The sequence below is a fragment of the Serratia sp. BNK-17 genome (assembly GCF_048684935.1).
Lineage (GTDB): Bacteria > Pseudomonadota > Gammaproteobacteria > Enterobacterales > Enterobacteriaceae > Serratia > Serratia nematodiphila.
Genome location: NZ_JBLQTR010000001.1, coordinates 280648 through 336116 on the forward strand (window position 1 = coordinate 280648; position 55469 = coordinate 336116).

General features: G+C 61.0%; 55 protein-coding genes, 2 pseudogenes and 1 riboswitch (2 of these 58 only partly in view). Of the genes and pseudogenes, 27 read left to right on the forward strand and 30 right to left on the reverse strand.

The features are described 5' to 3' along the window. The 3 genes from pbpG to ACMGF7_RS01385 form a co-directional block, all read right to left on the reverse strand. A protein-coding gene (gene pbpG / locus ACMGF7_RS01375) for a D-alanyl-D-alanine endopeptidase (protein ID WP_048322449.1) crosses the window boundary here: on the reverse strand, positions 1-54 show its 5' end (the start). 876 nt of this gene lie to the left of the window's left edge; only the first 54 of its 930 coding nucleotides appear in the window; the start codon lies at positions 52-54; its stop codon lies beyond the left edge, outside the window. 151 nt (positions 55-205) lie between these two features. Beyond that, positions 206-1309: an adenosylhomocysteinase gene (locus tag ACMGF7_RS01380; RefSeq protein WP_049239950.1), complete on the reverse strand. Its 1104-nt coding sequence runs from the start codon at positions 1307-1309 to the stop codon at positions 206-208. Between the two features lie 45 nt (positions 1310-1354). Further along, positions 1355-2299 carry a GlxA family transcriptional regulator gene (locus tag ACMGF7_RS01385; RefSeq protein ID WP_049239951.1) on the reverse strand — a complete coding sequence of 315 codons (945 nt, stop codon included), beginning with the start codon at positions 2297-2299 and terminating at the stop codon, positions 1355-1357. Between the two features lie 91 nt (positions 2300-2390). Between ACMGF7_RS01385 and ACMGF7_RS01390 the strand changes: the two genes are divergently transcribed. Together ACMGF7_RS01390 and ACMGF7_RS01395 are read left to right on the forward strand one after the other, a co-directional pair. Continuing rightward, the gene (locus ACMGF7_RS01390) at positions 2391-3068 is read left to right on the forward strand and encodes a DJ-1/PfpI family protein (protein ID WP_049239952.1); all 678 of its coding nucleotides are present in this window, start codon (positions 2391-2393) and stop codon (positions 3066-3068) included. Between the two features lie 50 nt (positions 3069-3118). Next, positions 3119-3682 carry a DedA family protein gene (locus tag ACMGF7_RS01395; RefSeq protein WP_021503987.1) on the forward strand — a complete coding sequence of 188 codons (564 nt, stop codon included), beginning with the start codon at positions 3119-3121 and terminating at the stop codon, positions 3680-3682. Between the two features lie 16 nt (positions 3683-3698). Here the strand turns inward: ACMGF7_RS01395 and ACMGF7_RS01400 are convergent, their stop codons facing one another. Next, positions 3699-4592 (reverse strand): LysR family transcriptional regulator, encoded by an 894-nt coding sequence (locus ACMGF7_RS01400; protein ID WP_004939692.1) that lies wholly within the window; start codon positions 4590-4592, stop codon positions 3699-3701. A 112-nt stretch (positions 4593-4704) separates the two neighbouring features. On the opposite strand from ACMGF7_RS01400, the gene ACMGF7_RS01405 reads away from it, so the two are divergent. After that, positions 4705-5142: a PACE efflux transporter gene (locus tag ACMGF7_RS01405; RefSeq protein WP_004939694.1), complete on the forward strand. Its 438-nt coding sequence runs from the start codon at positions 4705-4707 to the stop codon at positions 5140-5142. A gap of 432 nt (positions 5143-5574) precedes the next feature. Then, positions 5575-7041, forward strand: a complete 1467-nt coding sequence (gene ansP / locus ACMGF7_RS01410) for an L-asparagine permease (RefSeq protein WP_049239954.1) — start codon at positions 5575-5577, stop codon at positions 7039-7041. Positions 7042-7079: 38 nt separating this feature from the next. Here the strand turns inward: ansP and ACMGF7_RS01415 are convergent, their stop codons facing one another. Further along, positions 7080-7859, reverse strand: a complete 780-nt coding sequence (locus ACMGF7_RS01415) for a 2OG-Fe(II) oxygenase (RefSeq protein WP_015377040.1) — start codon at positions 7857-7859, stop codon at positions 7080-7082. 117 nt (positions 7860-7976) lie between these two features. Here ACMGF7_RS01415 and ACMGF7_RS01420 point away from each other — a divergent pair, with 117 nt between their 5' ends. Then, entirely contained in the window at positions 7977-8873 is an 897-nt protein-coding gene (locus ACMGF7_RS01420) for a LysR substrate-binding domain-containing protein (RefSeq protein ID WP_164095276.1), read from the forward strand. Here ACMGF7_RS01420 and ACMGF7_RS01425 read toward each other — a convergent pair. Next, on the reverse strand, positions 8858-9610 hold the full coding sequence (locus ACMGF7_RS01425) for an SDR family NAD(P)-dependent oxidoreductase (protein WP_004939703.1): 753 nt from the start codon (positions 9608-9610) through the stop codon (positions 8858-8860). The two genes, ACMGF7_RS01420 and ACMGF7_RS01425, sit on opposite strands and share 16 nt — an antisense overlap. 304 nt (positions 9611-9914) lie before the next feature. On the opposite strand from ACMGF7_RS01425, the gene pyk reads away from it, so the two are divergent. Genes pyk through ACMGF7_RS01440 form a run of 3 tightly spaced genes read left to right on the forward strand, consistent with a single transcriptional unit; the run spans position 9915 to position 13022 of the window. Beyond that, positions 9915-11348 (forward strand): pyruvate kinase, encoded by a 1434-nt coding sequence (pyk, locus tag ACMGF7_RS01430; protein ID WP_015377038.1) that lies wholly within the window; start codon positions 9915-9917, stop codon positions 11346-11348. Next, entirely contained in the window at positions 11348-12082 is a 735-nt protein-coding gene (locus tag ACMGF7_RS01435) for a TSUP family transporter (RefSeq protein WP_015377037.1), read from the forward strand. The genes pyk and ACMGF7_RS01435 overlap by 1 nt, the downstream gene beginning before the upstream one ends. 7 nt (positions 12083-12089) lie before the next feature. Beyond that, complete coding sequence (locus ACMGF7_RS01440; RefSeq protein ID WP_015377036.1) at positions 12090-13022, forward strand: AEC family transporter; 933 nt, start codon at positions 12090-12092, stop codon at positions 13020-13022. Here the strand turns inward: ACMGF7_RS01440 and ACMGF7_RS01445 are convergent. Further along, on the reverse strand, positions 12982-13602 hold the full coding sequence (locus ACMGF7_RS01445; protein WP_021503991.1) for an HD domain-containing protein: 621 nt from the start codon (positions 13600-13602) through the stop codon (positions 12982-12984). The genes ACMGF7_RS01440 and ACMGF7_RS01445 overlap by 41 nt on opposite strands. A 158-nt stretch (positions 13603-13760) precedes the next feature. On the opposite strand from ACMGF7_RS01445, the gene ACMGF7_RS01450 reads away from it, so the two are divergent. The 8 genes from ACMGF7_RS01450 (at position 13761) to ACMGF7_RS01485 (ending at position 23221) form a co-directional block, all read left to right on the forward strand. Next, positions 13761-14525, forward strand: coding sequence for an arylamine N-acetyltransferase family protein (locus tag ACMGF7_RS01450; protein WP_015377034.1), 765 nt, complete (start codon positions 13761-13763; stop codon positions 14523-14525). Positions 14526-14916: 391 nt separating this feature from the next. Further along, the gene (locus tag ACMGF7_RS01455) at positions 14917-15546 is read left to right on the forward strand and encodes a response regulator transcription factor (protein WP_015377033.1); all 630 of its coding nucleotides are present in this window, start codon (positions 14917-14919) and stop codon (positions 15544-15546) included. Continuing rightward, a complete protein-coding gene (locus tag ACMGF7_RS01460) occupies positions 15546-17087 on the forward strand; it encodes an MASE1 domain-containing sensor histidine kinase (RefSeq protein WP_015377032.1) in 1542 nt (513 codons plus the stop codon). Before ACMGF7_RS01455 ends, ACMGF7_RS01460 begins: the two co-directional genes overlap by 1 nt. 66 nt (positions 17088-17153) lie before the next feature. Continuing rightward, positions 17154-18476 carry an MFS transporter family glucose-6-phosphate receptor UhpC gene (uhpC, locus tag ACMGF7_RS01465; RefSeq protein ID WP_255448225.1) on the forward strand — a complete coding sequence of 441 codons (1323 nt, stop codon included), beginning with the start codon at positions 17154-17156 and terminating at the stop codon, positions 18474-18476. Next, positions 18473-19504: an ABC transporter substrate-binding protein gene (locus ACMGF7_RS01470; RefSeq protein ID WP_015377030.1), complete on the forward strand. Its 1032-nt coding sequence runs from the start codon at positions 18473-18475 to the stop codon at positions 19502-19504. The genes uhpC and ACMGF7_RS01470 overlap by 4 nt, the downstream gene beginning before the upstream one ends. A 67-nt stretch (positions 19505-19571) precedes the next feature. After that, entirely contained in the window at positions 19572-21650 is a 2079-nt protein-coding gene (locus ACMGF7_RS01475; RefSeq protein WP_261124447.1) for an ABC transporter permease, read from the forward strand. A gap of 11 nt (positions 21651-21661) precedes the next feature. Then, positions 21662-22708 carry a ferric ABC transporter ATP-binding protein gene (gene fbpC, locus ACMGF7_RS01480; RefSeq protein WP_049239959.1) on the forward strand — a complete coding sequence of 349 codons (1047 nt, stop codon included), beginning with the start codon at positions 21662-21664 and terminating at the stop codon, positions 22706-22708. Positions 22709-22954: 246 nt separating this feature from the next. Continuing rightward, the gene (locus ACMGF7_RS01485) at positions 22955-23221 is read left to right on the forward strand and encodes a hypothetical protein (protein WP_033642249.1); all 267 of its coding nucleotides are present in this window, start codon (positions 22955-22957) and stop codon (positions 23219-23221) included. A 41-nt stretch (positions 23222-23262) separates the two neighbouring features. Here the strand turns inward: ACMGF7_RS01485 and dusC are convergent, their stop codons facing one another. The 3 genes from dusC to rhlE form a co-directional block, all read right to left on the reverse strand. After that, positions 23263-24195 (reverse strand): tRNA dihydrouridine(16) synthase DusC, encoded by a 933-nt coding sequence (gene dusC / locus ACMGF7_RS01490; RefSeq protein ID WP_197763668.1) that lies wholly within the window; start codon positions 24193-24195, stop codon positions 23263-23265. An 84-nt stretch (positions 24196-24279) separates the two neighbouring features. After that, a complete protein-coding gene (locus ACMGF7_RS01495) occupies positions 24280-25239 on the reverse strand; it encodes a D-2-hydroxyacid dehydrogenase family protein (protein ID WP_273875074.1) in 960 nt (319 codons plus the stop codon). Positions 25240-25353: 114 nt separating this feature from the next. Further along, positions 25354-26727, reverse strand: coding sequence for an ATP-dependent RNA helicase RhlE (rhlE, locus tag ACMGF7_RS01500; protein ID WP_075684764.1), 1374 nt, complete (start codon positions 26725-26727; stop codon positions 25354-25356). 297 nt (positions 26728-27024) lie between these two features. On the opposite strand from rhlE, the gene cecR reads away from it, so the two are divergent. From cecR to ACMGF7_RS01525, 5 genes are read left to right on the forward strand one after another with little or no spacing between them, the layout of a single operon-like run. Beyond that, on the forward strand, positions 27025-27723 hold the full coding sequence (gene cecR, locus ACMGF7_RS01505; RefSeq protein ID WP_273875072.1) for a transcriptional regulator CecR: 699 nt from the start codon (positions 27025-27027) through the stop codon (positions 27721-27723). 18 nt (positions 27724-27741) lie between these two features. Then, positions 27742-28728 (forward strand): secretion protein HlyD, encoded by a 987-nt coding sequence (gene hlyD / locus ACMGF7_RS01510; RefSeq protein ID WP_273875071.1) that lies wholly within the window; start codon positions 27742-27744, stop codon positions 28726-28728. Between the two features lie 8 nt (positions 28729-28736). Beyond that, entirely contained in the window at positions 28737-30473 is a 1737-nt protein-coding gene (locus tag ACMGF7_RS01515) for an ATP-binding cassette domain-containing protein (RefSeq protein WP_021503997.1), read from the forward strand. Further along, positions 30470-31624 carry an ABC transporter permease gene (locus ACMGF7_RS01520; RefSeq protein WP_273875070.1) on the forward strand — a complete coding sequence of 385 codons (1155 nt, stop codon included), beginning with the start codon at positions 30470-30472 and terminating at the stop codon, positions 31622-31624. The genes ACMGF7_RS01515 and ACMGF7_RS01520 overlap by 4 nt, the downstream gene beginning before the upstream one ends. 12 nt (positions 31625-31636) lie before the next feature. Then, complete coding sequence (locus ACMGF7_RS01525; RefSeq protein ID WP_044031722.1) at positions 31637-32743, forward strand: ABC transporter permease; 1107 nt, start codon at positions 31637-31639, stop codon at positions 32741-32743. A gap of 6 nt (positions 32744-32749) precedes the next feature. Here the strand turns inward: ACMGF7_RS01525 and ACMGF7_RS01530 are convergent. Next, positions 32750-32950: pseudogene (locus tag ACMGF7_RS01530) on the reverse strand (transposase); the annotation flags it as partial. A gap of 310 nt (positions 32951-33260) precedes the next feature. Here ACMGF7_RS01530 and ACMGF7_RS01535 point away from each other — a divergent pair. Next, positions 33261-33857 carry a hypothetical protein gene (locus ACMGF7_RS01535; protein ID WP_049239965.1) on the forward strand — a complete coding sequence of 199 codons (597 nt, stop codon included), beginning with the start codon at positions 33261-33263 and terminating at the stop codon, positions 33855-33857. A gap of 64 nt (positions 33858-33921) precedes the next feature. Beyond that, positions 33922-34431 (forward strand): hypothetical protein, encoded by a 510-nt coding sequence (locus ACMGF7_RS01540; protein ID WP_075201871.1) that lies wholly within the window; start codon positions 33922-33924, stop codon positions 34429-34431. 295 nt (positions 34432-34726) lie between these two features. Here the strand turns inward: ACMGF7_RS01540 and ACMGF7_RS01545 are convergent, their stop codons facing one another. The 10 genes and pseudogenes from ACMGF7_RS01545 to moaA all read right to left on the reverse strand — a co-directional run bounded on the left by ACMGF7_RS01545 (position 34727) and on the right by moaA (position 43454). Then, positions 34727-34903, reverse strand: a complete 177-nt coding sequence (locus ACMGF7_RS01545; protein WP_233494381.1) for an RHS repeat domain-containing protein — start codon at positions 34901-34903, stop codon at positions 34727-34729. Between the two features lie 205 nt (positions 34904-35108). Continuing rightward, a complete protein-coding gene (locus ACMGF7_RS01550; RefSeq protein WP_049239966.1) occupies positions 35109-35336 on the reverse strand; it encodes a hypothetical protein in 228 nt (75 codons plus the stop codon). A 6-nt stretch (positions 35337-35342) separates the two neighbouring features. After that, on the reverse strand, positions 35343-39566 hold the full coding sequence (locus ACMGF7_RS01555; RefSeq protein WP_420286339.1) for an RHS repeat-associated core domain-containing protein: 4224 nt from the start codon (positions 39564-39566) through the stop codon (positions 35343-35345). 67 nt (positions 39567-39633) lie between these two features. Then, positions 39634-39772 (reverse strand): annotated as a pseudogene (locus tag ACMGF7_RS01560) (DUF1795 domain-containing protein); the annotation flags it as partial. Between the two features lie 119 nt (positions 39773-39891). Further along, on the reverse strand, positions 39892-40602 hold the full coding sequence (locus ACMGF7_RS01565) for a Bax inhibitor-1 family protein (RefSeq protein ID WP_004939761.1): 711 nt from the start codon (positions 40600-40602) through the stop codon (positions 39892-39894). A 130-nt stretch (positions 40603-40732) separates the two neighbouring features. Beyond that, positions 40733-41200, reverse strand: a complete 468-nt coding sequence (moaE, locus tag ACMGF7_RS01570) for a molybdopterin synthase catalytic subunit MoaE (protein ID WP_033633871.1) — start codon at positions 41198-41200, stop codon at positions 40733-40735. A 2-nt stretch (positions 41201-41202) separates the two neighbouring features. After that, entirely contained in the window at positions 41203-41448 is a 246-nt protein-coding gene (moaD, locus tag ACMGF7_RS01575; RefSeq protein ID WP_004939768.1) for a molybdopterin synthase sulfur carrier subunit, read from the reverse strand. Continuing rightward, positions 41445-41924: a cyclic pyranopterin monophosphate synthase MoaC gene (gene moaC / locus ACMGF7_RS01580; RefSeq protein ID WP_004939770.1), complete on the reverse strand. Its 480-nt coding sequence runs from the start codon at positions 41922-41924 to the stop codon at positions 41445-41447. The genes moaD and moaC overlap by 4 nt, the downstream gene beginning before the upstream one ends. A 3-nt stretch (positions 41925-41927) precedes the next feature. Next, on the reverse strand, positions 41928-42443 hold the full coding sequence (gene moaB / locus ACMGF7_RS01585) for a molybdenum cofactor biosynthesis protein B (RefSeq protein WP_021503999.1): 516 nt from the start codon (positions 42441-42443) through the stop codon (positions 41928-41930). 24 nt (positions 42444-42467) lie between these two features. Further along, positions 42468-43454, reverse strand: coding sequence for a GTP 3',8-cyclase MoaA (moaA, locus tag ACMGF7_RS01590; RefSeq protein ID WP_164095993.1), 987 nt, complete (start codon positions 43452-43454; stop codon positions 42468-42470). Then, a riboswitch (molybdenum cofactor riboswitch) is annotated at positions 43441-43585 on the reverse strand. Its footprint overlaps the gene before it by 14 nt. Positions 43586-43845: 260 nt before the next feature. On the opposite strand from moaA, the gene ACMGF7_RS01595 reads away from it, so the two are divergent. Further along, positions 43846-44763, forward strand: coding sequence for a gluconeogenesis factor YvcK family protein (locus ACMGF7_RS01595; protein WP_004939781.1), 918 nt, complete (start codon positions 43846-43848; stop codon positions 44761-44763). A gap of 6 nt (positions 44764-44769) precedes the next feature. Here ACMGF7_RS01595 and ACMGF7_RS01600 read toward each other — a convergent pair whose 3' ends face one another. From ACMGF7_RS01600 to ACMGF7_RS01610, 3 genes are all read right to left on the reverse strand, one after another. Further along, positions 44770-45036, reverse strand: a complete 267-nt coding sequence (locus ACMGF7_RS01600; RefSeq protein ID WP_004939783.1) for a VF530 family DNA-binding protein — start codon at positions 45034-45036, stop codon at positions 44770-44772. Between the two features lie 100 nt (positions 45037-45136). Continuing rightward, a complete protein-coding gene (uvrB, locus tag ACMGF7_RS01605) occupies positions 45137-47149 on the reverse strand; it encodes an excinuclease ABC subunit UvrB (protein WP_049242128.1) in 2013 nt (670 codons plus the stop codon). A gap of 531 nt (positions 47150-47680) precedes the next feature. Then, the gene (locus ACMGF7_RS01610; RefSeq protein WP_254925154.1) at positions 47681-47803 is read right to left on the reverse strand and encodes a hypothetical protein; all 123 of its coding nucleotides are present in this window, start codon (positions 47801-47803) and stop codon (positions 47681-47683) included. 454 nt (positions 47804-48257) lie between these two features. On the opposite strand from ACMGF7_RS01610, the gene ACMGF7_RS01615 reads away from it, so the two are divergent. Further along, on the forward strand, positions 48258-48980 hold the full coding sequence (locus tag ACMGF7_RS01615; RefSeq protein ID WP_197842878.1) for an ATP-binding cassette domain-containing protein: 723 nt from the start codon (positions 48258-48260) through the stop codon (positions 48978-48980). Between the two features lie 26 nt (positions 48981-49006). On the opposite strand, the gene bioD is transcribed toward ACMGF7_RS01615, so the two are convergent. The 4 genes from bioD to bioB are packed head-to-tail and all read right to left on the reverse strand — an operon-like array spanning position 49007 to position 52613. Continuing rightward, a complete protein-coding gene (bioD, locus tag ACMGF7_RS01620; protein WP_049242124.1) occupies positions 49007-49681 on the reverse strand; it encodes a dethiobiotin synthase in 675 nt (224 codons plus the stop codon). Next, positions 49674-50441 carry a malonyl-ACP O-methyltransferase BioC gene (gene bioC / locus ACMGF7_RS01625; protein ID WP_197764064.1) on the reverse strand — a complete coding sequence of 256 codons (768 nt, stop codon included), beginning with the start codon at positions 50439-50441 and terminating at the stop codon, positions 49674-49676. Before bioC ends, bioD begins: the two co-directional genes overlap by 8 nt. Beyond that, positions 50425-51576 (reverse strand): 8-amino-7-oxononanoate synthase, encoded by a 1152-nt coding sequence (gene bioF / locus ACMGF7_RS01630; protein WP_420286340.1) that lies wholly within the window; start codon positions 51574-51576, stop codon positions 50425-50427. Before bioF ends, bioC begins: the two co-directional genes overlap by 17 nt. Then, positions 51576-52613, reverse strand: a complete 1038-nt coding sequence (bioB, locus tag ACMGF7_RS01635) for a biotin synthase BioB (protein WP_025160023.1) — start codon at positions 52611-52613, stop codon at positions 51576-51578. Before bioB ends, bioF begins: the two co-directional genes overlap by 1 nt. A gap of 88 nt (positions 52614-52701) precedes the next feature. Between bioB and bioA the strand changes: the two genes are divergently transcribed. Continuing rightward, positions 52702-53976, forward strand: coding sequence for an adenosylmethionine--8-amino-7-oxononanoate transaminase (gene bioA, locus ACMGF7_RS01640; RefSeq protein WP_049242121.1), 1275 nt, complete (start codon positions 52702-52704; stop codon positions 53974-53976). 4 nt (positions 53977-53980) lie between these two features. Here the strand turns inward: bioA and ACMGF7_RS01645 are convergent, their stop codons facing one another. After that, positions 53981-54382 carry a YkvA family protein gene (locus tag ACMGF7_RS01645; protein ID WP_004939804.1) on the reverse strand — a complete coding sequence of 134 codons (402 nt, stop codon included), beginning with the start codon at positions 54380-54382 and terminating at the stop codon, positions 53981-53983. 2 nt (positions 54383-54384) lie between these two features. Next, positions 54385-54660 carry a metal/formaldehyde-sensitive transcriptional repressor gene (locus tag ACMGF7_RS01650; protein WP_004939805.1) on the reverse strand — a complete coding sequence of 92 codons (276 nt, stop codon included), beginning with the start codon at positions 54658-54660 and terminating at the stop codon, positions 54385-54387. 78 nt (positions 54661-54738) lie between these two features. On the opposite strand from ACMGF7_RS01650, the gene dmeF reads away from it, so the two are divergent. Continuing rightward, on the forward strand, positions 54739-55469 hold the 5' portion of the coding sequence (dmeF, locus tag ACMGF7_RS01655) for a CDF family Co(II)/Ni(II) efflux transporter DmeF (RefSeq protein ID WP_075201906.1). 238 nt of this gene lie beyond the right edge of the window; the window shows 731 of its 969 coding nt (coding positions 1-731); it begins with the start codon at positions 54739-54741; the stop codon falls past the right edge of the window.

A 55469-nucleotide genomic window follows, 5' to 3' on the forward strand; every position in this document is an offset into this window, starting at 1 on the left:
GCCCGCCTGCAAAGCGAGCAGGGTCAGAACCAAAACACGTATTTTCACAGGCATTACTCTGAAATGGGGGCTTGAACTCAGCGAATTATATGTGAGGGTTCAGCGCTTGGCACTGGGATTATAGGGCGGATTTGTGACAAATTCTGTCGGCCGAAAAACGACGCAGCCCGCGGGCGCTCTGGGATGAACGCCCGCGTAGAAAAAGTTACAGCGCCGGCTGCCACGCCGATTGCGGCAGCAGGTACAGCCCCGGCGTTTGCCGCGCCCCTGCGCCGACAATATGGCCGATGCCGGCCGCCATCACCGCCAGCGTGACGTCGAAGGCGTTGAGGCTGTCGCCGTAGCCGGCGGTCAGGTTGAACATCGAGCCGTTGGCCAGCAAATAAACCGTCTTCTCATTGAGTTGGTAAGCGTTCACATAAGGCATCGGCTCGTGGTGCTGCAGGCCCTTGAGGAAGCCGACGTCGATCTCTTCCGCCACGTGGCCGACGTTGAGGATAAATACGCCGTCCTGCGCCTGTTGCAGATGCTGCGCCGAAAGCACGTTTTTCGCGCCGGTCGCGGTGGCGATCACGTCCGCCTGCGCGACCCCGCTCGCCAGATCCACCACCTGCCAGCCGTCATAACGCGCCTGCAGCGCACGCGCCGGATCGATTTCCGCCACCATCACCTGGCCGCCGTAGGCCCTGGCCGCGGCCGCCGTCCCCTGCCCGACCAGGCCGTAGCCAATCACCAGCACGCGCTTTTCATGCAGCGTCAAATGGGTGGTCTGGAAGAAGGTGTGCCAGGCGGTCAGCCCAACCATATGCCGATTGTGCAGCCCTTCTTTCACCGGCAGATCGTCCCAGTTGAAGATCGGGTAGCGCGGCGCCACGCCGTTTAACCGATTGATGCCCGATCCGGTGGCCTCCAGCCCGGCGACGATCTGCGGACCGTTCGGCGATTGGTGCAAACGGGTGGTCAAATCCGCTCCCATTTCGCACAGGTGGGTCGGCTGCCAGGCCAACGCGCGATCGAAAGATTCCGACCATTCGCCGGCGCTCATGTCACGCCAGGCATAGGCCTGCGCGCCCCGCCGTTCCAGCCAGGCCACCACGTCGTCCTGCACCGTAGTGGGATTGCAGGTGGTCAGGAAGATCGCTGCGCCCTTGTCCAGCAGGCCGGCCACCAGCGGCGCCATTTTCAGATCCAGGTGCATATTGCACGCCAGCCGCACCCCGTGCAGGTCCGGCAACGCCGCCACCGCCGCCCGGGTGCGCGGCATATGACGCGTCGCCCAGCTCAATTCACTGTCAAAATCCTGATACATCCGTTGCTCCTCTGGTGCGCCCCGCCGCCAGGCGTGGCAAAAAAGTTATCCCGCGCGGCCGAGCCGGCGGATCGCCTGCGGCGACAGGCCAAATACGCGGATAAACGCCCGCCTCATGCGTTCCGGATCGCTGAACCCCACCGAACGGGCGATCGCTTCCAGCGGCTCGGCGCTCTCTTCGATGCGCACCCTGGCCGCCTCGACCCGCAATTGCTCGACCACCTTGGCCGGCGTCTGCCCGGTTTCAGCGCGGAACAGCCGGCCGAACTGACGCTCGCTCAGGCACGCGGCGTCGGCCAGATCCGCCACCGACAGCGGCTGGTGCAAATGCTCGCGCGCGTACGACAGCGCGGCGCGCATGCGATCCGACGACGGATTCAGCGCCAGCAACAGCGAATACTGCGACTGCCCGCCGGGGCGTCGGTGATAGACCACCAGCTGCCGCGCCACGGCCGCCGCCAGGGTGGCGCCCAGGTCGTCTTCGATCAGCGCCAACGCCAGATCGATGCCGGCGCTGATCCCGGCCGAGGTCCAGATATCCCCGTCGCGAATGAAGATGCGGTTGCTGTCGACGCGAATGCGCGGGTAGTTCTGCTGCAGCCGCGCCGCATGATACCAGTGAGTGGTGGCGCGCTTGCCGTCCAGCAGCCCGCAGGCCGCCAGAATAAACGCGCCGGTACATACGCTGGCAATGCGCCGCGCTCGTCGGCTTTGCTTGGCCAGGAACGCCGCCAGCGCCGGTGATTGCGCCGCCATCACATTGCCGCTGCCGCCGGCCACCACCAACGTATCGAAACGCTCGCCGCCGCACGGCTGCGTGGCGATTTCCACCCCGGCCGAGCTGGCGACCATGCCGCCCTGCGGCGAGATCGCCACACAGCGGTAGGCCGGCGGGTCGGTGAACTGGCTGACGTTATCGAACGCCGCCAGCGGCCCGGCAAAGTCCAGCAGGTTAAAACCGGGAAAAACCACAAAACCGATCGTTTTCATGATGGCGCTTTTTGAGGGTTATCTGTCATATCAGCCAAAAACAGGGCGGCTATTATGGCCCAGGTCCAACGATAAAAATGAGGCGAATATCATGTCTGAATCACTGGTGATTGTATTTCCCATCTATCAAGGCGTCACCCAGCTCGACTTCACGGGCCCACTGCAGTTCCTGCGCCGCATGCCAGGCGCGGAAATCATCGTCGCCTCGGTAGACGGCGCGGATGTCGAGTCGGAAGGCTTGCACTTCACCCAGCTGCGCCCGCTGCCGGAGATCGCACGCTGCGATGTGCTGTGCGTGCCGGGCGGCAGCGGCTGCACCCAAGCGCTGCAGGATAAAGCATTCATGCAGCAAATCCGGCGGCTGGGCGCCGATGCCCGCTATCTGACTTCGGTATGCACCGGTTCGCTGATCCTGGCCGCCGCCGGCCTGCTGCCGGGCAAACGCGCCGCCTGCCACTGGTCGATGCGCGACAGCCTGAAGCTGTTCGGCGCCATACCCAGCGCTGCACGCGTAGAGCGTGACGGCAACGTGATCAGCGGCGGCGGCGTTACCGCCGGCATCGATTTCGCGCTGGCGCTGATCGCCGAACTGCACGGCGAAGACACTGCCCAAACGATCCAACTCTATCTGGAATACGCCCCGGCCCCGCCGTTCACGGGCGGCACGCCGGAACTGGCCCCGCCGCACATTTACGCCAGGGTACAGGCACAAATGGCGGAAAGTCTGGCGCAGCGCAGAGCGTTGGTGGCCCAGATCGCCCAAGGCTAGCGATCGGGCGTATACTTGCCCTTATGCGTCAGCCACATAAGGAGTAAGGAATGACCGATTTGGCTCACTACATTACGGACTATGGCTACTGGGCGTTGTTTATCGGCTGCCTGGCTGAGGGGGAAACCATCACGCTGCTGGGCGGCATCGCCGCCCATGAAGGGCTGCTGCACTGGCCGTGGGTGATCGCAGTAGTGGCGCTGGGCGGCACGCTGGGGGATCAGTTGCTGTACTTCGCCGGCCGCCGGTTCGAAGGCCGCGTCATCTCGCGGCTCAAGGGGCAGGAAAAGCGCATCGCGCGCGCCAGAAGGCTGATCGCCCGCCACCCGATGCTGTTCGTTATCGGGGTGCGTTTCATGTACGGTTTCCGCATCATCGGCCCGGTGCTGATCGGCGCCAGCCGCCTGCCGCCGTCGCGCTTCGTGCCGCTGAACATCCTCGGCGCCATTCTCTGGGCGACGATCTTCGTCATGCTCGGTTATTTTGGCGGCCAGGCGATCGAACGCTTCGTTACCGGCTTCGACAAAAAGCTCTCCAGCCTGCTGTTTGTCGCGCTGGCGATCGCCGCTATCCTGCTGGTGCGTTTCTGGTGGCGTAAACGCCACCCGGAGTAAGCAAACGCAGCGGGCGTCAGCTTTCCTGCGGCGCCGCGCGCATCAGCTCGACCAGCTCGCGCGCCGCCTTGTCCAACGGGCGATTCTTCAGCCAGATCAAATGCATCGGCAAGCGCAGCTCGTTCTTGGTGTTTTTGAATTTCAGCCGCACCAGACGCCCCTGCGCCAGCAGCGGCTCGGCCAGCGACAGCGGGAAGTTGCCCCAGCCCAGGCCCGCCTCCACCATGTTCAGCGCCATCGGCAGGCTGTCGGTGCGCCAGTACGCCTCCGCCACCTGCGGACGCAGATCGCCGATCGGCAGATCGCGGCTGGCCACCATGATCTGCCGCACGTTGACCAGATCCTCGAGAAACAGCTCACCCGCCGCGCCGTCCAGCGCCGGGTGCTGCGGCGACAGCATCGCCACCAGCGACTCCGCGCCGACGAAGTGGAACTGCTCCGCGCTATTGACGTTCAGCCCGCCGAACGCCAGACAAACACCGATGCGCCCCTCGTGCAGCATGTGCAGCACGTCGTCCTGCGGCGCGCTGAGCACTTCGATGTTCAGTAGCGGATAACGCTGCGACAGCGTTTTCACCGCCGCCAGCAGGCCGGCGCCGTTGATATCCGACGCCACGCCGATCGAAAGCCGACTCTCCAGCCCCTGAGACAGTTCGATGGCGTGCACCTGCAGCTGCTTGAGCTGCCCGGCGATCAGGCGGGCGTGCGGCGCCAGGGCCAACGCCAGCGCGGTCGGCGTCGGTTCACGGTGAGAACGGTCGAACAAGGCGAAACCGAGCTCCGCCTCCATGTTGGCGATGGCCATGCTGACGGCGGAGGGCACGCGCCGCAGCGCGCGGGCGGCGGCGGAAAACGAGCCGCGATCGAGCACCGCCAAAAACAGTTCGATATTGTCGCTGGAGAAATTCATTGTTTTATCTGTCAGTAAAACTGACAACTCCTGACTTTTTCTATCAATGTGGTTGACGTTATCTTAGCCGCCGTCGCCACAGAGGCAACTAAAAACAGATCGGGAGAAAACGATGCAAGGCGTCAAACGCAAACTGGTGTATGTCACCGCTTATGAAATCATCGGCATGGCGATCTCGGCGCTGGGGTTGGCGCTGCTGTCGGGCCATGCGCCGAGCAGCACCGGGCCGCTGGCGGTGGTGATCACCACCATCGCGGTCAGCTGGAACTTTATTTACAACTATTTATTCGAGTGGTGGGAAAGCCGCCAGGTGTCGCGCACCCGCACGCTCAAACGCCGCATTTTGCACGCCGTCGGCTTTCAGCTAACGCTGGTGGTGTATCTGATCCCGCTGATCGCCTGGTGGATGGGCATCACGCTGTGGCAGGCGCTGCTGCTGGATATGGCGCTGATCGTTATCATTCCTTGCTACACCTTCCTGTTTAACTGGGCGTTCGACAAGCTGTTCGGCCTGCCCGCATCGGCACTGCCGGCCGGTGAATCGGCCTAAGACTCGTTACGCGCCAACCGACCCGCTGCTTTATCCCATTTTCTGCGCGGGTCGCCATTTCCTTCCTCTTATTTCTCGCCGCGAAATATAAGAACAACACCCTGTAATTTGCACGGTAATTATTATTTTGTGATTTTAATCACTTTTTATTCCTCGATATTTCCGTCTTGATAAAACATCACATCTTTTTGAATAATATATTCTTTTATATTTGGATTAAAAAATAAACACACTTGTTCACGTTTTATGCGCAGTATTTTTTGCCACCATTACGGAGAAAAGGTAGCATGCTTCGCCGTTATTTTAATGATGGCTGTATACACAATAAACAGCGGAATGATGCCACGACCTCATTCTCATAACGATTGGTCATAGCAATCGTTTGCTCTCATTAAGAGCAGGGTTAACATAGACAGGTAAACAGGACGGATAATGCACTCACAAAAAAAGTCGGCGGATGACAAACACGCCGCCAGAAGACGCTGGCTAGACTCTCATGAATCCGGTTATCACAAAAGCATGGGCAACCGGCAAATCCAAATGATCGCCATCGGCGGCTCCATCGGCACCGGTTTGTTCCTCGGGACCGGGGGCCGTCTCGAACTGGCCGGGCCGGCGCTGGCGCTGGTCTATCTGGTGTGCGGGATCTTCTCTTTCTTCATCCTGCGCGCGCTGGGCGAACTGGTGCTGCATCGCCCTTCCAGCGGCAGCTTCGTTTCTTACGCCCGCGAATTCCTCGGTGAAAAAGCCTCTTATGTCGCCGGCTGGATGTATTTCCTCAACTGGGCAATGACCGGCATCGTCGACATCACCGCCGTGGCGCTGTACATGCACTACTGGGGCACCTTCGCCGACGTGCCGCAATGGCTGTTCGCCCTCGGCGCGCTCGGTATCGTCGCCACCATGAACATGATCGGCGTGAAGTGGTTCGCCGAGATGGAGTTCTGGTTCGCGCTGATCAAGGTCGCCGCCATCGCGCTGTTCCTGATTGTCGGCGTCGTCTTCCTCGGCACCGGCACCCCGGTCGCCGGCCACACCACCGGCATGCACCTGATCACCGAAAACGGCGGCATGTTCCCGCACGGCCTGCTGCCGGCGCTGGTGCTGGTGCAAGGGGTGATCTTCGCCTTCGCCGGCATCGAGCTTATCGGCACCGCCGCCGGCGAGTGTAAAGATCCGGCCAAAATGATGCCCAAAGCGATCAACAGCGTGATCTGGCGTATCGGTCTGTTCTACGTCGGCTCCGTGGTGCTGCTGGTGCTGCTGCTGCCGTGGAACGCCTATCAGGCCGGCCAAAGCCCGTTCGTCACCTTCTTCAGCAAGCTGGGCGTGCCTTACATCGGCACCATCATGAACATCGTGGTGTTGACCGCCGCGCTGTCCAGCCTCAATTCCGGCCTCTACTCCACCGGCCGCATCCTGCGTTCGCTGGCGATGGGCGGCTCCGCGCCGAAGCTGATGGCTAAAATGAGCAGCCAGCAGGTGCCTTACGCCGGCATCCTGGTCACCTGCGGCATCTATGTGATCGGCGTGGTGCTCAACTACCTGGTGCCGGCGCAGGTGTTCGAGATCGTGCTGAACATCGCTTCGCTGGGCATCATCGCCTCCTGGGCGTTTATCATCGTTTGCCAGATGCGCCTGCGCAAAGCCGTGCGCGAAGGCCGCGCGCAGCCGGTGTCGTTCAGAATGCCGGGCGCGCCGTTCACTTCGTGGCTGACGCTGGCGTTTCTGCTGATCGTGGTGGTGATGATGGCCTTCGACTACCCGAACGGCACCTGGACCATCGCCACCATTCCGGTGTTGGCGGTGCTGCTGACGCTGGGCTGGTTCGGCCTGCGCAAACGCGCGCAGGAAGTGAAGCTGGAACAGCAGGCTCACGAAGAACAGAGCCAACGCTGAATCGACAAACCGCCCTCCGGGGCGGTTTTTTTTATCCGCTATAACCGCCCGTAGAACGTCATTCTGGCGCTTTCCGACAGCATCACGTCCGGCTGCGCATTGTAGGCCAACACCACCAGCATGCGCGTGGTGTCGCCTTCGGTCGGCGTCACCCGGTGCATGGCGTTGCGCCCGCGAAACAGCACCAAATCCCCCTCCTCCATCGCCAGCCGTTTGACCGCCCGCTCGCCGTCCAGCACCTGCGTGACCCCGGCATAGTTCATCTCGCCGCGATCGGCGTCGCGCAGGTTCTCCACGTATTCGAAGCGCCCGCCCGCCTGCGGTTTCTGGATCAGCAGCGTGATGGCGAACGAGGAGTTGTCAAAATGCCAGCCCAGCTCCTGACCGGTATGGGCGTAATGCAGATTGATCGACGACAGCCGATCGGCGTAGGGGTAGAGCTGCGCCTCGCCCAGCACCGCACACAGGAACGCGCGAAACGCCGGGGCGTCGTACAGCGCGCGCAGCGGCGACTGCGGCGGAATATCCTCGTCGGTAATGCACCCCTTGGACGACACCACCAGCCGGTTGCGCGCGTGATCGGCCGGCAGCGCGTCGTCCTGCGGCCGTAGATACACGTTGTGTTTGCTGGTGGCGTAAAACGCCGCATGGTGCTGTTCAGCGCCCTCCAGCCGCACCGTCGCCAGCGCGGCTTCACGCAGAAATCCCGGCAGCACCAGCGCGCCGGCGCGCGCCAGCGTTTGTCGGCAGCGGGCGCGGAACGCGGCGTCATCGATGGGATGGGCGGACAGATCGATAATATCGGCAAGTGGCGGCATGACGTTCCCCTCGTGTGCGAAAGCCGGATGCCTCTCACTGTAGCGAATGCCGCATTGCCGCCATAACAAAAATACGTTATGGATAAGCTAACGAATTATTAGCGATAAGCCCTGCTCATGCACTCACCGTCCCGTGCGCGCTTGCCCAAGCTGAGCGCCATTCTGGCGTTCGAAACCGCCGCTCGCACCGGCAGCCTGGCCCGCGCAGCGGATGCGCTGGCGCTGACCGCCGCCGCCGTCAGCCAACAGATCCGCCAGCTCGAACAACATCTGGGCATCACATTGTTCATTCGCGCCAAAAGCGGCGTCACGCTGACCGAACAGGGCTCGGACTACCTGGCCTACGTGCAGGAGGCGTTTGAAACGCTGCGCGTGGCGCAGCAACACGTCGAACGCCAGCGCGGCAAGCAGACGCTGACGGTGTTCACCTTGCCGGCGTTGGCCTCCAAATGGCTGAACCCGGCGCTGGGCGACTGGCTGGCGCAGTGCCCCGACGGCGATCTGCGGCTGCACGCGACCCATGCGGCGGTCGATTTCGCCCATTCGGCGGCGGATTTCGCCCTGTGCTTCGGCGATCAGGATTACCCGCTGCTGGAAAAGGTGCAGCTGTTTCAGGATCGGGTGCAGCCGGTATGCAGCCCGGCGCTGCGCGATCGCGGCGACTGGACGCAGCTGCCGCTGATCCACGTCGACTGGGGCAAGGAGAGCCAGTTTCTGCCGGGCTGGCACGAGTGGTTCACCGCCGCCGATCGGTCGCCGCCGCCGCGGCGCGGGCTGACCTATAACCTGACCTCGCTGGCCATCGACGCCGCCGTACAAGGGCGCGGGGTGCTGCTCGGCCAGCGGCGGCTGATCGCCCGTGAACTGGCGGAGGGCCGGCTGGTCACCCTGGCCGAACCGGCGCTGCCGCTCAGCAAACCCTACTACGTGGTTTACCCGCCGCGCACGCTGGAAAAACCCGGCGCAGCGGCGTTTCTCCGCTGGCTGCAGGCGCTGGCTCAGCACGCGGTATAACCGCCGTCGATGCTGTAAAACGCACCGGTGGTGAAACTGCTGTCGTCCGAAAGCAGGAAAGCCACCGTTTTCGCCACTTCTTCCCGCGTCGCCATTCTCCCCATCGGGTGCGAAGCGGCCATCTGCGCCCGCGCCGACGCCGGCAGTTCCCCCATCGCCGGCGTATCCACATAGCCCGGCCCGACGGCATTAACGCGCACGCCGCGCGTAGCGAATTCCAGCGCCGCCGAGCGCGTCAGGCCCAGCACGCCATGCTTGGCGGCGGTATAGGGCGCAATCCCGGCAATGCCCACCACGCCGTTGGCGGAAGAGAGGTTCACCACTGCCCCGCCGCCGCCGGCGACGATCGCCGGCAGGCCGTACTTCATGCCGAAAAACGTGCCGCTCAGGCAAGTGGCGATCACCTCATGCCAATCTTCGACCGCGTACCGATCGATATCCACCTCGTGCGGGCCGGTGATCCCGGCGTTGTTGACCAGCAGATGCAGCGCGCCGCAGCGCCGCACGATCTCTTCAATACCCTGTTGCACCGACTGCGCGTCGCGCACGTCCATTCGCAACGTCATCAACCGCCGGCCGTCGGGATCGAGCCGCGCGGCGGCGGCGGTGAGAGGCGCTGTGTGGCGGCCGGTCATCACCACCGTGGCTCCGCGCCGAAACAGCTCGGCGGCGATCGCTTCGCCAATGCCGGTGGACGCGCCGGTCACCAGCGCCACCCGATGTTTGAAATCTTGCATAGCCGTTCTCCTGCAACGTTGAACTCAGGGGGACAGGCTAGCGCCGGCAAGTGACAGTTTGCGGCAGCAGTGATGCCCAACACGGCGAGGAATAAAAGGAATAATGCTTATCAATATTTTATCTATACGATGGAAGTAAATCGTATAACCATTTTATTTTCATCATTAAATGTATAAGGCGCACCCGCTCTGACGCCAAAACTCATTATAACTTTTTATATATTAGTTAGATTAAACCCCTATTTTCCCCACTGTCACAAAACTGTCATAGATAAATGCATCTTAACTTTTCGGAGCATTTATCATGGCAAAGACTCGCATTATCGCTACCATTGGCCCCGCCTCTCGCCATATCAACACGTTGGCAGCGCTGGAAAAAGCCGGCATGTCCGTCGCCCGATTGAACGGTTCGCACAACACGCTCGACTGGCATGCGGAAACCATCGCCCTGCTGCGTAAAACGTTGCCGGATACGCCGGTGCTGTTGGACATTCCCGGTAGAAAAATCCGCACATTGCAACTGAAACACGAACCCTCATTCACTAAAGGGCAAACGCTGATCCTCACGACCGATACCTCACATAACGGGGAGGAAAAAGTCCCGGTGGGGTACGGCCGGTTGCATGAACGGCTGACGGTGGGTGATAAGGTTTTCGCCGATGATGGCACCCTCTCGTTCCAGGTCGTTAACATCGTCGATCGGGACATCTACCTGCAGGCCGACATGGACGGCCAACTGAAAAGCCGCAAAGGCATCAATGTGCCTGGCATCGATCTCGGGCAGGCGCTGATAACGGAGAAAGATCGCGACATGATCGCCTTCGCCAAAGCGCATCAAGTGGACTACATCGGCATAAGCTTCGTCGAAAGCGCGGCACACATCAACGCGATCAGAACGCTGATCGGAGGCGATACGCCCCGCATCGTGGCGAAAGTGGAAAACAGCGGCGGCATAGAGCATCTGGAGGAAGTCATCGCCGCCGCCGACGTTATCATGATCGATCGCGGCGATCTGGCGGTGGAAACCTCGATCGACCGCGTTTCTCTCTACCAAAAACAGATCCTCCGAGCCGCCTCCCATGCGGGCAAACCCACCATCGTAGCGACGGAATTGCTGCACAGCATGATAGAGAACCCGCTGCCAACCAAAGCGGAGGTCAGCGATATCACCAACGCGGTGCTGGATGGCGCCGCGGCGGTGATGCTCTCCGGTGAAACCGCCGTAGGCCGCTATCCTCTGGAGGCCGTTGCCCGTATCGCCAGCGTAGCCCATCAGGCGGAACAGCATTTAGCGCATGCGCCCCACTCATCCCCCCCTGCGCAGGTTGACGATATTCGACAGGCTGTCGGCGCCCTTATCCGCGCCTTGCCGATCTCCCGGGTGGTGGTGTTTTCTCGCACAGGTTACAGCGTGCGCATCGCCGCCATGGCCAACATCGGCATCCCGATCGTCGCATTCGGCAACGATGCGGCGACGGTGCGCAGCTGGAATATGCTGCCAGGCATCACCGGCCTGACATTGCCTCGGATCGATCTGACACAGCCGGAAACCGAACGTTTGGCTCTGAATGTCCTGTCAGACAATGGATTGATAAATCGGCACGATGTTTTGCTGCTGGTCAGCGCCCAGCAAGACAATCAGCATATCAGCGGGAATATCTTGCGCACGCTCAGCGCCGATGCCTACCTGCAATCTGACGCGGCGCGGGAACCCTACCGGAAAGAAGAGGTGGCCTGATGGATAATCATGCGTTGTTCTATCTGGTGATTGCGCTATTTGCCGTGATCCAATCGGTTTTCGGCATGGGCATCTTGGTATTCGGTACACCGACGCTATTAATGCTGGGCGTTGATTTCTCCTCCGTACTTGGGCTGCTGCTGCCGTCGTCGGTGCTGATCTCTCTGACGCAGACGCTTGGCGCCCGACGAATTGCTTTTCCCGCTCGCGAAAAGGTCAATATGCTGATTTGCGCCATTTTCGTCATTCTGGCGCTGAGCCTGGTCTTGCATTCGACGGTGAAGATGAATGTCGATCTGCTGGTGGGCGCCATCCTGCTGTTTTCCGCCTTGATGCGCTTTCGTCTGTCACTGCAGGAAACCGTGAAGCGTTATCTCGGCAAACATCAGCGCGCTTATATCGCAGTCATGGGCCTGATACATGGCGTCACCAACATGGGTGGCGCCTTGCTGGCACTCTACGCTACCGCCAGCCATCGCGAGAAACTGGAGATAAGAACCACCGTCTCCCGTTATTACCTGATGTTCGGTTTAATCCAATTGGCCACGCTGGCCTGCATTAAATGGCAAGCCCTGAACCTCGACGGTTTCGCCGCGGCACCGCTGGCTCTGCTGGTGTATCTGGTCGTCGGCAATCTGCTGTTCAAGAGAACCAGCGCTCCCGTTTATGAAAAAATGGTAACCGGCTTTATTGCCTTCTATGGCGTGGCCGTTCTCACTAAAGGCTATTTATAGGCTCCCCATGACGACGACTCTCTTTTCTCTGATCCCGGTGATATTTTTAATCGCCATGGGATTCACTCTGCGGCACAAAAACCTGATCGATCGGGCTTTCTGGCTGCCCTGCGAGAAGCTGAACTACTTTTATCTCTTCCCGGCGCTGATGTTTATTCAGGTCGGCAAAGCCGACCTGAGCCAGTTTCCGGTACGGCCGATCGCCCTGTCGGTCCTGGGCGCCGTGTTGATCGGCGCCTTGTCGTTGTACCTCTGGCGAATCTGGCTAAAACAGCCCGGGCCGGTTTTCTCTTCCGTCATACAGGGCGCTCTGCGCCCCAATACCTACATCGGGGTTGCCGCAGCGGCGGCGACTTTCGGCCACACCGGCCTGACGGTGACCTCAATCAGCATCGCCGTCGCCATCCCGCTGTTGAACGTGGCCTCGATTGTCATACTGATGCATTACGGCCAGGGCTCCCGCCCCGGCGGCAGACAGATCGCCAAAGCGCTGGGGAAAAACCCAGTGATCCTTTCGGTCTTGGCCGGTCTGGCCTTCAATGCCAGCGGCTGGTCGCTCGGCACGGCGCTGGAGAACATTCTCACCATTCTCGGCGGCGCCTCTCTGCCGTTGGGGTTGCTGGCGGTCGGCGCGGGGCTGGATATCAAAGCGGCGCGTACGGCACAGGGCCCCGTACTGCAATCGACCTTCGTCAAGTTACTGCTGGTACCGCTGTTGACGCTGGGAATCGGCATCACCCTGGGCATCTCCGGCCCGGTGCTGGCGACTATCGTCCTGTTTAACGCCTTACCCTGTACACCTTCCGCCTACATCATGGCGAAACTGCTGGGCGGCGATCATCGCTTGTCGGCCGGTATCATCACGATCCAAACGTTGCTGGCGGCGGTCACCATTCCTGTTATTTTGCTGCTGACCCAGTTTTCAGCTCATCCAGCTTAAGATGGGCCTCATACTTCCGCCACAACGCGTCGAACCAGCCGTCGTCTCCATGACGATCGTTGATGCGCTCGATCGCTTCCGCACACTGTCGGCGGGCCAAGGCCAACAGGCCGGCCTCGCCCGCCGATAAAACAGCCAATAAGCGCGCCATTTCCACCAGATAGTGACGGGCAAAGGAGACATCGTAATCGGTAATGTTTTTGCTGTTGTCAATCAAGTCGCACAGTTTGATGGTTTGCGCTTCCGCACAGGCCTGCGCGCTGTGCTGCAGATTGGCATTTTTACGGTGCAGACGCTCACCGCCGTAGCTGCGAGGCTGCACGTCGGTCAACATTTCCACATAACGCTCGACCGTCGGACCGAATTCTCGCCGGATATCCGCCAGGGTCACCGCCGTATCTTCTACCGTATCATGCAGCCAGGCAGCGGCGACCATTTCTGGCGTCGGCTCAGCCCGCTGCAGCAAATCCACCACCGCCGCGGGGTGCACGATATACGGCTCTCCGGTGAACTTGCGCCGCTGATTGCAGGCATGGTGAGCGTCATTGGCAAATCGCTGCGCTTTCAAGGTTAAATCCATACTTTCTCCTTATCCATATCGATTCAGTGTAACGGCAGCCATGCTGACATCTGAGTCGATTTGGTTATGAGTTATGCCAACAACGCAGCACGTAATGCGCTCACAAACGCCGCAAAGCCCGCTATTTTATGCCTACTTTTTCTCATGCGAGACACCCTGTGGATACCCAACGCTACCTGCAGCATATCGGCTTTGCCGGCACCGCCCGCCCTGACCTCCCCACGTTGCAACAGCTGCACCATCGCCACATGCTGAGCGTACCGTTCGAGAACCTGAGCATTATTTATCATCAGGGCATTCAACTGGCGCCGGAGGCGCTGTTCAGCAAGGTGGTCGAGCGTAACCGCGGCGGTTTCTGTTATGAGCTGAACACGCTGTTCGCCCTGCTGTTGCGGGAGATCGGTTTCAAGGTGAGCTTCATCTCCGGCGAGATCCGCACGCGCGACGGCCATTTCGGCCCGCCCTACGACCATCTGGCGCTGCGGGTGGATCTGGCGGGGCAGGCCTGGCTGGTGGATGTCGGTTTCGGCGATTCCTTCCTGACGCCGCTGAAGATCGTCGTCGCCGAGCCGCAACCGCAGGCCAGCGGCACCTTCCACCTGGAGCGGGAAGGCGAGTATTACCTGCTGGAGCGGCGCAACGGCGACCAACGCTCGCATGCCAAAACGCTGTATCGCTTTACCGTTCAGCCGCGCGAGTTGCACGAGTTCGACGAGATGTGCCGATTCCACAGCACCTCGCCGCAGTCGCACTTCACCCAGCGCCTGGTGTGTTCACGGCCGACGGACCACGGCCGGGTGACCCTCAGCGACATGAAGCTGATCGTGACCGAAGATCACCAGCGCCACGAAACGACGTTGCATTCGGAAGAGGAACGGCGCGCCGTACTGTGGCAGCATTTCGCCATCGATGTGGATCGTTAACGCCGCCAGCGGCGTAATGCTGATCAGTTAGCGTTTTTCTGAACGTATTTGTGCAGTTTTCGGTCGATAAAGGTGAGATGCGCCATGAGGCTCATACGCCTCGACCGAGCCAGGGGCCGAAGGCGCGGGTGGAGGGGCCGCGCCTTCGGCCCCTCCAATTGCCGTTCATTGTGGTAACAGAAAAATTCAGGGTATTTACGGCAATTCATCCTGCACATCACGTAAAGATACTGGATAAAAAATACCAGTCAGGCTTAAGTAACCAGCATTACACCGGCGGCGCCCTTTTATTACGATTCTGTTACACCGATTGCATAACCGCGCTTGGCTGATTGCCAGCACCGCGGCGGCAGGCATCATAGGGCCATGATTCGGCAACAGAGTGCGAAAAATGATCCGTGTGATACTGGTGGATGACCATGTGGTGGTGCGCTCCGGCTTTGCGCAATTGCTCAGCCTCGAGGACGATCTCGACGTGGTGGGGCAATACAGCAGCGCGGCGGCGGCCTGGCCGGCATTGCTGCGCGACGACGTCAGCGTCGCGGTGATGGACATCGCCATGCCGGATGAAAACGGCCTGAGCCTGTTGAAACGCCTGCGGGCGCAGAAGCCGCAGTTTCGCGCGATCATACTCAGCATTTATGACTCCCCGACCTTCGTTCAGAGCGCGCTGGATGCCGGCGCCAGCGGCTATCTGACCAAACGCTGCGGGCCGGAAGAACTGGTGCAGGCGGTGCGCTCCGTCGATATGGGCGGCCATTACCTGTGCGCCGACGCGCTGCGGGCGCTGCGCGGCGGCGAGCAGCCGGCCACGGCGCTGGAAGCGTTGACCCCGCGCGAGCGCGAGATCTTCGATCTGCTGGTCAAAGGCGACAGCGTAAAGGAGATCGCTTTCAAGCTCGATCTCAGCCACAAAACGGTGCACGTGCATCGCGCCAACGTCCTGGGCAAGCTGCAATGCAGCAGCACCATTGAACTGGTGCATTTCGCCCTCGACCATCAGCTGCTGGCGGGGCATTGATGTCGCCCCGCTTCCGGCCCTGGGTTATCTCGCTGTTTATCCTGTTGGCCTGGGGCAGCGGCTGGCTGATGCTGTGGACGCTCGGTTTCTACCTGACCCACAACGGCAATCAGGCGGCGCTGTTTCTGCCTCACGGCGTCTATCTCGCGCTGCTGATCCTGCTGGCGCGCCGCTATTGGCCCGCCCTGATAATACCGCCGGTGCTGCTGCTGTTCTGGCTGCACGGCGAACGCCTGCTGAGCGGCTACAGCCTGCTGGCCGCGCCGTTCATCACCCTGCTCCCGGCCGCGCTCGCACAGCGATTCTGGCGCCGTTTTCCGCTCTACTGGCAACGGCTGACGCTGCTGCTGGCCGCAGTGACCGCCGCCTCGCTGCTCAATACCGCCCTGCTTGCGCCTTTCGCACACAGCCCGGCGATGCTGCTCGGCCTGGCGTCATTTACCGGTGGTGTCTTGCTGACCCCGTTCGTCTACCTGATTTTTGAATTTCTGCGCCAGCAGCACCGCTACCATCTGCTGGGGCTGGACACCAGCAACCCGCCGCTGCGCGCGTCCTTAATCATCTGGTGCAGCCTGTTTTTCGTTATCGGCATCGGCACCCAGATGGTGCTGTCGCCGGAAATCGAACGCCTGCTGCTGATCGTGGTGTTTTTGCCGAACGTGGTGATGGCGTGGAAGTTCGGCTGGCAGGGCGGTGTGCTGTCCGGCCTGCTCGGCAGCATGATGATCACCCTCGCGCGGCAGGTCGGCGTGGGGTTCGGCAATCTGGTCGAGCTGGAAATCTTTCTGGCGACGCAGGCGCTGCTTGGCATCGGTCTGGGCATCGCCATCAGCCGTCAGCAGCACCTGGCGCAAAACCTGCACCACTATCGCCGACGGCTGGAAGAAGAGCTGGCGGCGCGGCGGGCGTTGACCGAAAAACTGATCCACACCGAAGAAGACACGCGAAAGAACCTGGCGCGCGAGCTGCACGATGAAATCGGCCAGAACATCACCGCGATTCAAATTCAGTCGCAGCTGGTCAAGCGGGCGCGCGATCCGGCGCAAACCCAGGCCGCCGCGAACCAGATAGCCGATCTCGCCCGGCGCATACATCACTCCACGCGCCAGCTGCTGCGCCAGCTGCGCCCGCCCGCGCTGGACGAGCTGGCGTTCAAAGACGCGCTTCACCACCTGCTGAATGAATTCGCCTTCAGCGAACGGGGCATCCGTTGCCGTTTCGACTACCGGCTCATCGACACGCCCGCCGGCGAGACGGTGCGCTTCACCCTCTACCGGCTGCTGCAAGAGCTGCTCAACAACGTGTGCAAACACGCCGAAGCCAGCGAAGTCGCCATCGTTTTGTATCAACAGGGGGCACTTTTGCACCTCGAGGTGCGGGACAACGGCATCGGCATCCGGGCGGACAAGGCGCCCGGCCTCGGCATTCAGGGAATGCGCGAACGGGTCAGCGCGCTCGGCGGCGAACTGACGCTGGACACGCAGCGCGGCACGCGGGTAATTGTTAACCTGCCCACAAATTTGCAACAAACCGCCGACTAACTAGGAAAAAGTCTTAGCCAGTCCGGACTTTCTCTCATCCCCTTTCCCTTTCACCTTCTTATAGTCATCACCAGGGAGACGGCTATGCAGACACGCTCGGCATCTGAAATCGATCATCGTTACCGCGCGCTGCGCCCGCGACTGCTGCTGTACATGGTCATCGGCTACGCCGCCTTTTACCTGACGCGCAAAAGCGTGAATTACGTGCTGCCGGCGCTGCAAATGGATTTGGGGCTGGATAAAGGGGACATCGGCCTGCTCGGCTCGCTGTTTTATCTGAGCTACGGCCTGTCGAAATTCAGCGCCGGATTGTGGCACGACGGCCACGGGCAGCGCAGGTTTATGGGGATCGGCCTGTTCGCCACCGGCGTGCTGAACGTGGCGTTCGCCTTCGGTGAATCGCTGACGCTGCTGTTGGCGGTCTGGGCGCTGAACGGCTTCTTTCAGGGCTGGGGCTGGCCGCCCTGCGCGCGGCTGCTGACCCACTGGTATTCGCGCAACGAGCGCGGCTTCTGGTGGGGCTGCTGGAATATGTCGATCAACCTCGGCGGCGCGATCGTGCCGCTGATCAGCGCCTTCGCCGCCCAGCGCTGGGGCTGGCAGGCGGCGATGTTGATCCCGGGGGCCGTCAGCATGGTGTTGGGCCTCTGGCTCACGCGGCGGCTGACAGGCACGCCGCAGGAAGAAGGCCTGCCGTCGGTCGGCCGGTGGCGCCACGATCCGCTGGAGCTGCGCCAGGAACAGCAAAGCCCGCCAATGGGGCTGTGGCGGATGTTGCGCACCACGATGCTGAAGAACCCGATGATCTGGCTGCTGGGCGTCTCTTACGTGCTGGTCTACCTGATCCGCATCGCGTTGAACGACTGGGGCAATCTGTGGTTGACGGAAAGCCACGGCGTCAACCTGCTCAGCGCCAACGCGACGGTGATGCTGTTCGAGATAGGCGGCCTGCTCGGCGCGCTGTTCGCCGGCTGGGGATCGGATGTGCTGTTCGGCGGGCAGCGCGCGCCGATGATTTTGCTGTTCACGCTCGGGCTGATGGTTTCCGTCGCCGCGCTGTGGCTGGCGCCGGTGCATCACTACGCGCTGCTGGCGGGCTGTTTCTTTACGGTGGGCTTTTTTGTCTTCGGCCCACAGATGTTGATTGGCCTCGCCGCCGTGGAATGCGGGCACAAAGGCGCCGCGGGCTCCATCACCGGCTTTCTCGGCCTGTTCGCCTACCTGGGGGCGGCGCTGGCGGGCTGGCCGCTGTCGCGGGTCATCGAAGGCTACGGCTGGTCGGGCATGTTCAGTTTGCTGTCCATCGCCGCCGTTCTTATGGGTTTATTGCTGATGCCGCTGCTGATGGCGAGCGTTACCACCTCTACCGAGAGAAGGATAAAACAATGAAAAAAACGTGGGTCACTACCCTGATAGCGTCCGGCATCGCGCTGGCGACGCTGAGCGGCGCCGCGCACGCCAAGGGCCGCCTGGTGGTCTACTGCAGCGCCACCAATGAAATGTGCGAAGCGGAAACCAAAGCCTTCGGCGAGAAATATGACGTGAAAACCTCGTTCATCCGCAACGGATCCGGCAGCACGCTGGCGAAAGTGGATGCCGAGAAGAAGAACCCGCAGGCGGACGTCTGGTACGGCGGCACGCTCGATCCGCAATCCCAGGCCGGTGAAATGGGGCTGCTGCAGCCGTACAAATCGCCGAACCTCGAACAGGTGATGACGCAATTCCGCGATCCGGCCAAGCTGAAAGGCAACTACTCCTCGGCGGTCTACGTCGGCATTCTCGGTTTCGGCGTCAACACCCAGCGCCTGAAAGAGAAAAACCTGCCGGTGCCAAAATGCTGGAAAGACCTGACCAAGCCGGAATACAAGGGCGAGATTCAAATCGCCGATCCGCAAAGCTCCGGCACCGCCTACACCGCGCTGGCGACCTTTGCCCAGCTGTGGGGAGACGATCAGGCGTTCGATTACCTCAAGCAGCTGAACGCCAACGTTTCGCAGTACACCAAGTCCGGCATTGCCCCGGCGCGCAACGCCGCCCGCGGTGAAACGGCGATCGGCATCGGTTTCCTGCATGACTACTCGCTCGAAAAGGAACAGGGCGCGCCGCTGGAGCTGATCTCGCCTTGCGAAGGCACCGGCTATGAAATCGGCGGCGTCAGCATCCTCAAAGGCGCGCGCAACCTCGACAACGCCAAGCTGTTCGTGGATTGGGTGCTGTCGAAAGAGGCGCAGGAGCTGGCGTGGAAGCAAGGCAAATCCTATCAGATCCTGACCAATACCACCGCCGACACCTCGCCGAACTCGCTGAAGCTCGACGACCTGAAGCTGATCAACTACGACATGGACAAGTACGGCTCGACCGAGGTCCGCAAGGCGCTGATCAACAAATGGGTCAGCGAAGTCAAGATGGGTAAATAAGCCCACATTCTGCGCCTGTTGCCGGGTAAGCCTCACGGTTTGCCCGGCCTGAACATCCGGGAAACTTATGTCACATACACATGCACTCCATCTCGTGAAAAAACGAGATGCGATATTCCTTTGGGTTTTGCTCGGCTGGCTGGCGTTCGCCCTGCTGCCGAGCTGGAGCCTGGATTACGGCCTGCTGGAGTCCACCGGCGAAGAGATCCTCGCGGCCTACGGCTGGTCAAATCGCAATATCAGCTGGCTTTGGTGCCTGCTGCCGAGCCTGCTGCTGCTGCGCCCTTACGCTGCGGCGGGCGGTGAACGGCGGCGGCGCCACGCGTTCGACGCCGGCTGGGCGCTGCTGTGCATGGCCTTTATCGTCGTCAGCGCCACGCTGGCGGGGCGCGGTTTAGGCTACGCCACCCTGGTGCAGTTGACCGCGCTGGGCGCCATCATGACGTTGGCGCTGACCCGCCTCGACTGGCTGGGCGGCGACCGTTTCGTTATCGGCGCGCTGGTCACCATCGTGGCGCTGATCGGCGTCTTCATCGTCTGGCCGAGCATCGCGATTTTCATTCCGATGTTCACCGACCAGACGGGCGCTTTCGCGCCGCTGGCGTTTATGAATGTGCTGTCGCAGGCGCACATCGTCCAGGTGATCCTCAACTCCATCGCCCTGTCGATCGCGGTAGGCGCCGGCTGCACCTTCTTCGGCCTGGTGCTGGCGATTTACACCACCCGCATCGCCAAGCGCAGCGCCATTATCGGCCGCATCTTCTCCATCCTGCCCATCGTCACGCCGCCGTTCGTCGTCGGCCTGGGCGTCACGCTGATGATGGGGCGCTCCGGCTACGTGACCGAGTGGATGGTGGCCTGGTTCGGCCTGACCAACACCAACTGGCTGTACGGCTTTACCGGCATCTGGCTGGCGCAGGTGCTGGCGTTCACCCCGATGGCGTTCATGATCCTCGACGGCGCGATCAAGACCATTCATCCTTCGCTGGAAGAGGCCTCCTACACCCTGCGCGCCAGCCGTTGGCAAACCTTTAACGGCGTGTTCGTGCCGCTGCTGAAACCGGCGCTGGCCAACGCGTTTCTGATCGTGGTGGTGCAATCGCTGGCCGACTTCAGCAACCCGCTGGTGCTCGGCGGCAACTTCGACGTGCTGGCGACGCAAATCTATTTCTACATTACCGGTTCACAGCTCGATTATCAGGCCGCCAGCACCCTCGGCGCCTTCCTGCTGCTGTTCTCGCTGTTGGTGTTCTGCATCCAGTATATGTGGATCGGCAAACGTTCCTACGTCACCGTGTCCGGCAAATCCTATCGCGGCGACGTACAACCGCTGCCGGTCACGCTGGTATGGAGCGTGATCGCGCTGCTGGCGGTGTGGATAGCCTTTAACGCCCTGCTTTACGGCAGCATTTTCTACGGCAGCTTCACCGTCAACTGGGGGGTGGATTACACGCTGACGCTGGATAACTTCATCAAGCTGTTCGGCCAAGGCATGAGCGACGGCGCGTGGCCTTCGCTGCTCGATACGCTGCTGTACGCCGGGATCGCCGCGCCGATCACCGCCGCGTTCGGCCTGCTGATCGCCTGGATCGTGGTGCGCCAGCAGTTCAAGGGCAAAAAGACCATCGAGTTCACCACCATGCTGTGCTTTGCGGTGCCGGGCACCGTGGCGGGCGTCTCTTACATTCTCGCCTTTAACGGCGCGCCGGTGTACCTCACCGGCACGGCCGCCATCGTGATTATCTCGATGGTGATGCGCAACGTGCCGGTGGGCATTCGCGCCGGGATCGCCGGGCTGGGCCAGATAGACAAATCGCTGGACGAAGCCTCGCTCAGCCTGCGCGCCGGCTCGCTGCGCACCATCACGCACATCCTGCTGCCGCTGCTGCGCCCGGCGATCCTGTCGGCGCTGATCTACAGCTTCGTGCGCGCCATCACCACCGTCAGCGCCATCGTCTTCCTGGTGACGCCCGATACCCGCGTGGCCACCGCCTACATCCTCAACCGCGTGGAAGACGGCGAATACGGCGTGGCGATCGCCTACGGTTCAATTCTGATCGTGGTGATGCTGGCGATTATTTTCCTCTTTGACTGGCTGATCGGCGAGGCACGCATCTCCCGTTCAAAAGCCAAAAACCAGGCGTAATGGAGCCCATGATGAGCCAGAAAAATTTCGTTGAACTGCGCAACGTCTCCAAACGGTTCGGCAACAACACGGTAATCGATAACATCACGCTCACCATCCCGCGGGGGCAAATGGTGACGCTGCTCGGCCCTTCCGGCTGCGGCAAGACCACCATTTTGCGCCTGGTCGCCGGGCTGGAAAAGCCGAGCGACGGGCAGATATTCATTGATGGTGAAGACGTTACCCATCGTTCCATCCAGCAGCGTGATATCTGCATGGTGTTCCAGTCTTATGCCCTGTTCCCGCATATGTCGCTGGGGGAAAACGTCGGCTATGGCCTGAAGATGCTCGGCATCCCGCGCGCCGAAGTGAAAGCGCGCGTGCAGGAAGCGCTGGCGATGGTGGACTTGGCAGGGTTTGACGATCGCTATGTCGATCAGATCTCCGGCGGCCAACAGCAGCGCGTGGCCCTGGCGCGCGCGCTGATCCTCAAGCCGAAAGTGCTGCTGTTCGACGAGCCGTTGAGCAACCTCGACGCCAACCTGCGCCGCAGCATGCGTGAAAAGATCCGCGAGCTGCAAAAGCAGTTTGATATCACGTCGCTGTACGTCACCCACGATCAGAGCGAGGCTTTTGCGGTCTCCGACACCGTGCTGGTGATGAACAAGGGGCATATCATGCAGATGGGCTCGCCGCAGGATCTCTATCGGCAGCCCGCCTCGCGCTTTATGGCGAGCTTTATGGGGGACGCCAACCTGTTCCCGGCCAGCTTCAGCGCCGATCATGTCGACATCAGCGGCTATCGCCTGCCGCGCCCTGCGCACTTTGCCGCCCAGGGCGCCGGCACGGTGGGCGTGCGCCCGGAGGCGATCACGCTGAGCGAGCATGGCGATGAAAGCCAGCGCTGCGTGATCGAACATGTCGCCTACATGGGGCCGCAGTATGAGGTAACGGTGGCGTGGCACGGGCAGCAGATTTTACTGCAGGTCAACGCCACCCGCCTGCAGCCGAACGTCGGCGAGCGCTATTATCTGGAAATTCACCCCTACGGCATGTTTATGCTGGCGGACGCGGCATAATAAGCATCACTCTTAAGCGTTAGAATAACGGTCATCCCGTATGGGATGGCCGGAAATAATCGCCAAAAATACCGTATTTATCTATTTTTACAATTCCACCCAAGTCCTTGTTCAGCCAAACAATAAATATAGCCACACCCACTCAAAAATAACCACCCAGACCACTCAGGGTGATATTTTTATTTAAATAGGGTAAGCTTGATCCCGCAGTCGAAATTATTTAACGGCCAACTCAAGGAGAAATTCATGAGCAACAATGCAAATGCACAGGCGCAGCTGGATAATTTACGCAATGTCGCTTCCCAGCTGAAGGAAATGCGCCACTACGCGCAGTCGAATATCGAGACGCTCTCCGCACACTGGCTGGCCTTCGATCAGGGGGAATGCAAAAATAAGGCATTCGCCGAAGCCATTAACGACCTGTTGAATAAACAGGGCGCCTGTTTGGAAGGACTGGAAAAAACCATTCAGGATATCGAGATAGAATTAAACCGTCTTGATAAAGCCGCCTGATAATGCCGATTTAAATAAACCCGCCGCGCGCGGGTTTATTTTCAGCTGCGGCAGATGACGCGCGCAATATCCCCGGACGTCGTCAGCGCGCGTATTTCGCTGAACAGTTCGGTGGCTTCATCATATTCTTTACGCAAATAACCCAGCCACTGTTTAATGCGCGCCACGTGATACAGGCCGGTGTCGCCCTGCTTTTCCAGATGGACGTATTTTTGCAGCAGCTCAACCACCTGCGGCCAGGGCATGCGCGGTTCGTTATATTTCACCACCCGGCTCAGGTTCGGCACGTTGAGCGCGCCGCGCCCCAGCATGATGGCGTCGCAGCCGGTCGCCTGCAGGCAATCCTGCGCGCTCTGGTGATCCCAGATCTCGCCGTTGGCGATCACCGGGATGCTCAGCCGCTGACGGATCTCGCCGATCGCCGCCCAGTTGATGCGATCCGCCTTGTAGCCGTCCTCTTTGGTGCGGCCGTGCACCGTCAGCTCACTGGCGCCCGCCTGCTGCACCGCATCGGCGATTTCAAAGCTGCGATTGGAGGAGTCCCAGCCCAGGCGCACCTTCACCGTGACCGGCAGATGGGCCGGCACCGCCGCGCGCATCGCTTTGGCGCCCTGGTAGATCAATTCCGGATCTTTGAGCAGCGTCGCCCCGCCGCCGCTGCCGTTCACCAGCTTGGACGGGCAGCCGCAGTTGAGATCGACGCCGTAAGAGCCCAATTCCACCGCACGCGCGGCGTTTTCCGCCAGCCACTGCGGATACTGCCCCAGCAGCTGTACCCGCACCAGCGTGCCCGACGGCGTGCGGCTGGCGTGACGCAGCTCCGGGCACAGCCGGTAGAACGACTTGGCCGGCAGCAGCTGATCGACCACGCGCAAAAATTCGGTGATGCACAGATCGTAGTCGTTCACTTCGGTGAGTAACTCACGCACCAAAGAATCGAGAACGCCCTCCATCGGAGCCAATAATACGCGCATGACCAATCCCAGCTAAAAAAAGACCCGCAATGATACGGGTGAATGCCCGCGCCAGACAAGCCTCAGCGGGCATTAAAAATGCCGTCAGCCCAGTCGGCGGATCGGTTGGCCGGCAAGGAACGCCGCAATGTCCTCGACCGCCTCGGTGAAGTAGGCGTGGTAATTGTCGTCCGCCACATAACCCACATGCGGCGTCGCCAGCACGTTGGGCAGCTGGCGAAACACGTCGTCGGCCGGCAGCGGCTCCGTCTCGAACACGTCCAGCCCGGCGCCGGCGATCTTCCGCTGTTGCAGGACGTCCACCAACGCCGCCCGATCGACGATGCCCGCGCGCGAGGTATTGATCAGGTATGCGGTGGGCTTCATCGCCGCCAATTCATCACGCCCCACCAACCCGCGGCTGCGCTCGCTCAGCACCAGGTGAATGGAGACAAAATCGCTCTGCTCAAACAGCGCCCGTTTGGATGACGCCAGCTCAGCGCCCTCCTGCGCCGCCCGTTCCGCCGTCAGGTTCTGGCTCCAGGCCAGCACCCGCATGCCGAACGCCTGCGCCACCCGGGCCATCTGGCCGCCGATCTTGCCTAACCCCAGCAGCCCCAGCGTTTTCCCCTGCAGCGTGACGCCTAAGCCCAGCTGCCACGGGCCATTGTTCCGCAGCCCGACGCTTTCCGGTACGATATGCTTCGCCAGCCCGAGCAGCAGCGCCCAGGTCAACTCCATCGGCGCCGCCGACCCGCTGGCGGTGCCGCACACCACCACGCCACGCTCGGCGGCGGCGGCCAAATCGATAGCGGCGTTGCGCATGCCGGAGGTGATCAGCAGCTTCAGCTTCGGCAGCCGCGCCAGCAGCGAGGCGGTCATCGGCGTGCGCTCGCGCATGATGACCAAAATGTCGCACTCCTGCAGATGCACCGCCAGCTCCGCTTCATCGGTAAAGTGCGCGCTGATGGCCGACACCTCCACCCGATCGGCCAGCGCCGACCAGTCCGCCATCTTGAGCGCCACCTGCTGGTAATCATCGAGAATTGCGCACTTCAATTTCATCTCCGTCTCCTGGAATCTAGGGGTAGCCACCGTCCAGCCTAGTACGAAAATGCCGTTCCGCCAGGCAAAAAAAAAGCCGCCCGTATCGGCGGCTTACTCTTTGAGCAATCAGGCTTATTCGGCCGGTTTGCGGTTGCGCGGGCGGCGCGAAGACGGCGCACCGGAACGACGCTGGCCATCACCCTGCGGGCGGGCGTTACCGTTGCCACGGTTTTCACGCTGGCCGCCGTTCGCGTTACCGCTGCGCTGACCGCCGCCGTTACCGGAACGCTGGCCGCCGCCGTTGCCGCGCGGCGCGCCGCGCCCGCCACCCTGACGGCCGTTGATGATCGGCTCGGCCTTGATGGTCGGATCCGGCTCGTAGCCCGGCAGCGCAATGCGCGGAATTTCACGCTTCAGCAGACGCTCGATGTCGCGCAGCAGCTTGTGCTCATCCACGCACACCAGCGAGATAGCCTCACCGGTACGCTCCGCGCGGCCGGTACGGCCGATACGGTGCACATAGTCTTCCGGCACGTTAGGCAGCTCGTAGTTCACCACGTGCGGCAGCTGGTCGATATCCAGACCGCGCGCCGCGATGTCGGTCGCCACCAGCACGCGGATGCGGCCGTCTTTGAAATCGGCCAGCGCGCGGGTACGGGCGCCCTGGCTCTTGTTGCCGTGGATCGCCGCGGCGGTGATGCCGTCTTTGTTCAGCTGTTCCGCCAGATGGTTGGCGCCGTGCTTGGTGCGGGTAAACACCAGCACCTGTTTCCAGTCGCCTTCGCCGATCATCTGCGACAGCAGTTCCCGCTTACGCTTCTTGTCGACGAAGTGCACGCTCTGCTCAATCTGCTCGGACGCGGTGTTGCGGCGCGCCACTTCCACCGAGGCCGGGTTATGCAGCAGCTTGTTGGCCAGCGCCTTGATGTCGTCGGAGAAGGTTGCGGAGAACAGCAGGTTCTGGCGCTTGGCCGGCAGCTTGGCCAGCACGCGGCGAATGTCGTGGATAAAGCCCATGTCCAGCATGCGGTCCGCTTCATCCAGCACCAGAATTTCGATTTTGGACAGGTCAACCGCGTTCTGATGCTCCAGATCCAGCAGACGGCCCGGCGTCGCCACCAGGATATCGACGCCGCCGCGCAGCTTCATCATCTGCGGGTTGATGCTCACGCCGCCAAACACCACCAGCGAACGCAGGCGCAGGTGTTTGCTGTAGGCATCGACGTTTTCGCCGATCTGCGCCGCCAGCTCACGGGTTGGCGTCAGGATCAGCGCGCGCACCGGGCGACGGCCCTTGACCGGATGGTCATGCTTGCTCAGCAGCTGCAACAGCGGCAGGGTAAAACCGGCGGTTTTACCGGTGCCGGTCTGGGCGCTGGCCATCAGGTCACGACCTTCAAGCACGACAGGGATAGCCTGACGCTGGATTGGCGTCGGTTCGCGATAGCCCTGTTCTTCAACAGCGCGCACAATTTCAGCACTTAAGCCGAGGGTTTCAAATGACATAAAGAGAAAAACTCCAGATCCCCCCTAACCTAACGGTGTTCGGTGCAGTTTCCTGGGAGGATGATCAGACGGGGCATTAAGCATGACCACGAGGGATTGGCACAAACTGCAGTGCACCAGGCGGCGATTGTAACAGAAGTCGCGCAATAAAAAGCACTTTTACGCACCCAGAGCACAATCTGCCGTAAATTCAGCATTGTCTGAAGCCGATCACATAACTCATTGTGGTTAGCGGTTGCGTTTTAGACAATCTGGCATAAAGTTAATCATATGATTGATTAACTTCGAGCGTGACCCATGCCAGCTTCCGTACCTCATCAGGCCGCCGGCCGGGCGCGCGGCGAGCAAACGCGCCGGCAACTGCTCGCCGCGGCGACCGAACTGTTCGGCGAATTCGGCCTGCAGGGCGCCACCACGCGCGATATCGCCCAGCGCGCCGGCCAGAACATCGCCGCCATCACCTACTACTTCAGCTCCAAAGAGGGGCTGTATCTGGCCGTGGCGCAGTCGCTCGCCGATTTCATCCAGCAGGCGTTCGCCCCGTTGGCCGAAGAGGTCGATCGCTTTGGGCAAGAAGCGCCCGAACAACGCTCACCCGACGCGGCGCTACGCTTGCTGCAGCGCGGCCTGCTGGCCTTCAGCGAGCTGATGACCCAGCCGCACACGCTGAACCTGAGCAAAATCATGTCGCGCGAACAGCTCGCCCCGACCGAGGCCTATCCGCTGATCCACCGCCAGGTGATCGCGCCGATGCACGAGCGGCTGTGCCACCTGCTGTCTGCCGCCACCGGCATTGACGAGCACGCCACTCGCCTGGTGCTGCATACCCACGCGCTGATCGGCGAGGTGCTGTCGTTCCGCGTAGCGCGAGAGACCATCCGCCGTCAGGCCGGCTGGCAAGAGATTGGTGAAAGTGAAGCTGCGCAGATCGCGGCGGTGCTGAGCGAGCATATCGAGATTTTGGTTATTGGGCTGCGCCAACGTCACGGCGCGTAAATTCAGGCAGGGAGTGTTATGAACAAAAAACGCAGTGCCTTGGTCGTGTTGTTAATTCTGCTGATCGCGGCCGCCGCTTACGCGGTCTGGCATTACCAACAGCAGCAGGATAAGCCGCTGACGCTGTACGGCAACGTCGATATCCGCACGGTCAACCTCGGCTTCCGCGTCGACGGCCGCCTGGCGTCGCTGACGGTGGATGAAGGCGATACCGTTCAGCCGGGCCAGCTGCTCGGCAAACTGGACGATGCCCCCTATCGCAACGCGCTGCAGCAGGCCGAGGCCAACGTCGGCAGCGCGCGTGCCAAACTGTCGCTGCTGCAGGCCGGCTATCGCACCGAAGAGATCGCCCAGGTGCAGTCAGAAATGGCGCAGCGCCAGTCCGCCTTCGCTTACGCCGACAGCTTCCTGAAGCGCCAGCAAGGGCTGTGGGCGAAAAACGCCACGTCCGCCGACGCGCTGGAAGATGCGCGCACCGCCCGCAATCAGGCGCAGGCCAATTTGCAAGCGGCGAAGGACAAGCTGTCGCAATACCGCAGCGGCAATCGCCCGCAAGAGATTGAACAGGCCAAGGCCGAGGTGGCGCAAAGCGAAGCGGCGTTGGCGCAGGCGCAATTGAATCTGCAAGACGCCACGCTGGTCTCCCCGTCCGCCGGCACGGTGCTGACCCGCGCGGTAGAGCCGGGCACCATGCTCGGCGCCGGCGGCACGGTGTTCACCCTGTCGCTGACCCGGCCGGTGTGGGTGCGCGCCTACGTCAACGAGACCAGCCTGAACCAGGCGGTGCCCGGCACCGAGCTGGAAATTTACACCGACGGCCGCCCCGACAAGCCTTACCACGGCAAGATCGGTTTCGTCTCGCCGACCGCGGAATTCACGCCGAAAAGCGTTGAAACGCCGGATCTGCGCACCGATCTGGTGTATCGCCTGCGGGTGATCGTCACCGACGCCGACGACGCGCTGCGCCAGGGCATGCCGGTCACCCTGCGCTTCGCCAAACCCTGAGGCCGGCCATGGAACAGGCGCACACCATCGAACTGGAAGGGCTGGAAAAGCGCTTTCCGTCGCTTGAGAAACCGGCGGTCGCCAGCCTGACCACCACCCTGCGCAGCGGCGCGGTCATCGGGCTGGTCGGCCCGGACGGCGCAGGCAAAACCACCCTGCTGCGCATGCTGGCCGGGCTGCTGCAGCCCAGCAGCGGCAAATTGCGGGTCGCCGGGCTGGATCCGATCGCGCAGGATCGCCAACTGCATGCGATCCTCGGCTACATGCCGCAGAAGTTCGGGCTGTATGAGGATCTGACGGTGATGGAGAACCTGACGCTGTACGCCGATCTGCGCGGCGTTACCGGCGATCTTCGCCGCCAGACCTTCGAACGGCTATTGAAATTCACCGATCTGACGCGCTTCACCGAGCGCCTGGCGGGCAAGCTGTCCGGCGGCATGAAACAGAAGCTCGGCCTGGCCTGCACGCTGGTCGGCGAACCCCAGGTGCTGTTGCTGGACGAGCCGGGCGTCGGCGTCGATCCGATCTCGCGCCGCGAGCTGTGGCGCATGGTGCACGAGCTGGCCAACGACGGCATGTTGATCCTGTGGAGCACCTCTTATCTCGACGAGGCCGAGCAGTGCCGCGAAGTGCTGTTGCTCAACGAGGGTGAGCTGCTGTTCAGCGGCGCGCCGCAGGATCTGACCCAGCGCATGGCCGGGCGCACGGTGTTGATCGCCGCGCCGCCGGGCAGCCATCGATCGTTGCTGCAGCGGGCGATCTGCCTGCCGGCGGTCACCGACGGCGTGATCCAGGGCAAGTACCTGCGCCTGATCCTGAAAGAAGGCGAAGATCACCGGCAGCTGCTGCAGGCGCTGGATCTGCCGGACGCCGAACTCGACGAGGCGGATCCGCGCTTCGAAGATGCGTTTATCGATCTGCTCGGCGGCGGCCCCAACCATCGCTCGGCGCTGGCGGAGATCATGCCGACCGTCGACGGTGAAAGCGGCGAAACGGTGATCGAAGCGGTGCAGCTGACTAAAAAATTCGGCGACTTCGCCGCCACCGATCACGTCGACTTTCAGGTGCGGCGCGGAGAAATCTTCGGCCTGCTCGGCCCGAACGGCGCCGGCAAGTCCACCACCTTCAAAATGATGTGCGGCCTGCTGGTGCCGTCCGGCGGCAAGGCGCTGGTGCTGGGGATGGATCTGAAGACCAGTTCCGGCAAGGCGCGCCAACGCCTCGGCTACATGGCGCAAAAATTCTCGCTGTACGGCAACCTGACGGTGGCGCAGAACCTGAAGTTCTTCTCCGGCGTCTACGGCCTGAGCGGCAAGGCGCAGCGCGACAAAATCGACGAAATGTCGCGCGCCTTCAACTTCGCGCCGATCCTCGATCAGACGCCGGACGCGCTGCCGCTCGGCTTCAAACAGCGCCTGGCGCTGGCCTGCGCGCTGATGCACGAACCGGATATTCTGTTCCTCGACGAACCGACTTCCGGCGTCGATCCGCTGACGCGGCGCGAGTTCTGGCTGCACATCAACGGCATGGTCGACAAGGGCGTCACTGTGATGGTGACCACCCACTTTATGGACGAGGCAGAATACTGCGACCGCATCGGCCTGGTGTATCGCGGCAAGATCATCGCCGCCGGCACGCCGGACGATCTCAAACAACAGGTGGCGCGCGACGACAATCCCAGCCCTTCGATGGAGCAGGCGTTTATCGAGCTGGTGCAGGGCTACGACGAGGAGGAAACGCGGTGAGCGATAACCGACCCCCATTCGACGACGGCGGCTTCTCCTGGCGCCGGCTGCGCGCGCTGTGCCTGAAGGAGACGCGGCAGATACTGCGCGATCCCAGCAGCGGCCTGATCGCCTTCGTCATCCCGCTGATGCTGCTGTTTATCTTCGGCTACGGCATCAACCTGGACTCCAGCAAGCTGCATCTGGGCATTCTGATGGAACAACAGAGCGAAGACGCGCGCGATTTGGCCCACGCCTTCGCCGGTTCGCCCTATATCGAACCGACCATCAGCGACAACCGCCAGCAGCTGATCCAGCAGATGCAGGCCGGCACGATCCGCGGCCTGGTGGTGATCCCGGTGGATTTCGACCAGCGCATGGCGCGCCCGCACGACAGCGCCCCTATCCAGGTGATCACCGACGGCAGCGAGCCGAACACCGCCAACTTCGTGCAGGGCTATGCCCAGGGCGTATGGCAAGTATGGCAGCAGCAACGCGCCGCCGATCGGGGGAGCAGCGACCAGCCGCTGATTGACGTGCAGATGCGCTACTGGTTCAACCCGGCGGCCATCAGCCGGCACTACATCATTCCCGGCGCCATCACCATCATCATGACGGTGATCGGCGCCATTCTCACCTCGCTGGTGATCGCCCGCGAATGGGAACGCGGCACCATGGAGGCCCTGCTGTCCACCCAGGTGACGCGCAGCGAGCTGCTGCTCTCCAAGCTGATCCCATATTACTTCCTCGGCATGATCGCCATAGCGCTGTGCATGGCGGTGGCGGTGTGGGTGCTCGGCGTGCCCTATCGAGGTTCGCTGCCGATCCTGCTGCTGATCAGCAGCCTGTTCCTCGCCAGCACCCTCGGCATGGGCCTGCTGATCTCCACCCTCACCCGCAACCAGTTCAACGCGGCGATGGTGGCGCTGAACGCCGCCTTTCTGCCGTCGATCATGCTGTCCGGCTTCATTTTCCAGATCGACAGCATGCCGGCCATCGTGCGCGCGGTGACCTACATCATTCCGGCGCGTTACTTCGTCAGCACGCTGCAAACGCTGTTCCTGGCGGGCAACGTCGGCACCGTGCTGGCGATCAATCTGCTGTTCCTGATCGCTTCCGCCGTGGTGTTCATCGGCCTGACGGCCTGGAAAACCCAGCGCCGGCTGGATTAAGGAGAAAGAGCGATGTTTCACCGTCTGTTGACGCTTATCATCAAGGAAATGCAGGCGCTGCTGCGCGATCCGCAAACCCGCGCCATCCTGATCATGCCGGTGATCCTGCAGGTGCTGCTGTTCCCGTTCGCCGCGACGCTGGAAGTCACCAACGCCACCATCGCGGTCTACAGCGAGGACAGCGGCCAGGCCTCGGTGGAGCTGACCCAACGCTTCGCCAAGGCCAAAGCCTTCTCCCATGTGCTGCTGCTGCGCAATCCGCAGGAGATAAAGACCACCATCGACAACCAGCGGGCGCTGCTGCTGATCCGCTTCCCGGCGCAGTTCTCGCGCGATATCGCCGCCGGCCACACCGCGCCGCTGCAGCTGCTGCTCGACGGGCGCAACTCCAACAGCGCGCAGATCGCCGCCAACTACGTGCAGCAGATCGTGCAGGAATATCAGAACGAGCTGCTCGGCAACCGCGCCAAACCCAACAACAGCGAACTGGTGGTGCGCAACTGGTATAACCCGAATCTGGACTACAAATGGTTTGTGGTACCGTCGCTGATCGCCATGATCACCACCATCGGCGTGCTGATCGTCACCTCGCTGTCGGTGGCGCGCGAACGCGAACAGGGCACGCTGGAACAGCTGCTGGTCTCGCCGCTCACCACCTGGCAGATCTTTATCGGCAAGGCGGTGCCGGCGCTGATCGTCGCCAGCTTCCAGTCCAGCATCGTGCTGTTGATCGGCATCTTCCTGTACCAGATCCCGTTCGCCGGATCGCTGCTGCTGTTCTACGCCACCATGTTGATCTACGGGCTGTCGCTGGTCGGTTTCGGCCTGCTGATCTCGTCGCTGTGCGCCACTCAGCAGCAGGCGTTTATCGGCGTGTTCGTGTTCATGATGCCGGCGATCCTGCTCTCAGGTTACGTCTCGCCGGTGGAGAATATGCCGGTGTGGTTGCAGGATCTGACCTGGGTGAACCCGATACGCCACTTCACCGACATCACCAAGCAGATCTACCTGAAGGACGCCAGCTTCAGCATCATCTGGCGCAGCCTGTGGCCGCTGCTGGTGATCACCGCCACCACCGGCAGCGCCGCCTACGCGCTGTTCCGCCGCAAGATCGCATAAAAAGGTTCATAACGCTTTACCGGGAAACGCTGCTTTGATTTTCAAAAAGAAGTAATCGCTATCCCGGTATCTCTAGGCCATTCTTTTTATCGTCTTAATTTTATTATTTATTCCTTCCAGAACGCTGGTACTCCGACGATACATGGGACTCACGAATATGCCATTGACATAACCTCTCAGCTTATTGACAAACTGCTGTTTGAAGGGATTATGCTCGCTATAGCTTGATTTAACGGTCTGTGACGGCTCACGTCTGAGAGAAACTAATCAAGATATTGATCAAATTATCGATGTAAATAAGGTATTTTTATACTGAATAATCTTGAAAGACAAAGCATAAATAATTTATAAAAACAATAGTGAAAATGATGGAGATTCAAGTGAAAAAAGAGATTCTTGCCGTTCCGGGTATGCCTCCATCCCCCTTGTTCAAAAGGACGTATAAAGCCGTTCAAGATATTGATGAAGAATAACCAAATTGATTCGTAGATGGCGATTCCTCCATGCAGGACCACCTATGAAAGTTACTGCATATGATGGAACAGAAATCTGCTATCAAGGTGTAGCATTTAAAGGTTCTCCCGTTCAGGTTTTTTGGAATGGATTTATCGAACCTTACATTGAAAATTACTCAATAAATGTATTTGAGCAAACCTCAGCGTTGGCAATCGAATGCCAATATTCAACAGAGAAATCCATTGAAGAAGCTAAAATACTATTGCTGGTGATGATTCGTAGGCTTTACCATGAAATGGCCGAAACAGATAAAATATTAAGAGGGGATGGATTTTCATTTCCACAAAAAAAAGATGTTAGCGGCCATATTGAAAGTATGTCTCAAAAGATTATAGAACATGCAGAAATTGAGAAGTTAAAAAAGCCACTGGCGAACCAGAGTATATTCAATATAGAGAATGTAAATAGCAAATATGCGCAATTTGGCACAAGTAATAGCATCAGTATTCAAGAGTTAAGTGACTTTTTCAGAATGATTGCTTCTTCTGGTGAGGATGAGATTATCGTTCTCTCGAAAATACTTCTGAGTAGCGCCCACTCAAGAAAATTACTAAGTAAAGAAAAATATGATTTTTTAATATCTATTTTTAAAAAGTAGCTTATGCTCATATTTATGAATCAGAAAACCTAATCACAAAACAGAAATCTAAAGGAGTAACATGATGGATTTTGATGCTATGGCATACCCTGAAACATTCACAATCGCTGGAGCTGAATATAAAGGGCGACGGAATTCAGCTGAAAAAAAAGTACTAATCCCTTACACTGAAGAGCCCAACATTAGTATTGGCGATAAAATAAATCAAAAACTAGGAAAGGGCGAAATATCTTTAAAAGTACTTGATATGTCATTCTTACCTGGAGGCACACTCAATGTTGGTACTAATCACCCACACATGCTTACATTAAAGGTTGAGAATTTAACTGCCAATGAACAAAAACCTAAGCAATCTAGCCAAAATACATTCAACATAGGAAGCGTATCAGGCTCACAAGTTCAAATCGGTGAACATAACCATCTTATTTTAAATATCAGCATAACTGAACTTGTTGAAAAAGTATCTCAATCACAGGACCCTCAGGCAAAATCTTTACTTAAGAATTTGCTAAATAATAGCACTGTAGCTAGTCTCGTTGGTGCTGGCGCATCAGCCTTATTAGCTATGCTTTGAAGAAATGGCCTGGCAAAAACCAGGCCAAAAGTATCATCTCTCACTCATCTATTTTGGAGATAGTGGCATTTTTTCTCTATAGCCCTCAGGGGTTCAATCAAAGCATCAAGCTGCTCTTTGTTTGTTGCAAGATTTTCATCTGATAGAGAACTATGAGCAAAGTCATGATGGTCTATCCAGAACAGTGATCTTACCCAGCAATAGTTGTCACACGACTAAATGAGTAAGCTCTAAATCAGACGTGACTCACATGACAAAACCCGTATCAAGCAGTAAGAAAAGCACGCTCCTCGAGTCATTTGAGTACTTTATCCCTGGCTTTTTCATAAGAATATTCTGGCGCTTTCTCTGTTTTACATGGCTTACTACTCAGTCCCAGCGGATCCAACCACATCAGCGGGTTCGCCGCATACAGATAAAGGTTCAGCCCGCCGAGCCCCCTTACAGGATCCTGTGTGGTAAAACGTCCCACCTCGGGCAGAACAGGTTGTCATTGCGAAATATAATTTTTTCATGATTTATCCACTACATTTACCAGGTGTTCATATCACTGCCATATGCCTCTATCCTTGTCCGACCTTCCCCCCTCATGACTTGTCTTTAACACGAAGAGGGGCTCAGTCAGTTTAGTACTATATAGTAGCCGGGTAGGTTTAACCATTCCGGCTTTCAATTTATCATTTAAGATTTAGCTTGATGAAAGATATTACTTCATCTTTGCTCATTTCAAATTCTGGGCCAGCATCAATTCCTTTTAAATAATCTACTACATATGAGAGTTCTTCGTCAGGAATATCATAGTCCAGATAAAATCTATAGGCGTAGTCCGCCACTTTAGATGAACTATAATCATCATCAAGAAGACAGTTCAATCCATTTAAAAAAAGCGTTCTCATCTCATTCATATTAAATCACCATCCTATTCCTGTTGCCTTACCTGAAGGAGTTGCGATTCCTGCATCGATATCAGCTTTAGTTGGTGGATAATGGGGCAGGTTTAACACTTCACCATTTTTCATTTTTGGATGAACTCGATTGACCTCTCCTGCATGATTATAAGTCTCTTCCCAAGATCTTACATTCCCTGTTTTAGGATCCCATTCTGTAACATGGGAGCGTCCTCTTGTTGGCCCCTGAGTTCTAGCTAATGCCTCTTTGTCATAATAGCGAATGCGGCCATCAGGTAGATGTCGAGTATTTACTGCCGTTTTTTGAGCTTTTTCTAAAGCCCTAAACTTTCGGTTCAACTTCGTTGATGGCGAGCAACTTAGCCCATACGGATCCACCCACATCAGCGGGTTCGGCGCATACTGATAAAGGTTCAACCCACCTTCCAACCCTATCGGATCCTGCGTGGTGAAACGCCCCACCTCGGGTTCGTAGTAGCGGAACAGGTTGTAGTGCAGGCCGCTTTCGTCGTCCTGATATTGCCCGGCGTAGCGCAGCGGCTGCTGATATTGCGCGCCCTGCCGCTTCGCCGCGCCGGCCACCGTCTGGCCCTGCAGCTTGCCGAAGGTGTCGTATTGCCCGGACCAGCACAGGTTGCCCGCCGCGTCGGTCACCTCCAGCGGCGCGCTGTTCAGATCGGTGTGATACCAGTAAATATCCGCCGAGCGGCTGTCGCCCGCCTGCTCCAGCGCCGCCAGCGGGCTCCACGGGCTGGCCGGATCGTAGCTCCAGCTGCGGCGGCTGCCGTCGTCGCGCTGCTCCTGCAGCAACCGGTAGCCCTGCCACAGGAAACGGGTCGTCTGTTCGGTTTTGCCTTTGTAGCGCACCGTTTTGCGGCTGCGGCGGCCCAGCGCATCGTAATGGTACTGCGCCTCGAACTCGCCCTGCGGGCCGCGGCCGTGCGCCTGCACCAGCCGATTGTCGGCGTCGTAGCGGTAGTGCTGTTCGTACAGGCCGTTGCGCCGGCTGATCAGGTTGCCCCAGGCGTCGTAACGGTAAAACAGTTTTTGCCAGTGCGTCAGGCGGTTGTCGGCGATCGGCGCCAGCGGCAGGTGCGCGTCGATGTCGTTCTGCGGGCTGCGTTCGCCCAGCAGGTTATCCGCCAGATCGTACACCAGCCGCGCGCCCGGTTTACCCTGATTGGGTTCGCGGTGTTGCAGCAGGCGGCCTTCGGCGTCGTAACCGTAGTGCACTTCGCCGCGCAGCGCGTCGCTCACCCCGGCCAGCTCGCCGCGGCCGGTGTAGCGATAAGCGCGCCACAGCACGCCGTCTTCCGGCCGGGTCAATTTGTCGTGGCCAAAGGCGCTGCTCTGCCAGCTGCGGCGGCCCAGAGCGTCGTAACGCCGCTGCTGCTGCAGCGCGCCCTGGCTGCGGCTGGTTTCCCGGTGCAGGCGATCGCGGGTGAATTCGCTCACCACCTGCTGGTTGAATTTGATGGCGCTGGCGTGGCCGGAGCCGTAATACAGCCACTGCAGACGATCGCCCTGCGGCAGCGTCAGCGCCTGCAGGTTGGCCAGCGCATCCCACTGGTATTGCAGCTCGCCGTTCACGCCCTGTTCGCCGAGCAGCCGCCCGGCGGCGTCATAGCGCATCTGCACGCTGTCCGGCTCGATGCCCAGCACCGCGCCGCTCGCCGTCGGCAGGCGGTTCAGCTCGCGCAGCCGCCCCATGGCGTCGAAACGGTAATGCCATTCCGCGCTGGCGTTGCCGCGCCAGACCAGCTGCCCGGCCTCGTCGAAGCGGAAGCGCTGTTCGCGCTGCGTCAGCTCACCTGCGTTGCCCGGCAGGCCGACCTCGCGGTGCTCCTCCAGCAGCCCGGCCGCGCCGTAGCGATAATCGTGGCGGGTGTCGTCCGGGCGCTCTTCGGTCAGCACGCGGCCCACCGCATCGTAGCTGAAGCGGTATTCGCCGCCGTTGCCGTTCTCCAGGCGCGTCAGCCAGCCCTGCGGGCTGTAGTGATAGCGCCGGGTGCGGTTGATGCGATCGGTGATGCTGACCGGCAGCCCCAGGGCGTTGTACTGCCAGCGGGTCAGGCTGCCCAACGCGTCCTGATGCTCGGCCAGCTGGCCGTGCGCGTTCCAGTTAAAGCGCTCTTCGCCGCCGTCCGGGTGGATCAGGGTATGCAGGCGGCCGCCGTTATCCCACAGGTAGCGCGTCTGATGGCCTTCGGCATCGGTCTGCGTCGTCAGTTGCCCCAGCGCATCGTAGGTATAAGCCGTCACGCTGCCGGAACAGTCGGTGTAGCGCGTCAGCTGGCCGCGGGCGTCCCACTCCAGCTTCACTTCCCCGCCCAGTGCGTCGATCACACTAGCGGGCAGGCTCTCTTCGTCATCCGGATAGCGGTACAGAGTGGCGTTGCCCAGCGCATCGACATAGCGCGTCGGGCGCCCCAGCGTGTCCCAGTGCTGCGCTTCGCTGCTGCCGTCCGGGTAGGCGACGGCGAACAGCCGGCCGCTGTTACGCGAATATTGATAGCGCGTCACGCGGCCGAGCGGATCGGTCTCCGACAGCAGGCGGCCGTAAGGATCCCATTCGCTCTGGCGCTGCGCGCCGCCGGGCAGCAGCACGCTGCACAGCTCGCCGCGTTGGTAGATGAAACCGTAGCGGCGCTGGTCGAAATCGGTGTACTGCGCCACGTTGTCGTCGTCATCCAGCCGCCACTCCGCCCGTTTGCCGTCGCCGCGCACCGCGCTGCGGCGCCCGCCGGCGAAGTCGTAACCGAACTCAAGGGATTCCCCGGCGCTGTTGCGGTAGGCCGTCACGCGCGGCACGCCGTCGATCTCTTGCCATTGGTATTCGTTCAGCAGCCCGGCGGCGTCCTGGTGGCTGATCATCAGGCCGTCGCGCCAGCCAAAGCGCCGCGTCACCTCACCGGCGCGGTTGCTCACCGTCGTCAGTTGGCCCTGCTCATCGTAACCGTAGCGCGCCAGCGTTCGTTCACCGTCGGCGGTTTGCAGCGCCACTTCACGCAGGCGGCCCTGCGCATAGCGGCACATCAGGCGCTGCCCGGCGCTGTCCACCAGTTCGCTCAGCAGTCCCTTGTCGTCGTAGAACAGCGAGGTGGCGTTGCCGATGGCGTCGGTGATCATGCTGAGCCGGCTCGGCTGGTCGCCCGCCAGCGGCGGGTAGTGGAAAATCTGTTCGCCGACGTCAAACAGCTGCCAGCTGCCGTCGTCGTTGTGCATCAGCCAGCTTTTTTCGGCTTCGCAGTAGGTTTTGTGGCCGCGCGGCACCATAGGGAAAGCGACGAAGTCGCCGGAAGGCGCACGCCACACCAGGCCGTCCTGATACGGCTGCAGGCTGCTCTCCCAAAACAGGTTCCAGCCGCGGCCCAGTACGCCGTCGCCGGGGTTGCCGCTGCGCCAATAGCGCTGCCAGGCGACCGGCAGGCGCGAAGGCAGCACGAAATCGAGATCGTCTTCGCCGTCGAGGAATTTCTGGCCGCTGACGATATCCACCGGCCGGGCGATAATGCCGACCGCGGCGGTGGCGGTCATCAGCGTGCCGGCGCGGCAGGCGATGCGCGCCAGTTTGTTGATGCCAGGCAGCTTGCCCAACAGTTTGCCGAGCGCCCCCAGCTTGCCGGCGGCGCCGCCCACGCCGCCCACCAGGCCGGCGAACAGCAGCGTCAGATCGGAGACCTTATACAGCCAATCCGGCACTTCGGGCTTGATCGGCAAGGTGGTGACGGTGCCGCCGCCGATAAACACGTTGGGCGAACCTTCCATCACCTGCGCGTCGCAGTTGGTTTTGTCCCCCACGCGCGAGGCGGGCTGGCCGTTGATGCTGACCTTGTCGGAGCCCTGCGCCATCTGCATGCTCGGGCCGTCGTCGCTGCAGGCCACCTGGCTGTTGGTGGCGAGCGCGGCGGGTTTGCCGTTGATGAAGACGTTGGGGGAGCCGGTGACGATATTGCCTTTGGGGGTCAGGCTACCGGCACCGGCGTCGGCAATGCCGTCACGCGCCGCGGTGGCCGCCTCCCCGGTGAGATACCCCACCGCCAGGCTGGCGCCGATGAGCAGCACGCCGACGCCGATACAGGAAGCCGCCAGGCCGGCGACGAACAGCGCCCCCGCAGCCACCGCGCCTGCGGCGGCGATCAGGCCGCCGACAAGGGTGCCGGCAATCATGCCGGCCAGGGCATGGGAATGCCCGATGGTATCGCCGACACGAGCCGCTTCGGTCATCGTAAGTTCCTTTTACGCAAAGAGTTCATCGTTAGGCCGCCCGGTAGCTGTTCAGCACCTGCTGCAGCAGCGCGTCGCGAGAAACATTGATTGAGAGGAAAACGTTCATCACCGGCCAGAAGCTCTTTGACGGAGCGGTCGAGGTAACCTTCCTGTAGGACCGCACTGCCTTCGGTAAAGATACAGCGGGAAGTATCAGGCGTCATGCAAAATCCTTTTGCTTCACGAAAGCTTAAGCATCGCATAATCGCATAAAAAAAGCTCTGCATATCACATGCAGAGCTTTTTGATCGCCAGATACCCTAAGGCTTGAAAGACGACGGATTTAGCGGCGGTTGCCGAAGATGCGCAGCAACATCAGGAACAGGTTGATGAAGTCGAGATACAGCGTCAGCGCGCCGACGATGGCGTACTTGCGGAAGCCGTCTTTATCATCGGCGTTCAGCTGCTCGCCCATCGCCTTGAGTTTTTGCGTGTCGTACGCGGTCAGACCGACGAACACCACCACCCCAATGTAGGTAATCGCCCACATCAGCGCGGTGCTTTTCAGCCAGATGTTCACCAACGAGGCCAGCACGATGCCGATCAGCGCCATGAACAGCATGCTGCCAAAGCCGCTCAGATCGCGCTTGGTGGTGTAGCCGTACAGGCTCATGGCGCCGAACATGCCGGCGGTGACCACGAAGGTGCTGGCGATCGAGCTGTAGGTATAAGCGATGAAGATGCTCGACAGCGTCAGCCCGGTCAGCGCCGAGTAGAGCATGAACAGCGAGGTGGCCACCGCGCCGCTCAGGCGGTTGACCATGCCGGAAATCACGAACACCAGCGCCAACTGGGCGATGATCAGACCGAAGAAGGTGATCTGGCTGGAGAAGATGAAGTTAAGGATCGCGGGCGTATTGGCCGCATACCAGGAAACGAACGCCGTCAGCAGCAGACCGCAGGTCATCCAGCCGTAAACCTGCGCCATGTAGGCCTGAATGCCGCTGTTGGCACGTTCGACGATTGAACCATTAGAGCGTGGATATCGGTCCATGACGGTTACCTTTTGCGTTGTAAACAAGATTCCGAAGCCCCGCGAACGGGGCTTCGCCTGCTATAAGCGTACCACAGAATAGGCCGCGCGAAAGCGGCAAAGGTCTTGATTTGTTTCCGCTGTTGACGCGTTATTTAGCCGCGTCGTGCCAGCGCTGCGCGGCCTCGCGATCGCTGTCGCGAGCGTCCACCCAACGATCGCCCTGGCCGGTCGCTTCGCGCTTCCAGAACGGCGCGCGGGTCTTCAGGTAGTCCATGATGAACTCGCTGGCGGCGAACGCCATGCCGCGGTGCGCGCCGGTCACGCCAACGAACACGATCTCGTCGCCGGGATACAACGCGCCGACGCGGTGGATCACCGTCACGCGCTGCAGCGGCCAACGGCTGCGCGCCTCGGCCACGATCTCCGCCAGCGCCTTCTCGGTCATGCCGGGGTAGTGTTCCAGCGTCAGCGCGCTGACGTCGTCCCCAAGGTTATGGTTGCGCACCTTGCCGGTGAAGGTCACCACCGCGCCGTCGGCGTCGCACTGCGCCAGCCACTGATACTCGTCGCCGACGTTGAACGGCGCTTCGCCCACGCGAATGCGGGTGTTTTCCATGCTTACCCCCCGGTGACCGGCGGGAAGAAGGCCACTTCATCGCCGGCGCGCAGCGGATGATCCGCCGCCACCAGCGACTGATTGACCGCCGCCAGCAGTTTGCCGGACTCCAGCGCCAGCGCCCAGCGATCGCCGCGCGCGCACAGCGCCTGGCGCAGCGCCTCGACGGTCGGGTAATCCGCCGGCATCGACAGCGCGCCGGTGCCCACCAGTTCGCGCACCTGCGCGAAGAAAAGAATATCGATCATGCGTTCACCTTAAAATCGCCGGATTTGCCGCCGCTTTTCGCCAGCAGGCGCACCGGGCCGATCACCATGTCTTTCTGTACCGCTTTGCACATGTCATAGATGGTCAATGCCGCCACCGAGGCGGCGGTCAGCGCCTCCATCTCGACGCCGGTTTTGCCGGTCAGCCGGCAGCAGGTTTCGATGCGCACCCGGCTGTGCTCCGTTTGCGCCTCCAGCTGCACTTCGACTTTGCTCAGCATCAGCGGGTGGCACAGCGGGATCAGCTCCCAGGTGCGTTTGGCCGCCTGAATGCCGGCGATGCGCGCCGTGGCGAACACGTCGCCCTTGTGATGGCTGCCGTCGACGATCATCGCCAACGTGGCGGGCAGCATCTCGACGAAGGCTTCGGCGCGCGCCTCGCGCACCGTTTCGGCCTTGGCGGAAACGTCGACCATATGGGCTTCGCCGGCGGCGTTAATGTGGGTTAGCTGTGTCATGACTCAGGGCTTCTTTAAATGGGGCTGGAAGTTGCACGGCCGATGGCGCGCGTCCAACTGCTCTTCGATAATCCGCTCCCAGGCGGTGCGGCAGGCGCGGGTGGAACCCGGCATGGCGAAAATCACCGTGCGGTTGGCCAGGCCGGCCAGCGCGCGCGACTGGATCGTCGCGGTGCCGATCTCTTCGTACGACACCATGCGGAACAGTTCGCCGAACCCTTCCACCTCTCTGTCGAACAGCGGCAACAGCGCTTCCGGCGTGTTGTCGCGCGCGGTAAAACCGGTGCCGCCGGTGATCAGCACCGCCTGCACGTTGTCATCGGCAATCCACGCGGAAACCCGCGCGCGGATCTGGTAAATGTCATCTTTGACGATGGCGCGATCCACCACCTGATGGCCGGCTTCCCGCGCCGCGTCCTGCAGATATTGGCCGGAGGTGTCTTCCGCCGCGCCGCGGCTGTCGGACACGGTCAGGATGGCGATATGCGCCGCAATAAACTCGCTGCTCGCATGGCTCATGGTTCAATAAGCTCCTATTGGCTGTCAGCCGCCGATAAACGACAGGTTCTGGGTGATCCCGCTGTTGCCCTGATGCAGGAAATGGGTCTGCTTCTTGCTCAGCAGCCCGCTCTGGATGCGCGCCTTCAGCGCATCGAGCTGGCCGTCGTCCGCCAGCAGATCGCGCAGGGGCACCCCCTGCTCGCCGAACAGGCACAGGTGCAGATTGCCGATGGAAGAAACGCGCAGCCGGTTGCAGCTGGCGCAGAAGTCTTTTTCATACGGCATGATAAGACCCACCTCACCCTGGTAGTCCGGGTGGCTGAACACCTGCGCCGGGCCGTCGCTGCGGCCGCGTGCCTGGCGCTGCCAGCCCTGCTGTTCCAGCTGCCGGCGAATCACTTCGCCGGAAACGTGGTGTTTGCGAAACAGCTCGCCGCCCTCGCCGGTTTCCATCAGTTCGATAAAACGCAGTTGGATCGGCCGATCCTTGATCCAGGCGAGAAAGGCGCCGAGCTGCTGGTGATTGACGTCGCGCATCAGCACGGCGTTGACCTTGACCTTGCTGAAACCGGCGCTGAAGGCGGCGTCGATGCCCTCCATCACCTGGCGGAACTTGTCCTGGCCGGTGATGGCGTAAAACTGACGGGGATCCAGGCTGTCGACGCTGACGTTGATCGCCGTCAGACCGGCGTCACGCCAGGCGGCGACGTCGCGCGCCAGACGGTAGCCGTTGGTGGTGACCGCCAGCGTGCGGATGGCCGGGTTTTCCCGCACGGCGGCGATGATCTCGGTAAAATCACGGCGCAGCGAAGGCTCGCCGCCGGTCAGGCGCACCTTTTCGGTGCCCAGCTCGGCGAACGCGCGGCTGACGCGGCGGATTTCATCCAGCGACAGGAAGCTTTTCGGGCTGCCGCTCGGCTTGTAGCCATCGGGCAGACAATAGGTGCAACGAAAGTTACACACGTCGGTGATCGACAAGCGCAGGTAATAGAACTTGCGCTCATAAGCATCAATGAGTTGCGGTACCATAACACCTTTCCAAAGTCGGGAGATGCGAGCGTTTCCCCTCTGCACCCTGGTGGCTGACTTCGCCACGGCCCAGGCGCCATATCGTTCCGGATGAACAACGTAGGCGCAGGGGCTAGGAGTTTGATTTCTCTTCCCGCTACCTTGAGTAGCCGGAATGAAACCGTGGTTTTCAGCAGAATTCTAGCGCTAATCGGCAACGATAGCCAACGCGTTAATTCGCTATATAATTGTCTATACAGCGTTTTTAGACGCCGTCTATTCGGGTAAACCATGATAAACATCGCTTGCGTGGACGAATTGACCAGAATCACGCAAATGACACTCTTTATCGCGTTTTTATGCCGGATCCGCTACCTTATGCGGGCAGTTCAGCCCCTTTGTAAGGAAATTTATGCGTAATCGTACCCTGGCCGATCTCGACCGCGTGGTGGCGTTGGGCGGCGGACACGGTCTGGGCCGTGTGATGTCGGCCCTGTCGTCCTTAGGCTCCCGCCTGACCGGCATCGTCACCACCACCGACAACGGCGGTTCCACCGGCCGCATCCGCCGTTCGGAAGGCGGCATTGCCTGGGGCGATACCCGCAACTGCCTCAACCAGCTGATCACCGAGCCGAGCGTCGCCTCGGCGATGTTCGAATACCGCTTCAGCGGCAACGGCGAACTGGCCGGCCATAACCTGGGCAACCTGATGCTGAAAGCGCTGGATCACCTGAGCGTGCGCCCGCTGGAAGCGATCAATCTGGTGCGCAGCCTGTTGAAGGTGGACGCGGCGTTGATTCCGATGTCGGAACAGCCGGTGGATTTGATGGCGCACGATCACGAAGGCAACCATGTTTACGGTGAAGTGAATGTTGACCAACTGACCCTTATGCCGCAGGAGCTGATGCTGTCGCCCCCGGTCAACGCCACGCGCGAAGCGCTGGACGCCATCGCGCAAGCCGACGTGATCCTGATCGGGCCGGGCAGCTTCCTCACCAGCCTGATGCCGCTGCTGCTGCTGGACGATCTCACCCAGGCGCTGCGCCGCAGCAGCGCCAGCATGATCTATATCGGCAACCTCGGCCGCGAACTGAGCGTGGCCGCCGCGGCACTGTCGTTAAAGGATAAGCTAACGCTGATGGAAGAGAAGATCGGCCGCCGGATGATCGATGCGCTGATTGTCGGCCCGGCGGTGGACACCAGTGAAGTGCAGGATCGGGTGGTGATTCAACAGCCGCTGGAAGCGAGCGACATCCCCTACCGCCACGATCGCCAGCTGCTGCGCCAGGCGCTGGATCACGCGCTGGTGGAGCTGGCTGCCCGCCGCTGACCGAATTTAGCCGTCGCGCCCGCGCAGCCAGGGGTTATCGCTGGCCGGGGCGGGATGGCTGACCATATCGATATACAGATCTTCCACCTCTTTGCGCGCCCAGGGCGTGCGACGCAAAAACTTCAGACTGGACTTGATGCTCGGATCGCTGCGGAAACAGTTGATGCGAATGCGCGCGCCCAGTTCGGACCAACCGTAGTGATCCACCAGTTTATTCAGCAGTTGCTCCAGCGTCACGCCGTGCAGCGGGTCTTTAGACTGGTGTTGGCTCATGTTCGGTACTCTTCGTGGTCAAATCGGGCCGCACACCATAACAGCTTTGACGCGGCCGACAAGGAATTTTGACGCCCACAGCGCGGGCGCCGTCCAACGGTCAGGAAATCGCGATGAACTGCTCGCGCAGCTGGTGGATTTCGTCGCGCAGCGCAGCTGCCTGCTCGAACTCCAGGTTCTGCGCATGGGTGTACATCTGCGCCTCCAGATCGCGGATTTTCTGATCCAGCGCTTTCGGCGTGAGGTTCTGCAGCTGAGCGCCACCGTCCGCCGCCTTGCTCCTGCCTTTCCCCTTGGCGCGGTTGACCGGCTGGCCGATCTGCAGAATATCGCCGATCTTCTTGTTCAGCCCCTGCGGCACGATGCCGTTGGCTTCGTTATAGGCCTGCTGCTTGCCGCGGCGCCGCTCGGTTTCACCGATCGCCTTGGCCATCGAATCGGTGATGCGATCGCCATACAGGATCGCCTTGCCGTTCAGGTTACGCGCCGCGCGGCCGATGGTCTGGATCAGTGAACGCTCGGAACGCAGGAAGCCTTCCTTGTCGGCGTCCAGAATCGCCACCAGCGACACCTCAGGCATGTCGAGGCCCTCACGCAGCAGGTTGATGCCCACCAGCACGTCAAACTCGCCCAGACGCAGGTCACGGATGATTTCGACCCGCTCCACGGTATCGATATCCGAGTGCAGGTAGCGCACGCGCTCGCCATGCTCTTCCAGGTATTCGGTCAGGTCTTCCGCCATGCGTTTGGTCAGGGTGGTCACCAGCACGCGCTCGTTGATCGCCGCGCGCTTGCGGATCTCGGAGAGCAGATCGTCCACCTGAGTAGCGACCGGCCGCACTTCCACGATCGGATCCAGCAGCCCGGTCGGCCTCACCACCTGATCGATCAGATCGCCGCCGGATTTCTCCAGCTCATATTTGCCCGGCGTGGCGGAAACATAGATGGTCTGCGGCGCCAGCGCCTCGAACTCCTCGAAGCGCAGCGGGCGGTTGTCCAGCGCCGACGGCAGACGGAAGCCGTACTCCACCAGCGTTTCCTTGCGCGCGCGGTCGCCTTTGAACATCGCGCCGATCTGCGGAATGGTGACGTGGGATTCGTCGACCACCAGCAGGCCGTCCGCCGGAAGGTAGTCGAACAACGTCGGCGGCGGCTCGCCCTCGGCACGCCCGGAAAGGTAGCGCGAGTAGTTTTCGATGCCCGAGCAGTAGCCCAGCTCGTTCATCATCTCCAGATCGAACTGGGTGCGCTGCGTCAGGCGTTGCTCTTCCAGCAGCTTGTTGTTGGCCAGCAGCACCTTGCGGCGGTCCGCCAGATCGACCTTGATCTCTTCCATCGCCTGCATGATCCGCTCGCGCGGCGTCACGTAGTGCGACTTCGGGTAAATGGTAAAACGCGGCACCACCTGCTCAATCTGCCCGGTCAGCGGATCGAACAGCGACAGCCGTTCCACTTCTTCGTCGAACAGCTCGACGCGCAGCGCCAGCTCGTCCGATTCCGCCGGGAAGATGTCGATCACCTCGCCGCGCACGCGGAAGGTGGCGCGCTGGAAAGCCTGATCGTTGCGGGAATACTGCAGCTCCGCCAGGCGGCGCAAAATGGAGCGCTGATCGATGATCATTCCCTGGGTCAGGTGCAGCATCATCTTCAGGTAAAGATCCGGATCGCCCAGGCCGTAGATCGCCGATACCGACGCCACCACCACCACGTCGCGCCGCTCCAGCAACGCCTTGGTGGCGGAAAGACGCATCTGCTCGATGTGCTCGTTCACCGAAGCGTCTTTTTCAATGAAGGTGTCGGAGCTGGGCACGTAGGCTTCCGGCTGGTAGTAGTCGTAGTAGGAGACGAAGTATTCCACCGCATTCTCCGGGAAAAACGCTTTCATCTCGCCGTACAGCTGCGCCGCCAGCGTCTTGTTCGGCGCCAGCACCATGGTCGGCCGATTCAGATCGGCTATCACGTTGGCGATGGTGAATGTTTTGCCCGAACCGGTGACCCCCAGCAGCGTCTGGTGCGCCAGGCCGTCTTCCAGCCCCTCTTCCAGCTTGCGGATGGCTTCCGGCTGATCGCCGGCCGGTTTGAACTCGGAATGCAGTTTGAAAAGTTTACTCATTGCTCGGCTACCCTGTGGAGATGCGCGCGCTCAGGCGGCCAGCCGGCTCTGCGCCGGACATGGCCCCTAATTATGGAAAGTGTCGGCGATTTGCGCCAGTGCCCATGATACTGGATATAAAACCAGCTTCAAGCGGATTCGTCGCTGCGCCCGGCACGGCGGCGATGCCGTTGCACCGTGAGGTTACAGCCGGGTGACATTTTTATTGTCAATAACAGATTTATCCCCAGAACTTGCCGAAAATTAACTTATTGATAGCACCGCGTCGAAAAATCATACATAGAGACCTGATCAATACCCTTGTGTCTTGATTTTAATTAATCTATTGATATATAACATTTTTAATAAAAAGACGAGAATGCGGGCAAAGCGAACAGAACCCGCGTCCGCTCTCGCTTTACAGCGTTTTTCTAAATCTAATGCACAAGGTTATCCACAGGAATAGTGGATAACTCTCACCGCCCCGCCCGGGGCGGGAGTTACAGAAAGAAAGCTTTTCGCCCTTTACACTCGCCAAAATGGCTTTTTTAGTTATTTTTTCATAAAAATATCGCTTTGTTTATGCCGATTAATACTAAAAATCCCCATTGCCAAAATCGCATCGGCCCCTTTCTCGCGGATCGCGCTTGACGGCGGCGCAATGCCTTGCACCATGCCCTCACCGCAGAGCACCACAAGAGTGCAAAAAACGTCCGGGTTAACTTCCCGGCGTATTTTCAGGCCGCCGCGGCAGAGCGCGTCAGGCCTGATTAGCGGTTAACAAGGCGATAACAACCTCCCGTTTTCACCCGGCGACAAAATTGGCCTGGGAGTTGCTTTATCTTCCTGCGTATCAATGCGGTGCGGCGGCGTGATGCGCTGCCAGCCGCAGCGTGTACCCCTCGCGGTGCTATCGCCAGTAAAAGCGCAAGAACGACACCAAGTCGTCACAAGCGTCGTTTTTAACGACATATTGACTGTCATTCCGTCCACCGCAGACCTTGCTCTGGCTCATCGGACGGACGGCATCTTGTTCCAGACATTGCCACACTCGGGAAATTCGCCGCGCATGCGGCCTTTGCTGTCCCCCGCCAACGAGTGAAACGAGCGTCTATGAGGAGAATGCCAAATGCTGAGCCTGAGATCGGTCAATCAATTCTACGGTCAAAACCACACCCTGTGGGACATCAACCTGGAGCTGCCGCGCGGCCAGTGCACCGTGCTGCTCGGGCGCAACGGCGTGGGCAAGACCACGCTGGTCAACTGCATCATGGGGCATTTGCCGGTAGTGAGCGGCAGCATGACCTGGCAGCCGGGGGATCAGCCGCCGCAAAACCTACTGCTGCAACCGATGGAGCGCCGCGCCGCACTCGGCATCAGCCACGTCCCGCAAGGGCGGCAACTCTTCTCGCAGCTGAGCGTGGAAGAGAATCTGCAGGTGGCGCAGATGGCCGTGCGCGGCGCCCCTCGCCGCATTCCGCCGCTGATCTACAGCCTGTTTCCCAATTTGCGCCAGATGCGTACCCGCCGCGCCGGCGATCTGTGCGCAGGCGCCCAACGCCAGTTGGCGATCGGTCGTGCTCTGGCGCAGGAACCGGCGCTGCTGATCCTCGACGAACCCACGGCGGGCGTGCCTCCCTCGATCGCCGCCGACATCGGCAACGTGATCCGCAGGCTCAACTATGAATTGGGCATGACCATTTTGCTGGTAGAGCATCAGCTGCCGTTCGTGCGCCGGGTGGCGGACCGCTTTTGCCTGTTGGATAGCGGGCGCACCGTGGCGCACGGCGCGCTGACGCAGCTGGATGAGGCCCTGATCGGCACCGGGCTGGCGGAACAGGACGGAGGATGAGGGAGCGAGGCTCCCTCATTGAGAGTTTATAACAGGCTGATATCCAGATATTGTCCCAGCGGCGCTCGTTCGGCCTGCGGCAGGTGCGGGATTTCACCCAGCAGCGGCGCCGGCAGCATGCGGCGCAGCGTGGCCAGGTATTCCTGATGCCGCCGCCCCGGCGGCGCCACGTCGTTGGCGATCCAACCGGCCAGCGTCAGCCCCGCCTGTTGCACCGCCTGCGCCGTCAATACCGCATGGTTGATGCAGCCCAGTTTGATGCCCACCACCAGGATCACCGGCAGTTGCTCCTGCTGCACCCAGTCGGCGAAGGTGTACTGCGCCGACAACGGAGTAAACCACCCGCCGGCGCCCTCGACCAATACCCAGTCGGCGCGCTGTTCCAGCCGGCGCAGGCCGTCGGACAGCCGCGCTGCGTCTATCGGCCGGCCTTCATCGGCGCTAACGATATGCGGCGAAGTCGGTTCGGCAAAAACGTAAGGGTTCACTTCGTCGTACCCCAGCGCCACGCTGCTGTTGGCCTGCAGCGCCAGCGCGTCGCCGTTGCGCAGCCCCTCGGCGGTCATCTCGCTGCCGGAAGCCACCGGCTTATAGCCGGCGCTGCGGTAGCCCGCCAGATTGGCGGCCTGCAGCAAGGCGCTGCTGGCGACAGTTTTCCCGACCTCGGTGTCGGTGCCGGTCACGAACCAACGTTTAATCACGATAAATCACTCCATAAGCCAGATGATAGCTGAGCGGGAACTGCCCCTGCCGGCACGGGTAAGCCGCCTGCAGCGCGGCGAGGCGGCCGCGCGACATCAGGCCGCCCTCGCGTCCCTGGTGCAGATGCGTCGCCCCGATGCCCTTGAGCGAACGCATCAGCGTCATCACGTCCGGGTAATTCAGGGTGCGCAGCTCCGTCACCAGCTCGTGTCGATAGTCGGCGCAGGCGGCGCAGATCTGCGCCAGCGGCAGGAAGGCGTTCACGTGACGTTCGCCGTCCACCTGTTGCCAGGCGTCCCCCAATTCCTGCAGCGAGCCCGCCGCCAGCGTGGAGAACAGGATCACGCCGCCGGGCCGGGTGACGCGATACAGCTCCGCCAACGCTGCGGGCAGATCGCTGCACCACTGCACCACCAGGCTGCTGAAACAGATGTCCATCGCCGCGTCGGGCAACGGCACCTGCTCGATATCGCCCAGCAGATAATGGTGCGCCGCCTGTTGCTGGCGGGCGAATGCCAACATCCCCGGCGCCAGATCGAGCGCCGTCACCTGCTTGCCGCGCTCGCGCCACAGACGGCTGAAATAGCCGGTGCCGCAGCCGGCATCCAGCAGCCGTTCGCCCGGGTGGGAACTCCCCATCCCCAGTAAGCGCTCGCCAACGTCACGCTGCAGCGCGGCGGCGGCGTCGTAGCTGCCGGCCGCGCGGCTGAAGGCCGAGGCGACCGCCTGTTTGTTCACTATGTCATTGGCTGACGTCATACAATACCTCCAGCAGGCGATCGATATCCTGCGGCTGGTGCGCCGCCGTCAGGGTAATGCGCAGCCGCGCGCCGCCCGGCGGCACCGTTGGCGGACGGATAGCGCTCACCCACAGGCCGCGATCGCGCAGACGGGTCGCCAGATCGAGCGCACGCTGATTGTCCCCCACCAGCAGCGGCTGGATGGCGGTGTCGGAATCCGTCAGGGTCAGCGCCAGCGGCGCCGCGCCCTGGCGGAAACGCCGGATGTTGTCCTGCAGCCGGGCGCGCAGTTCATCGCCCTCTCGAATGCAGGCCAGCGCCGCCTGCAGCGCGCAGGCCTGCGCCGGCGGCATCGCGGTGCTGTAGATCAGATGGCGAGCGAACTGCAGCAGATACTCGGCGGTCGCCTCATCGCACAGCACTGCCGCACCGCTGACGCCGAACGCCTTGCCGAAGGTCGCCACCAGCAGTTCAGGGCGCACGCCCTGCTGCCAGCAGCTGCCGCGGCCTTGCTCGCCGCGCACGCCGATGCCGTGGGCATCGTCCACCATCAGCCAGGCGCCCGCCGCGCGGGTTAGGCGATGCAGCTCCGCCAACGGTGCGCCGTCGCCGTCCATGCTGAACACCCCTTCGGTCACCGCCAGCCGCTGCCCGTCGCAGGGTTTGGCCAGCAGATCCGCCAGCGCCTGCGGCTGATTGTGCTGGAAGCGGCGCAGCTCGGCCGGCGACTGAGCCGCCGCCTCCAGCAGCGAGGCATGGCTGAGGCGATCGGCCAAAATGCGATCGCCCTTCTGCATCAACGCCGCCAGCACCGCCTGGTTGGCGGCGTAACCGGAGATGAACAGCAGCGCGCGCGGATAGCCGAGCCACGTCGCCAGTTGCTCTTCCAGCGCCTGATGCGCCGCGCTAAAGCCGGTGACGTGGCCCGAACCGCCGCTGCCGACGCCGTAACGCTGCGCGCCCTGCTGCCAGGCGGCGATCACCCGCGCATCCTGGCTCAGCCCCAGGTAGTCGTTACCGGAGAAGTTCAGGTAGAGACGATCGCCAAGCCGGATCTGGCGGCCGTTGCCACCCTCGGTGGTCTGTCTCCGGCGGTAGGCGGCGTTGAGGCGCCGCTCTGCCAGCGCCTGCTCGATGCGTTGCTGCCAGCTCATCACGGCGCCGCGTTGTAAAACTCGGCGGTATCGGCGTTCAGCAGTTGCTTGGCCAGCACCTGCTGTTGCTGGTTGTCGCCGTGTTCGGTGGCGGTCTGCTGCGGGTTCAATCCCAGCTTGCGGAACAGCTGCAGGTCTTTGTCTTCTTCCGGATTCGGCGTGGTCAGCAGCTTGCAGCCGTAGAAGATGGAGTTGGCGCCGGCCATGAAGCACATCGCCTGCGTCTGTTCGTTCATCTGTTCGCGGCCGGCGGAGAGACGGACATAAGAGGCCGGCATCATGATGCGCGCCACCGCGATAGTGCGGATGAAATCAAACGGATCGACGTCATCGTTATCCGCCAGCGGCGTGCCTTTCACCTTCACCAGCATGTTGATCGGCACGCTCTCCGGCGGTTTCGGCAGGTTGGCTAGCTGCACCAGTAGCCCGGCGCGGTCGCGCACCGTTTCACCCAGCCCGACGATGCCGCCGGAGCACACTTTGATGCCGGCGTCGCGCACTTTGTCGAGCGTATCCAGGCGTTCCTGGTAGCTGCGGGTGGTGATGATGCTGCCGTAGAACTCCGGCGAGGTGTCGAGGTTATGGTTGTAATAATCCAGCCCGGCCTCCGCCAACCGCTCGGCCTGAGTACCGTCAAGCGTGCCCAGCGTCATGCAGGTTTCCATGCCCATCGCTTTCACGCCCTGCACCATCTGCTGCAGATAAGGCATATCGCGCTCGTGCGGGTTCTTCCACGCCGCGCCCATGCAAAAACGGGTCGAGCCGTTCGCTTTAGCTTTGCGCGCCGATTCCAGCACCTGCTCGACCTGCATCAGCCGCTCCGACTCCAGGCCGGTCTTGTAGCGCGAGCTTTGCGGGCAGTATTTACAGTCTTCCGGGCAAGCGCCGGTTTTGATCGACAGCAGCGTGCTGACCTGCACCTGACGCGGGTCGAAGTGCTGACGGTGTACGGTTTGCGCTTCGAACAGCAGTTCCAGCAGCGGTTTATCAAACAGGGCCTGGGCTTGCCCTACTGTCCAGTGAATGCGGTCGGCCATCATGGCGTCTCCAAAACGAAAAAGTGTCGCCAGTTTAAATATTGTGGATATACTGTCAATCAATCTTAATTCAATTTGGTTTACAAGTATGTCTGTCACCGCTTCCGACCTGGCGTTTGACCAACGTCATATCTGGCACCCCTACACCTCCATGAGCCGCCCATTGCCCTGTTACCCGATCGAGTCGGCCAGCGGCGTCGAGCTGCAGCTGGCGGATGGCCGGCGCCTGGTGGACGGCATGTCCTCCTGGTGGGCGGCGATCCACGGTTACAACCATCCGAGTCTGAATCAGGCCGCCAGCCAGCAGTTGGAGAAGATGTCGCACGTGATGTTCGGCGGCATCACCCATCCGGCCGCCATCTCGCTGTGCCGTCGGCTGGTGGCGATGACGCCGGAAGCGCTGCAGTGCGTGTTCCTGGCAGATTCAGGTTCGGTGGCGGTGGAAGTGTCACTGAAGATGGCGCTGCAGTACTGGCAGGCGCGCGGCGAGCGCCGGCAGCGCATCCTCACTCTGCGCCACGGCTATCACGGCGATACCTTCGGCGCGATGTCGGTCTGCGATCCGGACAACTCGATGCACAGCCTCTATCAGGGCTATCTGGCGCCGCACCTGTTCGCCACCGCGCCGCAGTGCCGCTTCGACGAGGAATGGCGCGAAGAAGACATTGCGCCGTTCGCCGCGCTGCTGGAGCAGCACGCCGGTGAAGTAGCGGCGGTGATCCTGGAACCGGTGGTGCAAGGCGCCGGCGGCATGCGCATCTACCACCCAACCTACCTCAAGCGGGTGCGCGAGCTGTGCGACCGCCATCAGGTGCTGCTGATCGCCGACGAGATCGCCACCGGCTTCGGCCGCACCGGCAAGCTGTTCGCCTGCGAACACGCGCAGGTGGTGCCGGACATTCTCTGTCTGGGCAAGGCGCTGACCGGCGGTTACATGACCCTGTCCGCCACCCTGACCACCCGCCACGTGGCGGAGACCATCAGCAACGGCGCGGCCGGCTGCTTTATGCACGGGCCGACCTTTATGGGCAACCCGCTGGCCTGCGCGGTAGCGGACGCCAGCCTGGCGCTGCTGGCGGAAAATCGCTGGCAGGCGCAGGTGAGCGCCATCGAAGCCCAGCTGAAGCAAGAACTGCTGCCGTTGGCGGCGCTGCCGAAGGTGGCGGACGTGCGGGTGCTGGGGGCGATTGGGGTGGTGGAGATGCGCGAACCGGTGGATGTCGCCGAGCTGCAGCGCGGGTTCGTCGAGCGCGGGGTGTGGATCCGGCCGTTCGGCAAACTGATTTACCTGATGCCGCCTTACATCATCGAAGCGGACCAGCTCAGCCGCCTGACCGCCGCCGTGGCTGCCGCCGCGCGTTAATGCCTTACCAATGCTGGTCGAGATAGCGGGCCAGCAATCCCAGGCACAGCAGCCAGAGTAAAATGATCATCGCCGCCGCCATGCGGCCGGTGGGGTTGTCGACGCGCTGTTGCGCCTTCTCGCGCAGCTCGGCCATCAGCGGCTTGGGGATCAGGCGCACCGCCAGCATGATGCCCAACGGTACGATAATCACGTCGTCCAGATAGCCCAATACCGGAATGAAGTCCGGGATCAGATCGATCGGCGAGATCGCATAGCCGGCCACCAGCAGTGCGATCAGCTTGGCGTACCACGGGGTGCGCTTATCACGGGCGGCCAGCCACAGCGCGTAAATATCGCGCTTGATGCCTTTGGCCCAACGGCGCAGCCAGCCGAACCACGGCGTGCGTTTTTTCAGTGAAATCATGATTACTTCATATAAGAACGTAAAACGGTCATCAATTGCTCGATGTCCTGCTCGCGCTGCTGCGGCGTAGCGTCTGCGGCAGCCAGATGTTCGCGCACATGCCCTTCCAGCACCTGCGCCATTAAACCGTTGACCGCGCCGCGCACCGCCGCGATCTGCTGCAGCACAGCAGAACATTCGCCGCCGCTCTCCAGCGCGCGCTCCAGCGCTTCGGCCTGCCCTTTAATGCGGCGCACCCGCGCCAACAGCTTCTTTTGATCTCTGAGGGTATGGCTCATTATTTCCGCCTGATTGTTATTTACTATACTGGGGTATAGTATATTTCAGCACACTACCTTTTGCTGAGGAACTTCACCATGACGTCTCACGCGCCCGCTTTGCACCGCGAGCACAGCCACGTTTTTGACGATGGTAACCCATTGGCCGAAAGAAACACCAGATGGGCGGTGATACTCACCGCCAGTATGATGGTCATCGAGATAGCCGGGGGCTGGCTGTTTAACTCGATGGCATTGTTGGCCGACGGCTGGCACATGAGCTCGCATGCGCTGGCTCTGGGCTTGTCGCTGCTGGCTTACGGCGCCGCACGCCGGTTGGCCAAGGATCGCCGCTTCAGCCTCGGCACCTGGAAGATAGAAGTGCTGGCCGGTTACACCAGCGCGGTGTTGTTGGTGCTGGTGGCAGCGCTGATGCTGTTTCAGTCAGCGCAGCGGCTGCTGAATCCCAGCCCGATTCATTACAACGAAGCCATCGCCATCGGTACGATCGGGCTGGCCGTCAATCTGCTTTGCGCCTGGCTGTTGCGCGGCGGCGGCCACCATCACCACCACGGGGATCACCACGATGACCATCATCATGACCTCAACCTGCGCTCCGCCTATATCCACGTCATCGCCGACGCCGCCACCTCGGTGTTGGCCCTCGTCGCGCTGTTCGGTGGCAAGCTTTGGGGCGCCGCCTGGCTCGATCCTTTGATGGGCATCGTCGGCGCGATGATGGTTGCCGCCTGGGCCTATAGCCTGATGCGCGATAGCGGGAAGATTTTGCTGGATGCCGAAATGGACGCCCCCGTGGCGCAAGAGATACG

Excerpts from the sequence above, each read along its gene's own strand:
- ACMGF7_RS01380 (WP_049239950.1), bottom strand. The coding sequence starts at position 1,309 with ATGTATCAGGATTTTGACAGTGAATTGAGCTGGGCGACGCGTCATATG.
- ACMGF7_RS01385 (WP_049239951.1), bottom strand. The coding sequence starts at position 2,299 with ATGAAAACGATCGGTTTTGTGGTTTTTCCCGGTTTTAACCTGCTGGAC.
- ACMGF7_RS01390 (WP_049239952.1), top strand. The coding sequence starts at position 2,391 with ATGTCTGAATCACTGGTGATTGTATTTCCCATCTATCAAGGCGTCACC.
- ACMGF7_RS01395 (WP_021503987.1), top strand. The coding sequence starts at position 3,119 with ATGACCGATTTGGCTCACTACATTACGGACTATGGCTACTGGGCGTTG.
- ACMGF7_RS01400 (WP_004939692.1), bottom strand. The coding sequence starts at position 4,592 with ATGAATTTCTCCAGCGACAATATCGAACTGTTTTTGGCGGTGCTCGAT.
- ACMGF7_RS01405 (WP_004939694.1), top strand. The coding sequence starts at position 4,705 with ATGCAAGGCGTCAAACGCAAACTGGTGTATGTCACCGCTTATGAAATC.
- ansP (WP_049239954.1), top strand. The coding sequence starts at position 5,575 with ATGCACTCACAAAAAAAGTCGGCGGATGACAAACACGCCGCCAGAAGA.
- ACMGF7_RS01415 (WP_015377040.1), bottom strand. The coding sequence starts at position 7,859 with ATGCCGCCACTTGCCGATATTATCGATCTGTCCGCCCATCCCATCGAT.
- ACMGF7_RS01420 (WP_164095276.1), top strand. The coding sequence starts at position 7,977 with ATGCACTCACCGTCCCGTGCGCGCTTGCCCAAGCTGAGCGCCATTCTG.
- ACMGF7_RS01425 (WP_004939703.1), bottom strand. The coding sequence starts at position 9,610 with ATGCAAGATTTCAAACATCGGGTGGCGCTGGTGACCGGCGCGTCCACC.
- pyk (WP_015377038.1), top strand. The coding sequence starts at position 9,915 with ATGGCAAAGACTCGCATTATCGCTACCATTGGCCCCGCCTCTCGCCAT.
- ACMGF7_RS01435 (WP_015377037.1), top strand. The coding sequence starts at position 11,348 with ATGGATAATCATGCGTTGTTCTATCTGGTGATTGCGCTATTTGCCGTG.
- ACMGF7_RS01440 (WP_015377036.1), top strand. The coding sequence starts at position 12,090 with ATGACGACGACTCTCTTTTCTCTGATCCCGGTGATATTTTTAATCGCC.
- ACMGF7_RS01445 (WP_021503991.1), bottom strand. The coding sequence starts at position 13,602 with ATGGATTTAACCTTGAAAGCGCAGCGATTTGCCAATGACGCTCACCAT.
- ACMGF7_RS01455 (WP_015377033.1), top strand. The coding sequence starts at position 14,917 with ATGATCCGTGTGATACTGGTGGATGACCATGTGGTGGTGCGCTCCGGC.
- ACMGF7_RS01460 (WP_015377032.1), top strand. The coding sequence starts at position 15,546 with ATGTCGCCCCGCTTCCGGCCCTGGGTTATCTCGCTGTTTATCCTGTTG.
- ACMGF7_RS01470 (WP_015377030.1), top strand. The coding sequence starts at position 18,473 with ATGAAAAAAACGTGGGTCACTACCCTGATAGCGTCCGGCATCGCGCTG.
- ACMGF7_RS01475 (WP_261124447.1), top strand. The coding sequence starts at position 19,572 with ATGTCACATACACATGCACTCCATCTCGTGAAAAAACGAGATGCGATA.
- fbpC (WP_049239959.1), top strand. The coding sequence starts at position 21,662 with ATGAGCCAGAAAAATTTCGTTGAACTGCGCAACGTCTCCAAACGGTTC.
- ACMGF7_RS01485 (WP_033642249.1), top strand. The coding sequence starts at position 22,955 with ATGAGCAACAATGCAAATGCACAGGCGCAGCTGGATAATTTACGCAAT.
- dusC (WP_197763668.1), bottom strand. The coding sequence starts at position 24,195 with ATGCGCGTATTATTGGCTCCGATGGAGGGCGTTCTCGATTCTTTGGTG.
- ACMGF7_RS01495 (WP_273875074.1), bottom strand. The coding sequence starts at position 25,239 with ATGAAATTGAAGTGCGCAATTCTCGATGATTACCAGCAGGTGGCGCTC.
- rhlE (WP_075684764.1), bottom strand. The coding sequence starts at position 26,727 with ATGTCATTTGAAACCCTCGGCTTAAGTGCTGAAATTGTGCGCGCTGTT.
- cecR (WP_273875072.1), top strand. The coding sequence starts at position 27,025 with ATGCCAGCTTCCGTACCTCATCAGGCCGCCGGCCGGGCGCGCGGCGAG.
- hlyD (WP_273875071.1), top strand. The coding sequence starts at position 27,742 with ATGAACAAAAAACGCAGTGCCTTGGTCGTGTTGTTAATTCTGCTGATC.
- ACMGF7_RS01515 (WP_021503997.1), top strand. The coding sequence starts at position 28,737 with ATGGAACAGGCGCACACCATCGAACTGGAAGGGCTGGAAAAGCGCTTT.
- ACMGF7_RS01525 (WP_044031722.1), top strand. The coding sequence starts at position 31,637 with ATGTTTCACCGTCTGTTGACGCTTATCATCAAGGAAATGCAGGCGCTG.
- ACMGF7_RS01535 (WP_049239965.1), top strand. The coding sequence starts at position 33,261 with ATGAAAGTTACTGCATATGATGGAACAGAAATCTGCTATCAAGGTGTA.
- ACMGF7_RS01540 (WP_075201871.1), top strand. The coding sequence starts at position 33,922 with ATGGATTTTGATGCTATGGCATACCCTGAAACATTCACAATCGCTGGA.
- ACMGF7_RS01550 (WP_049239966.1), bottom strand. The coding sequence starts at position 35,336 with ATGAATGAGATGAGAACGCTTTTTTTAAATGGATTGAACTGTCTTCTT.
- ACMGF7_RS01555 (WP_420286339.1), bottom strand. The coding sequence starts at position 39,566 with ATGACCGAAGCGGCTCGTGTCGGCGATACCATCGGGCATTCCCATGCC.
- ACMGF7_RS01565 (WP_004939761.1), bottom strand. The coding sequence starts at position 40,602 with ATGGACCGATATCCACGCTCTAATGGTTCAATCGTCGAACGTGCCAAC.
- moaE (WP_033633871.1), bottom strand. The coding sequence starts at position 41,200 with ATGGAAAACACCCGCATTCGCGTGGGCGAAGCGCCGTTCAACGTCGGC.
- moaD (WP_004939768.1), bottom strand. The coding sequence starts at position 41,448 with ATGATCGATATTCTTTTCTTCGCGCAGGTGCGCGAACTGGTGGGCACC.
- moaC (WP_004939770.1), bottom strand. The coding sequence starts at position 41,924 with ATGACACAGCTAACCCACATTAACGCCGCCGGCGAAGCCCATATGGTC.
- moaB (WP_021503999.1), bottom strand. The coding sequence starts at position 42,443 with ATGAGCCATGCGAGCAGCGAGTTTATTGCGGCGCATATCGCCATCCTG.
- moaA (WP_164095993.1), bottom strand. The coding sequence starts at position 43,454 with ATGGTACCGCAACTCATTGATGCTTATGAGCGCAAGTTCTATTACCTG.
- ACMGF7_RS01595 (WP_004939781.1), top strand. The coding sequence starts at position 43,846 with ATGCGTAATCGTACCCTGGCCGATCTCGACCGCGTGGTGGCGTTGGGC.
- ACMGF7_RS01600 (WP_004939783.1), bottom strand. The coding sequence starts at position 45,036 with ATGAGCCAACACCAGTCTAAAGACCCGCTGCACGGCGTGACGCTGGAG.
- uvrB (WP_049242128.1), bottom strand. The coding sequence starts at position 47,149 with ATGAGTAAACTTTTCAAACTGCATTCCGAGTTCAAACCGGCCGGCGAT.
- ACMGF7_RS01610 (WP_254925154.1), bottom strand. The coding sequence starts at position 47,803 with ATGGTGCAAGGCATTGCGCCGCCGTCAAGCGCGATCCGCGAGAAAGGG.
- ACMGF7_RS01615 (WP_197842878.1), top strand. The coding sequence starts at position 48,258 with ATGCTGAGCCTGAGATCGGTCAATCAATTCTACGGTCAAAACCACACC.
- bioC (WP_197764064.1), bottom strand. The coding sequence starts at position 50,441 with ATGACGTCAGCCAATGACATAGTGAACAAACAGGCGGTCGCCTCGGCC.
- bioF (WP_420286340.1), bottom strand. The coding sequence starts at position 51,576 with ATGAGCTGGCAGCAACGCATCGAGCAGGCGCTGGCAGAGCGGCGCCTC.
- bioB (WP_025160023.1), bottom strand. The coding sequence starts at position 52,613 with ATGGCCGACCGCATTCACTGGACAGTAGGGCAAGCCCAGGCCCTGTTT.
- bioA (WP_049242121.1), top strand. The coding sequence starts at position 52,702 with ATGTCTGTCACCGCTTCCGACCTGGCGTTTGACCAACGTCATATCTGG.
- ACMGF7_RS01645 (WP_004939804.1), bottom strand. The coding sequence starts at position 54,382 with ATGATTTCACTGAAAAAACGCACGCCGTGGTTCGGCTGGCTGCGCCGT.
- ACMGF7_RS01650 (WP_004939805.1), bottom strand. The coding sequence starts at position 54,660 with ATGAGCCATACCCTCAGAGATCAAAAGAAGCTGTTGGCGCGGGTGCGC.